The sequence below is a fragment of the Verrucomicrobiia bacterium genome, assembly GCA_036268055.1.
GTDB lineage: Bacteria > Verrucomicrobiota > Verrucomicrobiia > Limisphaerales > Pedosphaeraceae > DATAUW01.
In genome coordinates, this window is record DATAUW010000016.1 from 1 (window position 1) to 57,438 (window position 57,438).

The window sequence follows — 57,438 nt, forward strand, 5'->3', positions numbered from 1 at the left end:
CGGTTAAAGCGGTACGCGAGCTGGGTTCAGAACGTCGTGAGACAGTTCGGTCCTTATCCACTGTGGGCGCAGGAAACTTGAGGGGTTCATTCCTTAGTACGAGAGGACCGGGAATGACGCACTTCTGGTGTGGCAATTGTCTCGTCAGAGGCATCGTTGCGTAGCCATGTGCGGAAGAGATAAGCGCTGAAAGCATCTAAGTGCCAAGCTCCTCCCAAGATAATGTTTCCCGGAGCGTAAGCTCCCTAAAGACCCCCGGTAGACCACCGGGTTGATAGGTTAGGCGTGTAATTGCTGCAAGGCATTCAGCGGACTAATACTAATCGGTCGTGCGGCTTGATTGCTTTTTATTTTTAAAAAGCGATTTGACTCGCGAATGTAATTAACCTGTGGTTTCTATGTGTAGTTTTCAGGGAACATCATTGTTCTTTTAAATTTTGTAATTGTTCGGCCGCCGGCAACGGCGTCAAAAGCCCTCACGGGTCGCTGAATAGTTACCAACGAATTTTGGTGGTCATAAAGCTGTGGCCCGACCCGATCCCATCCCGAACTCGGCCGTCAAACACAGTCTTGCCGATGGTAGTGCCTGTATAGCTTGCGCGAGAGTAGGTTGCCGCCAGATCTTTCTAAAAAAGCCGGAACGCAAAATCGTTCCGGCTTTTTTCTTTTTAAGAAGAAGCTTTAAGAGCTTTGAATGCCCGTCTTCGATATTCTATCTCTGTTGTCTTGACGCACCTGCTTCTGCAAGCAATCAGGCAGATTCCTTGTTATTGAGGAACGACTTTCTCAAGTAGGCGGCAACCGCAAAGTGGAATCTAGCGGCTGCACCTCAGCCAAATCTTTTCCATTTAATCCGCCGCCGAGTTTTAAAACTTTTTCTCCGCTCGGCTTCACCATCCGCTCATAACTTCCCACGGCGTCATTGTAGGCATTGTTCGCTTTATTAAGGCCATCGCGGATTTTTTCGAAGTGTTCTGTAAATTTTGCCACGCGTTGATAAAGTTCTTGGGCGGCTTCTGCAATTTTCTGCGCGTTTTCCGATTGCGCATGCTGTTGCCAACTGATGCTCACCGAGCGCAACAATGCGATCAGTGAAGCCGGAGTCGCAATCATGATTCGTTCGCGAGCGGCCCACACGATCAATTCCTGGTCCCCTTCCAGCGCCGCGCTAAATAACGATTCCGCCGGCAGAAACATCACGACGTGATCCAGCGCATTCGGAAACTGCCGTGGATAATCACGCGCCGCCAACGCTCGAATAGTTTCCTTCAATTTTTTCGCGTGCGCTGTCAATTCATTCGCCCGCGTGCCTGGATCAGCACTGTCCAATGCGCTTAAAAAATTCAAGTCCGGCACCTTCGCATCCACGATGATCAAACGGTCGCCCGGCAGACGCACAATCAAATCGGGCTTGCTGTCACCGGCCTGCGCCTGCTCGGTGAAATCGCAATGCGCGCTCATCCCGGCTGCTTCGACTACGCGCCGCAATGTCTCTTCACCCCAGCGGCCGCGCGCCTGGTTGGACTTCAGCACCACGCGAAATTGCTGCGTCTCTGATGCCAGCGAAAGATTAGATTGCGACAGCATCTCCAACTGCTTTTTTACCTCGCCGAGCGCACTGGATTGCGAAGTCTCGCTTTGCTGCAAGCGACGTTGATAATTTTCCAACTGTTGTTTCAGCGGCTCGACGAGGCCCTTGATCGCTTCCTGTCGCTGGGTCAAATCGCCCTTTGCCGTTTCCTGAAACTTGCCAAAACTTTGTTCCGCCAAACGCAAAAATTCCGGGGCCGTCTGCTTCAAAGTCTCCGCGCTCAACCCCTTGAACACATCACGCAAATCCGCGAGCGCTTTTTCCTGCATGGATTTCGCCTCGGCCAAGGCGCGGTCGTGTAATTGCCGCTGGTCCGTCAGAATTTTTTCCGCCGCTTGCTTCTGCGCGTCCGCCGTGGCACACGCGGTATTGAGGCGCGTGATTTCTTCCCGGCCTTTCGCAAGTTCCTGCTCTCGTTGAGAAAGCTGCTGCCGTAAATCCGTTTCAAGCCGATTATCAAGAGCCAATGGCGCGGGCGCGCGACGCGAGCCCATCAGCCAGCCGATCACGCCGCCAAGAATAATTCCCAGTGCCAGCCCGATTAAAATTTCAGCGGTTGAAGACATCAATATTCGTCCGTTCAGTTCATCTGAAAAAAATAAAACCCACAGCCGAAGCCGTGGGTTTCAATCGTGCCACGATTTTTCGCGTGGTCAATGTCACTTCAAATCAAAAATGCGCAATCACTTCGATCTCCACGCTCGCGGCCCGGGGCAAGGCGGCGACTTGAATCGTCGAGCGCGCCGGAAAGTCCGAAGTAAAATACTTGGCGTAAATTTCGTTCATGCCGGCGAAGTCCACGAGATTCGTCAGAAACACTGTGCTTTTGACGACGTTGGCGAAGGTCAACTTTTGGTCATCCAAAATCGCCTTCACGTTTTCGAGCACGCGTTCGGTCTGCGCCTTGATGTCGCCGGGAACAAGATTTCCGGTGGCCGGGTCCAGCGGAATCTGGCCCGCGCAAAAAAGCAAATCGCCGATGCGCACGGCGTGGTTGTAAGGTCCGACGGCCGGAGCCGATTTCGCGGGTTTGATGATTTGTTTAGATGGCATAATCGTTAGTATGTTTTAGCGGCGAAAAGATGTAACAAGTCCTGGCGATGGAATCAAGCGCGACTCAAGGCGTTTTCGCTGACAAACAGGTTGCGCGAACGAAAAGCGGCGGGACTTTCGTGGAGTAAAATTGCCCGGAGAGAATCAGCGGTCATGGCAAACCACGGATGGGTGAGCTTGCGATGCGAAGCGTAGGACCATGACGGTGTGTCCAACTTATATTTACAGGCAAGGGCTTCGGCGACGGCGGCAAGATAGGCATCGCAAATATCTCCCTTGTTGACGGCTCCCTGGAGGAGTTGAGGTTCGAGCGTTAGCGCTTCTTGTGAAGGGTGAGCGTAAAATTCATCGAGAAATTCCTTTAGAGAAAGATCAAAGGATTCTCCTCGGGCAGCCCATTCCGCGACTTCGTGTAGAGACTTGGGTCTCATATTTTTCCCTCCTCGAAGAGACTCTCGACGAGGTATTGGGCTTTGATCGGTATTTGGCTCGCGGGATAATATTCAGCAACGATTCCCATCACCGCTGCAGCCGATTTCAATCCGAGATGGCGAATAAGAAAAATAATGTCTCGAACATCCCCGTCTTCTGATTGAACAGGATCAATGCGCGAGGCCATGCACTTCATGGCGAGAAGATATTCGGGTGTCGGCATAGTAAGCCGTAAATTGGAAAATTGCGGGAGGTTTCCCTGCATCAACTCATGTTTCGCCGAGACGAATCCTTTTACGCCGTCGTTGAGCCAATCAGCCGAAAGATTGTTCGCCTTGCCGACTTCGTCCGCCACTTCGCGCATCAATTTTGTTGGCTGAAAAATCGCGTCAACATCCTTGGTGGAAACGCGCGCGGCATAAGCCAAAACCATGACGGTTCCACCAAATAAACAAATTTCGCCAGTGACGCCGCGTTTTTTGAGCGCGTCGGACAGTTCCTGAAGCGTCTTCAGGATCAGTTCTTTTGAAAGTCCCGCACCGCTCATATATGACTGTTGGGATTCTATCCCTTCAACTTCTTCTCCAAAATTTCACCGACCAGATTTGGATTCGCTTTGCCTTTGCTGAGCTTCATCACCTGGCCCTTGAGGAAATTCAGCGCGGCGACTTTTCCGGCGCGATAATCTTCGGCGCTCTTGGGATTGGCGGCGATGACTTCATCGCAGAATTTTTCAATGGCGCCGGTATCGCTGACTTGCGCGAGACCTTTTTTCTCGACGATTTCGTGCGCGGGTTCGCCGGTGGCGAACATGTCCGCGAAAACGTCCTGCGCGATCTTGCTGCTAATTTTGCCGGCGTCCACCAGCGCGGCGAGGCCGGGAATATCCGTCGGCTTGATTTTGACATCATGAAGCGCGGTCTGAGTCTCGGTCAATTTCGCGCGCAAATTATTGATCACCCAATTCGCGACGGCTTTGGGATTTTTCGCGCCGACGATGGCGGCTTCAAAATATTTTCCGAGCGCAACGTCGTTTACGAATGTCTCGGCGTCGGACGAAGGCAACTGATACGCATTCATAAAACGAAGTTTGCGCGCGAGCGGCAATTCCACCACGCGCGATTTCACTTCGGCGAGCCACGCGTCGGTGGGTTTGAACGGCATCAAATCCGGTTCGGGAAAATAGCGGTAATCGTGCGCCTGTTCTTTGCTGCGCATCGTTTCGGTGATGTTGGCGGTGTCATCCCAGCGGCGGGTTTCCTGCGAAAGTTTGCCGCCTTTGCTCACGACTTCGATCTGGCGCGGGATCTCATACTCCAGCGCCTTGCGGACGCCGCTGAAGCTGTTCATGTTTTTGATCTCGATCTTCGCGCCGAGTTGCTTTTGCCCCTTGGGCCGCACGCTGATATTCACGTCGCAGCGGACCATGCCTTTTTCCATGTCGCAATCGCTCACGCCGCCGTAAATCAGGATGTCTTTGAGCGCATTCAAATATTCATACGCCATGTCAGGGCTCGTGATGTCGGGCTCGGAAACAATTTCCAGCAGCGGCACGCCGGCGCGATTGAAATCAACGCCACTGTTGCGATCAAAGTGAAAATTCTTGCCAACGTCTTCCTCAAGATGCGCACGGGTAATGCGCACGCGCGCGACGCCGCCATTGAATTCAAAATCCACCACGCCGTTTTGCGTGGAGGGTTTGTCGTATTGCGTGATCTGATAATTTTTCGGCGCGTCGGGATAAAAATAATTTTTGCGATCGAATTTGGCGAAGTGGGGAATCTCGCAGCCCAGCAAATAGCCGGTGAGTACGGTAAGGCGCAATCCTTCATCATTCGCGACGGGCAACACGCCGGGCAGGCCGAGGCAAACGGGGCAGACGTTGGTATTGGGTGGCGCGCCGAATTCATTCGCACAACCGCACCACATTTTGGATTTCGTTTTGAGCTGAACGTGCATTTCCAGCCCGATGATTGGTTCGTAGTCCATAACCATTTAAAGTTTTCCCAAACGCTTGAGTTCCTGCAAGAACTCAATGTCAATTTGGTCTTGCGGGCGATTCGCCGCCAATTTTGCGGCGAGTAAATGTTCGCCGCTGAGGCACTTGATGGGAATGCCATCCGGCATGGTTTTTATCACGGCCATTTTTTCTGCTTCGTTAAATGCCGGAACTCCAGGAAGTCCCAAATGAAATTGTAAAAGTCCCAAACTCGTTTGGTAAGTCTGAATAAAATTCTCACCCTTGGGACCAAGTGGAATCAACGGCAAATCCAATTCATCTTCCAGCGTGCTATTGATGCGAACGAAGTTCGTCTCATCGCGGGGAGGAATTAAGAGATCCCAATCCATCGAGTAACGAGGCAAGCCAAATAACCGCATCGCCTGTCCGCCCACCAAAAGATAACGTATTTTTGCCGCTTCGAACTTTTGAAAAAGTTCAGTCATGTTTAGCAGTTATTTCTGCCACTGAACGCAATAGCGCGGCCTTCCATGCGTTCATTTCTGCGTGCGAACGAAATTTTTGAGGGGGAAATGCAGGAAGCTCGGGGCCTGGCAATACCGGAGATATTTGCGGGTTTGCCGCCCACAAACGCACCTTGGCGTTATAATCATCGGTAATCTTCATGCCTATCCACTAAACCACACTTAAATAATGAAATCAAGATGCGTTGGGCGGCGCTAAATACGTTTACGACCCAATCACCGGCTTTTCCTTATGCCATCCGGTGCATTGCTCGTAGGCGTGCGCGAGTTTTAAAAGGGTTTCTTCGCCGAAAGGTTTGCCGAGCAGTTGCAGGCCGATGGGCAATTTTGGATTCGCCGTAAAGCCGCAGGGCATACTCAGGCCGCAGATGCCGGCGAGATTGCAGGAGATGGTGAAAATGTCCGAGAGATACATCTGCAACGGGTCGTCGGATTTATCGCCGATCTTGAAGGCGGCGGTGGGCGTCGTGGGCGTGATGATGGCGTCCACATGCTCGAAGGCTTTGAGAAAATCCTGGCGGATGAGCGTGCGGACTTTTTGCGCGCGCAAATAATAGGCGTCGTAATAACCGCTGCTCAAAACGTAAGTGCCGAGGATAATGCGGCGTTTCACTTCGGAACCGAAACCCGCGCCGCGAGTGTTGCCGTAAAGCGAAATGGGATCGGAGCCGTCCACGCGCGCGCCGTACCGGATGCCATCGAAGCGCGCGAGGTTCGCGCTGGCTTCGGCGGTGGCGATGATATAGTAAGTCGCCACTGCGTAGTCCGTGTGTGGCAGCGAAATTTCCACGATCTCCGCGCCGAGCTTTTGAAGATGTTTCACGGCGGCTTGCACGGCGGCGTTCACTTCAGCATCGAGTCCGCCGATCATGTATTCCTTGGGCAAACCGAGTTTGAGGCCCTTGATATTTCCGTTGAGCGCGCTGGGATAATGCGGGACGGGTTCGGGCACGCTGGTCGAATCGCGCCGATCCACGCCGCTCATAACTTCGAGCAAGGTGGCAGAATCGCGCACATCTTTGGTAAAAGGGCCGATCTGGTCGAGCGACGAGGCGAACGCGACGAGCCCGTAACGCGAAATGCGTCCGTAGGTTGGCTTGAGTCCGACGCAACCGCACAAGGCCGCGGGCTGGCGAATGGAACCGCCGGTGTCCGTGCCGAGTGAGGCGATGCATTCATTCGCCGCGACGGCTGCCGCTGAACCGCCGGAGGATCCGCCGGGAATTCGAGCGGTGTCCCAGGGATTGCGCGTGGCGCCGAACGCGGAATTTTCGGTGGAACTGCCCATCGCAAATTCGTCCATGTTCAAACGGCCGAAAACGATTGCGCCCGCCGCGCGAAGTTTTTCAATCGCAGTCGCGTCGTAGGGTGAAATGAAATTGCCAAGAATTTTAGAAGCGCAATTCAGCGGCTGGCCTTTGACGGCGAGCACGTCCTTGATGCCGATGGGCACGCCGAGGAGGGGATGTTGCGCATGGCTCGCGCCGCTGGACAAGAGACGGTCGGCGGCATCGGCCTGGGCGAGGGCGTCGGCTTCGTTGTAACTGAGAAAGGCGTGGATCTGGCCATCAACGCGTTTGATCTGGTCGAGACACGCTTGCGTGGCTTCGCGAGCGGAGACTTCGCGCTGGCTAAGCTTGTCCGCGAGTTCGGAAATGGTGAGTTGGTTCAACATGACAGTGGGCGAAGCGGCTACTCGACGATTTTCGGCACGAGGAACAGGCCGTTGGCTTTGGCGGGAGCGTTGCGCAAGGCTTCGTCGGTGGAGAGCGAAGGCTGGATTTCGTCCGTGCGCACGACATTGACGAGTGGCACGGCGTGGGCGGTCGGCTCGACCTGGCTCACATCCAGTTCCCTCAACTTTTCGATATAGCCAAGGATATTTCCGAGTTGCGCGCCAATTTTTTGCTCTTCCGCGGGCGAAAGGGAAATGCGCGCGAGGTGAGCGACGTATTTGACATCAATTTCAGCAGCAGCCATAGGGGAATGGTGAAGGATTAAAACTCAGGATTCAAGCCGAACCGAGAGGGCACGGCTCAATCCTCGTCGAACTTGCGGTTAAGCAATAGCTCGAGTTCGGAAACGGCGGCGGCGGCGTCATGGCCTTCGGCATGCACGGTGACTTTGCTGCCGGGACCGGCGGCGAGCATCATGAGGCCCATGATGCTTTTGCCGTTGACCTTTTCGCCGTCTTTTTCCACGAAGACATTGCACTTAAAGCGGTTGGCGACCTTGACGAACATGGCCGCGGGGCGGGCATGAATGCCGAGCTTGTTGGACACCGATAGTTCTTTGACTATCTGCCAACTGCCGTCCGCCATTTTTTTTGCGCTCATTCGGGTTTGCTAAGATAAATATAGCTCGTTCTATGTAACAGAATTCCGGCAAATTTGCCAACGAATTCTACAGCTTTGCCGCGTTGGCCATCTTCGAGATCAACCGTTCGTTCAATTCCTTGGCCGGATTATAGCCCGAGGCCTTCAATTTTGTCTGGAACGCCGCCACTTCAATCAGCCGCGCCAAATCGCGTCCCGGCCGCACGGGGATGGTGATGTGCGGGATGTCCACGCTCAAAATTTTCACGAACTCTTCGTCCATGCCCACGCGGTCCACGTCCGGCACATCGTTCCAGACCTTCAAACTCACGATCAAATCCACCTGCTTCTCACGGCGAATACTTTTCACACCGAACATCGCGGCCACATTGATGATGCCGATGCCGCGCACTTCCATGTGATTGCGGGTCAATTCCGCGCTGGTGCCGATCACCTCGCGGCCATCCACGAGCGTCACTTTGGTGATATCGTCCGCCACGAGGCTATAGCCACGTTCAATGAGGGCCAGCACACTTTCGCTTTTGCCGATGCCGCTTTCGCCGCGGATGATCACGCCGACGCCGAGGATGTCCACCATGCTGCCCATCTCCGTGCCGTGCGGCGCGAACATCATTTCCAGCGCGAGCGTGGCGAGATTAATGAACTTCATCGTGATCAGCGGACATTGGAACACCGGGACATCCGCCGCTTCCGCCGCTTTCAAAAATAACTTGTCCGGCGTCAGGCTGCGGCTGAAAACGACGCACGGAATTTTATACGAAAAAAATGTTCGATAACGCTCTTCGCGCTCATCGAGCGGCAGCGATTTCAAAAAATACGCCTCGGCATTGCCGATGACCTGCACGCGTTTGTTCGCGAAATAACGCGTGAAACCCGACAGCACGAGGCCGGGGCGATTAACGGTTGGTTCGCGGATGATGCGCTTGAGGCCACTGGCGCCCGCCACCAGTTTCAATTCGAGCACTGCGGCTTGTTCCGTGTAAAACCGCTCCACTGTTACTACGTCGCGTTGCATGGATATGAAAATTGTTTCCGGTTAATTTGAGGCCCGTTCGCCACCGCTTGTGTTGAGGCGAGAATATCCCGGGGCCGATAGAAAAACCAGCGTGAATTTTAGGTCCGCAACTTCTCGACGCATGAGGGGTTTAGAAAGAAAACGCATTCGCCGCATTTCTGAACTGTGGTGTCTGGGGGGTGAGAATTATGAGCAACCGAAAAATTATTCAAATCATTTGTCTTTGTCTGTCGTTTTCGGCATTCGGCCTCTCTGGCCGGGCGGAGCCGATTACCAATGCGATCCACGCATATCTGAAGCGGTTCGTGGATAGTAAGCCGATAAAGTTCGGCATCGTCGTCGGTCTGGTGGACGAACATGGCAGCAGTGTCGTCAGTTACGGCAAGCTGGATAACGGCACCGACCAGGATGTGAACGGCAATACGGTTTTTGAAATGGGTTCTGTCACGAAGACCTTCACCGCCCTCTTGCTGCAGGACATGATTGATCGCGGGGAAATGAAACTGGACGATCCCGTGGCCAAATATCTGCCGGCGTCGGTCACGCTGCCGACATACAACGGCAAAGCGCTTACGCTGTTCGATCTGGCCACGCAAACCTCCGGATTTCCACACGATCCCGACAACTACGATCCCAAGCTCGCTGATCATCCTTTTGCGGATTACTCGGTGGAGAGAATGTACGAGTATCTGTCGCATTATAAATTGACCAGGGCGCCCGGAACCCGATTTGGGTACTCGAATCTCGGAGTGGGGCTGCTGGGGCATCTAATGTGTTTGAAGGCCGGGACGAATTTTGAATCGTTTGTGATGGATCGCATTTGCCGGCCATTGAAGATGGACAGCACACGAATCACGCTGACGCCGGAGATGAAAGGGCGGTTTGTGCAGCCACACAACCCGGCTGGCTACGCGGTGCCCGCTCTCGATTTTGGGACGTTGGAAGGTTCGGGTGCGTTGCGGACGACGGGCAACGACATGGTGAAATTCATGTCCGCCGGCCTGGGATTTCCGCCATCCGGGCTGACTTCGTCGTTTGAAAAAACGCAACAGCTTCATTTTCACGACCCAAGGGCCAATGTGGGCCTTGTCTGGTGGATCCTGCAGCCGATACCGGGGACAACCATGGTGTTTCACAATGGCGGCACGGGCGGTTGCAGCGCGTGGATCGGTTTTGATAAGGCGCGTCGTCGCGGGGTCACGATTTTGTCGAGTTGGAGATGGTTCGATATTGATAACTTCGGATGGTATTTGTTGCACGCCGAATGGCAGTCGGATCACCGCCCCGATGGGAAGAAAATTAATCGCCAGGTTCTTGATTCTTATGTCGGACAGTACCGGGAGCCTGCCGCTCGGTCGGGCACAGCCCATACAAATAAACTCCCTGTCATCGGAATCCGTCGCGAGGGAGACCGGTTGGTCGCAGACAACAAATTTGTTGAAGGAGTATGGAATACTTGGTTAACGGCATTTCCTGATGAATTGTTGCCGGAATCGGAGACGTCCTTTTTTGACCGGCTCGGGGGTTGTCGCATAGCTTTTTCGCGTGACGCTCTGGGAAACGTCACTGGCCTGACGGCACATTACCCCGGGAATTCGTTTTTCTGCGAGAAAATCTCCAACGCACCGCCCAACCCGCCCGAGCCCGTCAAACCTATTGTGCCGGTTAAAGTGGATCCGAAGGTTCTGGAACCTTGCGTCGGACAGTATCAATTTCCACCAGGCCCGGGAATACCTGAAGGTGGAACAATAGCGATGTCTCAAGAGGGCGGTCTGTTGGTCTGGCGAGCCACGGGAAAGAACTTCGACACCGGGGCGATCTATCTTTATCCTGAATCCGAGACAAATTTCTTCATGGAGATCTATGACAATGCGCAACTGACGTTCGTCAAAAACGAGCGCGGACAGGCCACATCCATAATCCACCATGTGGAGGGCGTGCCGGATAAGGTCTTAAAGCGATTGCCCGATCCTATGCGATGAAGTGACCGGCTGAATAGAATGGCTTTAAGCGGCGGGTTTTAAAATGACTTTGGTCCAGCCTTTATCGCGGGCGTCAAAGTGCTGGTAACCTTTTGGGGCATCCTTCAGCGGGAGGATGTGGGAGACGATGAACGATGGCTTCGCCTTGCCTAATTCGATGAGCGTGCAAAGGCGGCGATTATAGGTTTTCACGTTGGCCTGGCCGGTTCCCATGCGCAATCCTTTCTCCCAAAACTTTCCCCAGTTAAAGGCGATCTGGCCTTTTTTCTCGAGTTTGTTGCGGCTCTTGGGATCTTTTTCCACGAACACGCCGACGACGCCGAGCGCGCCACTGGGACGGACGGCTTCGACGAGTTGGTTCATGGTGATGTTCGGCTGCTCGTGAGCTTCAATGTCGTGGGCTTGATAGCCGACGCATTCGCAACCTTTGTCAGCGCCTTCGCCGTCGGTGAGGTCGAGGATGGCTTCGACCGGAGAATTTTTTGAATTGTTGATGGGAATCGCGCCGATTTGTTTGGCGAGTTTGAGGCGATCGGGCAGCGGATCCACGACGATGATTTTTCCCGCGCCGCGCAGGCTTGCCGAATACGCCGCCATGAGCCCCACCGGGCCCGCGCCGAAAATCACGACGGATTCGCCGGGTTGGATGCAGGCCATCTCGGTCGCGTGATAGCCGGTAGGAAAAATGTCTGCGAGCATCACATAGTCGTGTTGTTTTTCCTCGGCATCCTCGGGAAGTTTAAGGCAATTAAAATCGCCGTACGGAACGCGCAACAATTCCGCCTGCCCGCCCTCGAACGGCCCCATGCCGGAAAAACCGTAGGCGGCGCCCGCATGGCCGGGGTTCAAGGAAAGACACGCACCGGTCAAGCCACGCTCGCAATTTTTGCAATAGCCGCAACTGACATTGAACGGCAGGCAAACCCAATCGCCTACCTTGACGTTAGCGACCGCGCCGCCGACTTCGATCACTTGGCCGAGATTTTCGTGGCCGAGCACGCGGCCTTCTTCCATGTCGGTGCGTCCGTCATACATGTGAAGGTCCGAGCCGCAAATATTCGTGCTGGTGATTTTGACCAGAACGTCCGTGGGCGCTTCGATGCGCGCATCGGGAACTTCTTTGACTTTGACACTGCGCGGTCCGTCGTAAACAAGAGCTTTCATAAATTTAGAAATGGGTTGAGTTGCGATTTTTTGGAGAGTGGAATGAATCAGGGCAAAACGATTTTTTGAGCGTGGATCACGATTGCATGCTCCTGAAATATTTTCTTGAGACCGTTCCGGTATTCGCGCAGCCATTTTATATCCGGCGATTCGGCGGTTACTTCGTACGCCACGAGGTTATCCGGACTGGATGGCTTTTCCGCCGCAGCGCGGCTGTAGGTTGTGAAATTCTGGAACCGGCTGGACAGATTTGCCTTAACTGACTGATAAAGGGCCGCAGGAAAAACCCGACCGCTTTTATTGCAAAGCGGCAACAGGATTCGGATCAAATATTTTTGATTATACATGGTTTAAAAATTCCCCCAGCGGTTTGGGATCGCCGGGGGAATGAGCGTTGCGGCTGGATTTATTCAGCTTCCTGATTCGCGGCTTCGGAAAGTTCCGTCAACTTTTCGTCGGCGGCTTTTTCTTCCGAAAGCGTTTGCTGAAGCAGGTCGAGCGCTTCGTTGTGGCCCATTTCCTTCGCCCAGGTGCAGACCGTTCCGTAGGAGGCGATTTCGTAATGTTCCACTTTTTGCGCGGCGGCGATCAGGCCGGCATCGCCAGCGTCTGTATCACCCCACTCGTCCATGATCTCGCTGCCTTCTTCGACGAGGCCCTTCATTGCCTTGCAGGTTTTGCTCTTGGCCTTTTCGCCGAGCGAAGAGAAAACCGCTTCCAGCCGCGAGGCATGGTTTTTGGTTTCTTCGAGGTGCGAGCGAAAGGCCTCGGCGAGTTCCTCCGACTTGGCGGCCTTGGCCAGCTTCGGCAATGCCTTGATCAACTGTTGTTCGGCGCTCAGGAGATCGGCGAGTTCGTCGAGGAACAAGGCGTGAAGGTCGTTGTCCATCTCGGTATCGCCATTGTCGCGAGAGCTGGAAACTGGTTTTACGTTGCGGGATTTTCCAATCGTTTTCATCTTTGTGTTTGGTTGTAAGTTTTGTTTTAAGACGCGTGAGCCGAGGCGAAATCGCCCCGGTTCACTTTGGGTTTTAGCAACGCGCGTGCCTCGAAAATTTCGGTGGTTTCCTTCGTCATCAAATCGTGGTCAAAAAAATCTAAACGCCTTTCGGAAAGTCTCTTTCAAAAATCTAAAGAAAATTTATCCGTGAATGTATCTTCACGTGTTGCCGCGAAACGCGGAGATGATGGAGAATTTTTCTCGCACTTCGCCGCGCAGATTTGGCACAGGGCGTGTTGCAATTCGCGGAAAGGGGAAGCCGTTCAATTCTTTAGGAGCGGTACGTTTATGGTGAAATAAACATACGCTCCTACGGAGCTAAGATTTTTTGCGGATGATATTTATAAACATGGCGGCCCTCCAGGCCTTCAAAATGCGTGGAGGAGAATCAGCGGGCGGGCGCGTCTTCGACAGTGACGGTGAGGCCGTTTAGCAGTTCGTTCAAGGCGACCAGCAGATGTTCCGCGGTGTAAGGCTTCATCAAGAAGCGCTGGATGTTCAGCGATGCCCACTCGGATGATTGGTCGCTGCCCCACACGTTCGTTCCCAAGCCGCTGGAAGCAATGATCGGCAGCCGCTGATCAATCTTGCGCACCGCCCGAATCATCGCGAGTCCGTCCGTGTGCGGCATCATCACATCGGTGACGATGGCCTTGATGGTTTTGCGATGGTGCGCGAAAACCGCCAGGCCTTCCGCGCCGTCGCGGGCGGTGAGGGTTTGATAATTGTAACGCTCTAAAATTTTCTGGCCGCCGTGGACGATTTCCGCCTCGTCATCCACGATCAAAATCGTTTCGCCGTGGCCGAGCGGCACGACGGTTTCCGTCGCGCTGATGGACCAATGGACCGACTGCGTTCCCGGCGCGGCCGGCAGATACACGCTGAACACCGTGCCGTGATTCACTTTGCTCGACACGCTGATCGCGCCGCCGTGCGCTTTTACGATTCCGCTGGCGGTGCAAAGGCCGAGTCCGGTGCCTTTGCCGTGGCCTTTGGTCGTGAAGAACGGATCGAAAATGCGTTCCATGATGCCCGCCGGAATGCCCGCGCCGGTGTCGGAAACTTGCAGCAAAATGTACGGCCCCGGTTTTAAGTCCGCGCTGACATCGATCGTCGCGCCGTTGAGCGTGACATTGGCCGCGCGCAGGCTGAGGTTGCCGCCTTTCGCCATCGCATCGCGGGCGTTCACGCACAGGTTGAGCAGCACCTGATGGATTTGAGTGCGGTCGCCCTGGATGTTCCAAAGTTCATCGGGCGCTTCGAAGGAGATCTCGATATTGCGAGGAAAAGTTTCGTGGATCATTTTGGCCATCTCCTCGATGATCTGACCGGTGCCGAGCAACACGCGCTCGCCGCCGATGCCGCGGCCAAAGGTCAGCACCTGCTTGATGATGTCCGCGCCACGTTTCACACTGGATTCGATGCGCGCGACGGTGTCTTCAAATTCGCGCGGCGGCAACGGCCAGCGCAGGACTTCCGTGGCGATCAAGACCGGCGCGAGAATATTATTGAGATCGTGCGCCATGCCGCTGGCGAGCGTGCCGATCGCTTCCATGCGCTGCGTGCGCAAGTATTGGGTTTCAAGGCGTTTCTTTTCGGTGATGTCGGTGTCAATCGTGAGGATGGATTTGGGCGCGCCCTCGGCGTCGCGCAACAAGGTCCAGCGGCTGGTCACGGTGACGGGTTCGTTAAGCTTGGTGGTGCGCAGCAGTTCGCCGTTCCACTCGCCGGTGCGCATGAGAGTTTGCCGCGCGCTGTCGTCACCGGGAAATTCGCGGACAAAAATTTTCGGCACATCGCCCGCGACGGCTTCCGCGGAAGTCCAGCGATACAACCGTTCGGCGCCTTTGTTCCAGAAATTAATTTTGCCGGAGAGATCGTGAACAAAAATTGCGTCGGAAGCGAGGTCGAGCAGAAAACTTTGCTCGCGGATGCGATTGATCGCGAGTTTGTGCTCGTGGATTTCACTGGCGAGGAGCATGTTCGCGGCCTGCAACGCGCCGGTGCGTTCGGCGACGAGCGTTTCGAGGTCCTCGAATTTTTGTTTTGAGTCCTGAAGCAACTGCCACTTTTCCGTGAGCGCGTGGGCGAGTTGCATGACTTCAGCGTTGTCGAAAGGTTTTTTAAGCAGGACCATGCGGTCGGATTGGCCGATCTTTTCGATTATCTCCTCCCACGAATAATCCGAGTAAGCCGTGCAGATCACGATCTGCAAATCAGGGTCCACTTTCCAGATGCGCGCGACCGTCTCGATGCCGTCCCAGCCGGGCGGCATGCGGACATCCACGAACGCCATCGCGAACAGCTGGCCTTTCGCCACGGCGGCTTCGACCATCGCCAAACCTTCCTGGCCTTGAAACGCGGAACTGATCTCGAACCGCACGCCATTGAGCGGGCCATTGGACTTGCCGAACATGGCTTCTTCGAGCGCGTCGAACCCGCTGTCTGCGCCACGATCAGGGCAAAGCACCTTGTGAAAATCCGCGTGGATGGGGTGGTTATCGTCAACTACTAAAATGCGGCGATTGCGGCTGGGCTTGTCGGCACTCACGCGCCGGCCTTTTCTTTGGGTTGCAAAGGTAATTCCAGCGTGAAGGTCGCGCCGTGGCCGATGCCCGCGCTTTCGACCGTCAAGCTTCCGCCCAATTCTTTCGCCGCGAGCGCGCCGCTGTGCAGGCCGAAACCGTGACCGTCTTTGCGGGTGGTGAAACCGTGCGCGAAAATGCGTGTGAGATTTTCCTGCGGAATGCCGATGCCATTATCCATGACCTGAATGATCGCGAGGCCACCGGCATTCGTGCCGACCTTGAGCGTCATCAATTTTTGTTTGGGGCTGCCGTCATCGAGCGCGTACTTCGCGTTGCGAATGAGATTCACCAAAATCTGCAAGACCTTGTGTTTCTCGACCATGATCACCGGTTCGCTGGAATATTCGCGGACGAGTTGCACGCTGTGACGTTCCATCGCGCCGACGTTCATGCGGATGGCGTCCTCGACCAAATCAATGACGCCGGCCGATTCCGCCACGCCGGATATGCGGGCATAGCTTTGCTGCATCGCGACGATTTCCTTGATGTGCTCGACGTTTTTATTCATGTCGTCGAGTTCGGTGAGAACGTCTCTCTGCTCGTTGGCAAGGCGCGCGGCGAGGCCGGAAAGGTATTCGGGTAATTGTTTTCCGCGCGGGTCGTTTGCGACAAATTCCGTGAGGTGGCCGTTCTGCTCCTGCAAGAGCGAGGCCATCTTGCCGAGGCTGCCGATTTTTGAATTCCGAATTTTTTGCGCCACGAGGAGGCTCGAAACATTCACGCTGTTGAGCACGTTGCCCACATTGTGCAAAACACTGGTGGCCACTTCCGCGCGACCGGCCTGATGCGAGGCGGCCAATAGTTGCTTGTGGACCTGCTCCAGTTTCGCCTCGGCGGCTTTGATTTTGGAAATATCCTTGGAGATGCCGAAGGTGCCGATGATTTCACCGGCGCTGTTGCGGAACGGCATCTTCGCCGTGAGCACCCAGGATTCGCTGCCGTCCTTTTCCCCTTCACGCTCGACTTTTCCGACGATGGGCTCGCCGGTGCAGATGATTTCCTGTTCGTCGGCAAACGCGCGGCTGGCGTGGGCAGTTTGATGATGGTCGAAATCCGTGGTTCCCATGATCTGATCGCGGGTGAGTTGATACTTGGCGCACATGGCGTTGCTGAACTCGATGAATCGCGATTGCAGGTCCTTGAAATAAATGGCGTCGGGGGAATTTTCCAACAGGGCGTGCACCAGATTTTGCTGAAACTCGGCCTTGGCCTGTTGCTCACGAAAATTCGAGATGTCCCGCGCCATGCCTTGCACGATGGTCGCGCCGTCCGCGCTCGGCACCGTCCAGAGAGTGACTTCGACATGGACGACGTGAGCGGATTTCGTGTTGAAGGCGAGTTCGTAGGGAGCGGTTTTTCCAGCGGCAAAAGTTTTTTCGAGCAGGCTGCGGGCGACCCCGCGCGAGGGTGGAATGGTGATTTGCTCCCAGGTGAGTGAACGCGCTTCATCGCGAGAATAGCCGAGCGATTTCAAGGCGCTGGGATTGAGATCCAAAAAATTTCCGGAAGCATCGAGCGTGTAAAACCAGTGCGGGGCATTTTCAAAAATCGCTGACGTTGCGAACGCGGGTTGAGGCTCGCTCGGTCGCCGCGTGGCGTCAGATGAAGCGACGAAACCAGATTGGGGAATCGGTTCCGGATGAGTGCCTACAATCGTCCCATTAGGGTGTGGCTTTACGTCGTGCATCGGGAGAGGTAAAGCAAGCGATGTTCCAATCGCGACAGTTTCTTTGGAGCTTCTAAGGGAAGGGCGATTTACATGTCTTGCGCAACGATCAAGTAATTGGCAATCAAGCAAATAACCGGCGTGGATAATCCTCTGATGGAATGTGCAAAGGGATTGCAATCTGCCAAAACCATTTACTTCTTAAAATTATAAGACCTAAAGATGGCAAGGAATTGGACAGTCCGTTTTGAGAAGCTTATTGCGGCAGAGAAACGAGTTATTCAGACAATTTGTAAAAGAGGTTACTCCTTTAATTAATTACGGATGTTGGTCAAAATTCCGCCGTTATTTTTTGCCAAATCTGTCGCCAGGGTGGTTTTGATGCCGGCGAAAAAGGTTTCGGCCAGGTGCTGGCGTCCTGCCTGGGTGAAGTGGATTAGGTCAACGAAGTATTGGTGCTGGCCGTCGAAATTGGGATGGGTGTCAACGAAGCAGATTTCGGGATTTTCTTTCGCGAGTTCCTGGACGATTTCAGTATGCGCAAGGTTGGCGCGCATGGCATTAAATGTTCGTGGAACGGTTTGCTCGTAGAAATCAATGAGCGCGGGTTCGCTGTTCGTATTCACCGCCATCGAGTAATTGGCAAGCACGAGGCGGATGCCATTGGTTTGGGTGATTTGAATCAATTCCCGGTAGGCCTTCGCATAATCGCTTTGCATCGGAGGAATGGAACTCGGATGGTCGTGAACGGGCGCGGACAATAGCTTTTTTTTATAGCGAGTCATTTTGATCCCATATTCAAGATCGCCGATCAGCCTCAAGGGACGCTCCAGATAATAGGGCGGAGGTTTCGCCATGTACGGGGGCATATCGTGATCGAGCATCGAGAAGCCATTGAAGCCGTGATACGAAATAATCATGTCGGGCTTTAGCGCCAGTATTTCGGCGGTCAATCGGCGGACGTTGCCGGGCAATGCCATGCCGGGAACCCCGGCATTGATCACTTCCACCGGACGCGCCGGGTGCAGGCGTTCGCGAATGAGTTGTTCCAATATTTCCGGCCACGGACGGTCGTCCTGGTTCAAAGTACAACCCCAAGTGGTGGATTCGCCGAGGGCGACGATGCGATAAGTATTGCCTTTTTCGTCAGGAATTTCCGGGCCGCGAAATCCTTTGTGATTGATCACGACCAGGCTGTGGAAAATATGGCCTTGGGTGTCAGGTCGAAAACGGAAAGGCGCGAATTGGTTAGGGTCAACCTCCATGCACTCGTGCATCATTTTATTCCATTGCTCGATATAGTAACGAGTCCAGAGCACGTAGCCGCCGGGATTCTTCTTTGCCGCTTCGTAGGAATAATATTTTTCCTGCGACCAATTCATGTCATGCCGCGCTTTGAATTGGATGGCCAAATCGGCGGCGGGAAAAACGGCGAAAAATAATATCAAGGTATTTACAAACTGGATACCGAAGGCTCGCAACCGGAAGCATATTCGGCATAAAACCAGAAGGAACAAGCCGGTGGCCAAGGCAAAATAAAATTGTCCGGGCTGGTCCGCCAGATAGGAAACGATCAGTAAAATCAAAACCCCGGAGAATGCCCAAAACATTCCCAGCGCGTTCCAAATGGATTTCGTTTTACCGACGCCGGTTTGACAGGCGGTAAAGAAAACGACGACGGCGATTTGCCCGGCCACGAACGCGTGTAAATCAGCGAGTGCTATGCGGTGCAGATTTGCCAAAAAAATTGCAACCACCAGTGTCGTGGCGCTCCATGCGAGTTTCCCAAGGCCGATGAATCTTGCCGGTGCAACTTGAGCGGCGATTGCGGCGACACTCAGAATTGCCAAGCCTAACAGACTGCACCAAGGCAAAGTGATCAGGCAGGCGGTATAAATGGCGGCAGCGGCCAGTGCGGCTTGCGCGAGGATTTGCGTGCGCCGAGAATTCACGAATTCCTCGCTTCCATCCGAGAGTTTTGGAGGCGGTGCATCTGCTTTCGCGCGAAACTAATATCGCGAGATTGTGCCAAGCTTGCCTTTCGAAAATTCCTTGTCAAACGCAATTCAGTTTTGGGACTCCCTGAGAATAGCAAAACAAATTATATCTTGAGGTGGAGAGTTCAAATTTTTGCTGATGTTGTAGGGTTTGACTTGTCTTGCGCTGTGTGGTAGTACTCTCCGGTATGACACAGACTGTCAGCGTTAAAATTCCCGCGGATCTTTTGGGAAAGATGCCGGCGGCAGGCAATGGGCGCAGCGGGTTCATTGTGAGCGCCATTGAAGAAAAGATTGCGCGGCGCAAGCCGGTGAGTTGGAAGCCGAAGACGGAGCGGGGGCGTCGCATGGCGGCTTTGCTTAAAGCGGGGCGAAGCGAGCGCGGGCCGTTGCTCTCCGATGAGCAAGTGGAACAGGAGTTAAGGGAACGCCGGGGAAGAAACTTTTGAGAACCTTTTTGGATAGCGGCGTTTTGTTGCACGGCTGGCGGGAAACGGCGCTGGCCGACGCTGCCATGCAGGTCATGGATGACGGCACGCGTGACTTTTTCACGTCCCAGATGGTTCGTTTGGAATTGCTGCCAAAGGCGCGATTTGAGAAACGTCTGCGAGAGATTGCCTTTTACGAAGCCCATTTTTCTGATTGCAAAGCGTGTGAACCTTTAAGCGAGGGCCTTGGCCGGGAAGCTGAAAAGCTGGCCGCGCATTATGGTTTAGCTGGCCCCGACGCGTTGCAAATCGCCGCAGCCATCTGGCAAGGCGTGGAAGAATTTTATACTTCAGAAAGGCCGGGCAAGCCGATGTTCCGAGTGAAAGAAATCAAGGTGGTTTCCCTGTTCTCGTTGTTGACGTAAAAATGGTGGGCGATGAGGGATTCGAACCCCCGACCCACAGCGTGTAAAGCTGCTGCGCTACCACTGCGCCAATCGCCCGCAGGGATATTTTGCGCGTTCTGTTCGCGGGCGCAAGCTCATTTCGGGAGGTTTTTTTTAAACGCGGAGTTGCGGACGCGGTGATGAATTCACGCACGGAAGGTTTTGCGGCAACTTTGGCCTTTGAAGTTTAGGCTTTAAACATTATATAACGACCATGTTGCCGAGTTTGCTTTTTAAAGGCGGCCCGATGCTCTGGGTGATTCTTTTGGCCAGCGCCGCCGCCATCGCCGTGTTCATCGAGCGCGCGCTGCATTGCCATCGCGCCCAGATCAATTCCACCGAGTTTCTCAACGGCGTGCGCACGGTGCTCAAGCGCGATAATGTCGTGGAGGCGCTTTCGATTTGTGACGCGACGCCCGGGCCGGTCGCGCGGCTGGTCAAGACGGCGATTCTTAATCGTGATTATGGCCGCGACCGCGTGCGGGAATCATTGGAAGAAGCGGGGCTTGCGGAAGTGCCGCGGCTTGAGGAAAAATTGAGCTTGCTCGCGACCATCGCGCAACTCGCGCCGCTGCTCGGCTTGCTGGGATCGGTACTGGGGTTCATCAAGATTTTTCAGACGATGCAGGACGTGGGTGTGACGGCCAATCTGGCGGTGCTGTCAAAGGGGGTTTGGGAGGCGTTGATTTGCACGGCGGCGGGGCTGGCGGTTTCGATTCCGACGCACGCGGGATATAATTATCTGGTGAGCCGCATCAATGACATCGTGCTCGACATGGAAAAATCGGCGACGGAGATCGTGAACATTGTCAGCGAAGAGCCCAAGCAATGAAATTCCCGCGCAATGCCCGCATCTCGCGCGGCCAGCTTGACGCTGCGCCGTTCGCGGGAGTGTTGTTTTGCCTGCTGATTTTTGTGCTGTTGTCGTCGCTGGTTTACACGCCGGGCGTGCGGATTGATTTGCCGGAATCGGTTTCGGTTTTGCCGGGAGTGGACGGGCCGGCGGTCGCGGTGGCGATGGATGCCAACGGCCAGCTTTATTTTCAAAACCAAATCATCGTCGCGACCAATTTGTTGAAACGCCTTCAGTCCGAAGTCGCGCGCCAGAGCGAGCCGGTGACGCTTGTGGTGGAGGCGGACAAGGCGGCGACGCTGGAGCAACTCAACCGGCTTCGTGATCTTGCGGCGAGCGCGGGCATCAAGCAAATTTCGCAAGCGGTTCTCCCGCGTGTTTTTGACAAGCCGGTGAACCCGAAAAGTCCATGACGGCGGATGCGGCAGAATCGCGCCATTGGTCGCGCCATCGCTGGGTGGTGAGCATGCTGGTGATTTTGCTCGTGCAAATCGTGTTGATTCTCATTCTTGGCCGAAGCCAACCCACGCCGCTGCCCGCGTTTAATTTTGGGCCCAAAGTTTATTTGCCGGCGAATCCGCGCGAGCCGTGGCCGGGGTTGAGCGACGCCGTTCAATTCGTGCTTGCAAACCGACACGGTTTTTCCGGCGGCGCATGGCTGCAATTCCAACCGCCCGAATATGATCTCCAGCCGTGGACGGAGCCGCCGCGTCCGCTCATGCTGCCAGTGGAGAAATTGGGCGATGATTTGGCCAACTATGTGCATGCGAATTTGAACCAGCCATTTGAACTCACGCCGAAACCCGAGCCTGAAATCCAAGTCGTCATTCCCGATGAAAACCTGGGCGTGGCGCATTCCGCGCTCACGATTGAAGGCGAACTCGCCAATCGTCCGCTGCTCACGCCGATCAAACTTTCCTCGTGGCCCGCGAATGATATTTTGACCGACAGCGAAGTGCTCGTGGGTGTGGACGAGGCGGGAAATGTTTTTTCGTCGGTGCTGGTGGTGGCGAAAGGTTCAGGGTCGAAAGAGGCGGACGCGGCGGCATTGCGGCTGGCGGCGCAGGCGCGTTTTCGGCCGTTGCTCTGGACAGGACCGGGCCGGCCGCCGGAGTCCGAGACGCGATTGCATTGGGGGCGGATGATATTTCATTGGCGAACGGTTCCCATGCCTGCCGCCAAAACCCCGGCGGCGCTGCCATGAGATTTTTGCGAACTATTTTCTGAGACGCATGCGCACGGATCATCTCATATTAACTTATGTCGTTTCTTTGCTTGCGGCACTTTCCGGGCTCGCGATATATTCTGAACTTCGCAGCCGGCGTTTCGGCCCGACCTCGAGCGAAGACCATATTTTTCGCTGCAAAAAATGCGGGCTGGTCTATACGGACGATGCCGACGTGGACCGTTCGCGCTGTTCGCAATGCGGACAGGCAAACGACGCCATCAAATTTTAATCGCATTTGCGCGCCGGTTGAAGTGGTGTCAAATTAAAAAAATGGGGCGAATACGCGTCGCCTCGCATCTTTATTCGAAGCTTATGGGAATGTGGATCGGAAGAAATCGCAAAGCCCGTGTCACTTATGGGTTTGATGAAATCGCGCTCGTGCCCGGCGATGTCACCATCAACCCGAACGAGGTGGACACCAGCTTTAAAATTCCCCGCAAGGATGGCAGCCATTTCACGCTCAAAATTCCCATCATGGCCAGCGCCATGGACGGCGTGACGGATGTGAAATTTTGCATTGAGATGGGCAAGCTCGGCGGCCTGGGCGTGATCAATCTCGAAGGCGTGCAGACGCGTTACGAAAATCCTTCCGAAGTTCTCGAGCAGGTCGTAAAGGCGGACAAGGAAGAAGTCACCACGCTAATCCAGAAACTTTATCTTGAACCGATTAAGGAAGAATTGATCGCGCGCCGCGTGGAAGAACTTAAGAAGGCCGGCGTGCTGGCGGCGGTGAGTTCCATTCCGCAGAAGGCGGAGCGGTTTGCGGCCATCGCGCAGGAAGCGGGCGCGGATGTATTTTTCGTGCAATCCACGGTGTCCACCGTTCGCCATATTTCCACGGAATATAAATCACTGGACCTGGCGGCGTTCACCAAGAGCTTGAGCATCCCGGTTTTTATCGGCAACGCGGTCACTTACGACGTGACGCTGGAACTGATGGGTTGTGGGGTGGCGGGCGTGATGATCGGCGTTGGGCCGGGGGCGGCGTGCACGAGCCGGGGCGTTTTGGGATTGGGCGTTCCGCAGGTGACGGCGACGGTGGATTGCGCGGCGGCCCGCGATCAGCATTTTAAAAACACGGGCAAATATGTGCCGATCATCACTGACGGCGGCATGAGCAAAGGCGGCGATGTTTGCAAGGCGCTGGCATGCGGCTCGGATGCCGTGATGGTGGGCAGCGCGTTCGCGCGCGCGAAGGAAGCGCCGGGCAAGGGCAATCATTGGGGCATGGCCACGCCACACGCCAACCTGCCGCGCGGCACGCGCATCAAGGTCGGCTTGAGCGGGTCGCTGAAGCAAATTCTTTTCGGCCCGGCCACCGTGGATGACGGTTCGCAAAATTTAGTCGGCGCGATCACGACGTGCATGGGCAACGTCGGCGCCGCGAGCATCCGCGAATTTCAGGAAACGGAAATCATCATCGCGCCGAGCATCAAGACCGAAGGCAAATTGTTCCAGACCGTCCAAAGCGTCGGCATGGGAACCCGTTGATTTAATTTAATCCGCAACCAACAACCAAATCACCTGTTATGAATACGAAGAACTTGAAATTATCCGCACTGTTCGCCGTTGCCGCGCTGCTGCCTGTGCTCGCGCAAGCGCATCCCGGTCATGGTCCTGCGACGAGTTTCGCCGCCGGCATGAGTCATCCGCTGCATGGACTGGATCATATTCTGGTCATGATCGCGGTCGGTTTGTGGGCCGCGCAAATGGGTGGCCGCGCCTTGTGGGTGGTGCCGACGACGTTCGTCAGTCTCATGACGATCGGCGGCGCGATGGGCATGGCGGGAGTTCATTTGCCGATGGTGGAAACGGGAATTTTGGTGTCGGTGATTGCGATGGGGGTGTTAATCGCGACGGCGGCGCGGCTGCCGATGGCGGTGAGCATGGCGCTGGTGGGGGTGTTCGCGATTTTCCACGGGCACGCGCACGGAACGGAAATTCCGATGGCGGCATCGGGCCTGACTTACGCGTTGGGATTCATCGCGGCGACGGCGTTTCTGCACGCTTGCGGCATTGGACTTGGTTTGCTCGCGCAAAAACGCTTCAGCCCGCCTGCGATTCGTTTTGCGGGAGTGATGATTGTGGTTTGTGGTTTGGGAATGTGGGCGGGGATCATGTAAACGACTGACAATTTAAAATCAAAAACCGCAAGCAAGTGGCTTGCGGTTTTTTTATTTCAAGTTGTCGCGAAAGCTGGCCGCTTAATCTGGATAGCCGTTCGGATGATTCACGTGCCAGTTCCAGGCGGTGCGGATGATGTCTTCGAGCTTGGGATATTTTGGTTTCCAGCCGAGTTCGTTGATGGCCTTGGCCGCGCCCGCGACGAGTTTGGGTGGATCACCCGGGCGGCGCGGTTTTTCGACAACGGGAATTTTTTTGCCGGTGATTTTTTCGCAGGTCTCGATGACCTGGCGCACTGAATAACCATCGCCATTGCCGAGGTTGTAGAATCCTTGTTTGCCGGGAGTCATCGCGAGCATGTGGGCCTGCGCGAGATCCACGATGTGAATGTAATCGCGGATGCACGTGCCGTCGGGCGTGGGATAATCCGTGCCGTAAATCTCGCATTGCTGGGATTGGCCGAGCGGGACTTTGAGGACGTTCGGAATCAGATGCGTCTCGATGCGATGATGTTCGCCGAATTTTTCGCTGGCGCCGGCGGCATTGAAATAGCGAAAGGCGACGAATTCCAAGCCGTGAATTTCGTGATACCACTTGAGCATTTTTTCGAACATCAATTTCGATTCGCCGTAGGGATTGATGGGGCGTTGCGGCAAGTCTTCCGTCATGGGCACGCGATCGGGCGGGCCGTAAGTCGCGCACGTCGAGCTGAAGACGAACTTCTTCACTTTGACTTCGATGGCGGCGTTGAGGAGCGCGAGGCCGTTGACGACGTTGTTCTGAAAATATTTTGCGGGGTTGATCATGGACTCGCCGACGAGCGCGAAGGCGGCGAAATGCAGGATGGCTTCGGGTTGCGCGACTTTGACGGCGGCGAGGATATTTCCGGGTTCGTCCGGGCGGCCGTGAACGAAGGCCGCGCGTGGGTCGAGCGCGGAGCGATGGCCTTCGACGAGGCTGTCATAGACGGTGACCTTGTGGCCCGCGTTAAGCAGTTCTTCCACGCACACTGACCCGATATAGCCCGCGCCGCCGGTGACGAATACGTTCATGGCAAGAGGCTAGTCAGAATATTCGCGTGGCTTAAAGGGAAAAATAAAGGGAGGCGGGCGGGCGAGCGTAAGCGCGAGCCCAAATTAATCTGCCCGGTTGAAAAATGTCACGGCTCGCGAGTACGCTCGCCCTCCCATAGCTGTTCACGCGGCACGCAGTTCTGGCAACGGTTCGATTTCCCGGTCAATCAAAGAGGCTTTGGCATAGCGCACCAACCGCAGGTCGTAATCCGCTTGCAAGCCGGTCCACATTTCCGCGCTCGTTCCAAAATAGCGCGCAAGCCGCAAGGCCGTGTCCGCCGTGATCCCGCGTTTCTCCAAAACAATTTCATTGATGCGGCGGGGAGGCACATGCAGCGCTCGCGCCAAACCATTTTGCGTCAGTCCGCGCGGTTTCATATATTCTTCCAGCAAAATCTCACCGGGATGAATTGGTGGCAGTTTGTTTGGTTTCATAATTAGTGGTAATCAACAATTTCAACGTCAAATGCATCGGCATCCTGCCATAGAAAACAAATCCGCCATTGATCATTTACTCGTATGCTGTGCTGCCCTTTTCGTTTTTCCTGCAAGGCTTCCAAGTGATTTCCATAAGGGGATCGCAAATCATTTAAGGTTCGTGCTTGATTTAACAAAAGCAGCTTGCGCCGCGCCGGCCGCTGAATTTGCGGTGGCAATCGCCGATATGATTGATCGTTGAAAAGCAATTCGGTCTCTTTGCAGGCGAAACTGCGTATCATTGCCACGACTATAACGCTTACCGTTATACCTGTCAATATTTCCATTCTTAGCGGGGTAGATTAATTTGGGCTCGCGAGTACGCACGCCCTCCCATAGTATCTATCACCGCTTGAAAAATGAATTGAGGCCGGCGTTGTTTTTGGATCGGGACGGGACGTTGATCCAGGAGAAGGATCATTTGCACAAGGTCGCGGACGTGCGCATTTTCATCGGTGCGGCAGAGGCGTTGCGGAAATTGCGGGACGCGGGGTTTCTGCTGTTCATCATCACAAACCAATCGGGAGTCGGGCGCGGTTATTTCACGATGGACGACGTGAATGCCGTGCATCGGCATATTGCGGAGGAAGTGGCGAAGGAGGGCGTGCGCTTCGAGAAATATTATGTCGCGCCGGAATTGCCGGGGCAGCCGACGCGCGGGCGCAAGCCGTTGCCGCAATATTTGTATGATGCGCGGGATGAATTTGGGTTGGACCTCGCGCGAAGTTATATGATCGGGGATAAATTGATTGATTTGCAATGCGGGTGGAATGCGGGCGTGCGGAAAAGCATTTTGGTGCGGACGGGTTATGGCGCGGTCCTGGAGAAAAAAACGGGCGAGGAATTAAAAGAGGCGTTGGTGGTGGAGGGAATTGTGGGGGCGGTGGAGTGGATTATGCAGGATTTTAAACGCGGAGGCGCGGAGGCGCGGAGGTAGCAGATGAATGGGAGTTTAAAATCTGTGTTTAACCTCGGCTTCATCTGTGGCTAAATGTCGGGGATGAAAATTGTTGGCATTATTCCGGCCCGCTATGCTTCGACACGCTTTCCCGGCAAGCCGCTCGCGCTGATCGCGGGCAAGCCGCTCATCCAACACGTCGTCGAGCGCTGCCAGCTTGCGAAGTCGTTGAGCGAAGTCATCGTGGCGACGGACGATACGCGCATCTGGGAAGTGGCGCAGGATTTTTGCCGGACAGAGATGACTTCGCCCGATCATCCGAGCGGCACGGATCGTTTGGCGGAAGTCGTGCGCGGCTGCGAGTGCGATGCCATCATCAACATCCAGGGCGACGAACCGCTGATTGATCCGACGGTCATTGACGCCGTGGCGGGCGCACTTTCCGCCAATGAAATGTCCACCGCCGCCACGCGCATCCACGAGACGGGCGAATACGACAATGCGAATGTCGTAAAAGTCGTTGTCAACGCCGCCGGTCGCGCTTTATATTTTTCCCGGCGCACGATTCCGTATGTGCGTGATGCCGCCAGTCGTTCGGTTGCCGATCAACTGGCGGCCTTTCCAGTTTTGAAGCATATTGGCATCTACGGGTATCGGCGGGAGACATTGTTGAAGCTGGTGCAATGCCCGGTTTCGCCGCTCGAAAATGCGGAAAAGCTGGAGCAATTACGGGCGCTGGAAAACGGCATCGCGATTGCGGTCGTGCAGGTGAAATACGACAGCATCGGCGTGGATATGCCTGCGGACGTGGCGCGGGTGGAAGCGATTTTGAACAAGCGTTGACTATGAAATACATTTTTGTAACGGGTGGAGTGGTGAGTTCGCTGGGCAAAGGTCTCACGGCGGCGGCCTTGGGCACGCTGCTCGAAAACCGCGGGCTGCGCGTCACGCTGCAAAAGTTCGACCCTTACCTGAACGTGGACCCCGGCACGATGAGCCCGTATCAGCACGGCGAAGTTTATGTGCTGGATGACGGCGCGGAGACGGATCTTGATCTTGGGCATTACGAGCGCTTCACGAATGTCCAGCTTACCCGCATGAACAACCTGACCAGCGGGCAGGTTTACCAGACGGTGCTTGATAAGGAACGCCGGGGTGATTACCTCGGCAAGACGGTGCAGGTGATTCCGCACGTCACGGATGAAATTAAAAATCGCATTCATGCACTGGCGGAATCCGCGAAGGCGGATGTGACGATCATCGAGATCGGCGGCACGACGGGGGATATTGAAGGATTGCCGTTCCTCGAAGCGATTCGCGAACTCGCGCATGAAGTCGGGTACAGCAATGCCTTGTTTCTGCATGTGACTTACGTGCCGTTCATCAAGGCGGCGGGCGAGTTGAAGACGAAGCCTACGCAACAGTCGGTGGCGAAGCTGCGCGAAATCGGCATCGCGCCGCACATTCTGGTATGCCGCTGTGAATTTCCGCTCGACAAGGATTTGCGCCATAAGATTTCGATGTTCTGCAACGTGCCGTTTGAGGCGGTGATCGAGGAGAAGGACGTTGACCACAGCATTTATGAGTTGCCGCTGATTCTTCAGCGCGAGCGGCTCGATGATTTGGTTTGCCGCCAGTTGCATCTCGACGTGCCGGTGGCGAACATGGCGCACTGGCAGGAGATCATCCGCAAATTGATTGCGCCGCGGCATCGCGTCCGCATCGGCGTGGTCGGCAAATACATTGAATTGAACGACGCCTACAAATCGGTTTATGAAGCGATCATTCACGGCGGCATCGCGAACGATTGTGGCGTGGAAATCCACAAGGTGGATGCCGAGGCGATCGAACGCGAAGGCCCGGACAAAATTTTGAAGGGGCTGGGCGGCATCCTCGTGCCGGGCGGTTTCGGCGAACGCGGTATTGAGGGCAAAATCATGGCGGCGAAATATGCGCGCGAAAATAATGTGCCGTACTTGGGGCTTTGCCTGGGCATGCAGATCGCGACGATTGAATTCGCGCGCAACGTGCTCAAGCTGGAGAAGGCGCACTCGACAGAATTTGACGCGACGACTCCGCATCCCGTGATCGCGCTGCTGGATGAACAAAAGAAAGTCGCCAAGAAAGGCGGCACCATGCGGCTCGGTTCGCAGGCATGCCAGTTGGATGTCGGCACCGTCGCGGCGACGCTTTACGGCGCGTTCGTCATCAATGAGCGCCATCGGCATCGCTACGAATTCAACAACGCGTATCGCGACCGTTTTGCGAAGGCGGATTTTGTGTTCAGCGGCAATTCGGCGGATGGGAAATTGGTGGAAGTCATCGAACTGCCGAAGCATCCATTTTTCATTGCGTGCCAATTTCATCCCGAGTTCCACAGCAAGCCGCACAAGCCGCATCCGTTGTTTCGCGGATTTATTTCCGCTGCGCATAATTACATGCACAACCGCCCGTTTTGATTCGGGACCAGGGGAAAATCGGCGTCTAATCCTGACATGACAACCAGGGAGAGCTATTCGGACGCAATCAAGTTTCTCTACGATTTGCAGTTGTTCGGCACGGCGCTTGGGCTGGAGCGAGCGACGAAACTTGCGAAACTTGCGGGCGATCCGCAGCGGCATTTGCGCTTCATCCATGTCGCGGGCACGAATGGGAAAGGCTCGACCTGCGCGATGCTCGAGAGCATTTACCGCCACGCCGGCTTGCGCGTGGGATTGTTCACGTCGCCGCATCTCGTGGCGTTTGGCGAACGCATCCAGGTCAATCGCGAGATGATCAGTGAGGCGGACATCGTGCGATTGGTTGGCGAGATGAAGGCGCTGCTTGGGCAATTTGGCGCGGAGGAACATCCCACTTTTTTCGAAGTCGTCACCGTCATGGCGCTGAAATATTTTGCCGAGCAGAAATGCGATCTGGTGATTTGGGAAACCGGTTTGGGCGGGCGGCTCGATGCGACCAATATTGTGACACCGCTGGTCAGCGTTATCACGAACATCCAATTCGATCATCAGGCGTGGCTGGGCGATACGCTGGCGAAAATCGCGGCCGAAAAAGCGGGCATCATCAAGGCGCGTGTGCCGGTCGTGACGGCGGTGGATGAGCGCGAAGCCTTTCGGGTTTTGTTTGAAGTCGCGCGGCAAAATGAAGCGCCGTTCTGGCTGATCACGTGGACGCAAAGCGAGTTTCCGCCATTGAGAGGTTTGGAGTTGCCGCTGCTGGGCGAGCATCAACGGTTGAACGCGGCAGTCGCGACCTACGCCGTGCGCGCGGTGGGAAATCGAATTGCGGTGAGCGACGATGACATTCGCGCGGGTCTGCTGGCGGTGCGATGGCCGGGGCGGTTGCAGTTGATTGAGCGCGCGGGCGGCAAAAAGTTTTTGCTGGATGGCGCGCATAACATCGGCGGCGCGGAATCATTGCGGATGGCGTTGCAAACTTATTTCGCAACGCAAAGTCCAACGCTCGTGCTCGGCATGCTGCGGGACAAAGATTGCCGGGAGGTTTGCAATATTCTCGTGCCGCTGGCGAAACGGATTTTGCTGGCGCCGGTGCGGAGCCAGCGCACAGCGGCGGCCAATGAGTTGGCGAAAATGTGCCGTGAGGCAAATGCCTCAGCGGAAGTGATCGAAACGAATTCGCTGGCGGAGGCGTTGACGCTGGCGGAGCCGGATGAGTTTGTGGTGATCGCGGGTTCGCTTTATCTGATTGGCGAAGCGATGGAAATGTTTAAACTGGGGCCGTCCAAGTCCAGCGATGAGCGCGGCTTGAACGAATGGGGAACACGGGGGAACTGATATGAAAATATATAAATTATTAAATTCAGGCTCGCTGCTCGCCGCGGTAGTTGTATTGGGCGGTTGCGCGGGCCATATAACAGAAAGATCCATGCCCGCACTTCTTTATCCGGTCACCGCCCGCACCAATCAGGTGGATAATTATCACGGCACACTCGTGGCCGATCCGTATCGCTGGCTCGAGGACGACAATGCCGAAGCCACCAAAGCGTGGGTCGAGGCCGAGAACAAAGTGACGTTCGACTTCCTCGGAAAAATTCCCCAGCGCGCCGCGATCAAGCAGCGGCTTACGCAACTTTGGAATTATGAACGCTTCGGCGTGCCGATGAAACAGGGCGGACGCTATTTCATCACGCGCAACAACGGCCTGCAAAATCAGGCGGTGCTTTATACGATGACCTCGCTGGAGGCCGCGCCGGTTTTGTTGCTCGATCCGAACACGCTTTCCACCGATGGAACCGTATCGCTGGCCGGTTACTCAATCAGCGACGATGGGAACCTGATGGCTTACGGGCTGGCGCGCGCGGGTTCGGATTGGGAGGAGTGGCACGTGCGCGACGTGCGGACGGGGCAGGATTTGAAGGACGAAATTCATTGGGTGAAATTTTCCGGCGCTTCGTGGCGGAAGGACGGCGAGGGATTTTATTACAGCCGTTACGACGAACCGGCGGCGGGCAACGCGCTCAAGGGCGTGAACTATTTTCACAAACTTTATTACCATCGCCTTGGCACGCCGCAAGCGGATGATCATTTGATCTACCAGCGCCCGGATCACAAGGATTGGAATTTCAATGGCGGCGTCACCGATGACGGGCACTATCTGATCATTGACGCGTCGGAAGGCACGGACACGCGCAACCGGGTTTTTTATCTCGACCTGCAAAAACCGGGGAGCGAAGTCGTCGAGTTGTTGAACGAATTCGATGCGGCGTATCACTTCGTAGATAACGTCGGCACGGTTTTCTATTTCAACACGGACTTGAACGCGCCGCGCGGTCGCATCATCGCGATTGATATTGCGCAACCGGAGCGGGTGAACTGGCGGGAACTCGTGCCGCAATCGCCGGACCGGCTGGAAGGCGTGTCGCTGGTGGACGATCAATTTATCGCGACGTATCTGAAGGATGCACGGTCGGAGGTGAAAATTTTCAAACGTGATGGCGCGTTTATTCGCACGGTGGATTTGCCGGGGCTGGGAACAGTCGGCGGTTTTGGCGGCAAGCGCGGCGACACGGAAACTTTTTACGCTTTCACGAGTTTCACGACGCCCACGAGCATTTACCGGTATGATTTGACCGAGGAAAAAAGCTCGATCTTCAAGCAGCCGCACGTGGCGTTCTCGCCGGACGATTATGAGACGAAACAAATTTTTTATCACAGCAAAGACGGCACGCGCGTGCCGATGTTCATCACTTACAAAAAAGGACTGAAGCTGGACGGAAAAAATCCGACGTATCTTTATGGGTACGGCGGTTTCGACATCAGCATCACGCCGAGCTTCAGCCCGGCGACTCTCGATTGGATGGAGATGGGCGGCGTGTTTGCGGTGGCGAATATTCGCGGCGGCGGCGAATACGGCGAAGAGTGGCATCACGGCGGGATGAAATTGAAGAAGCAAAATGTGTTCGATGATTTCATCGCGGCGGCGGAATGGCTGATCGCGAATCATTACACGGAGACGCCCAAGCTGGCGATTGGCGGCGGGAGCAACGGCGGGTTGCTGGTGGGCGCGTGCCTGACGCAGCGGCCGGATTTATACGGCGCGGCGCTGCCTTCGGTGGGCGTGATGGACATGCTGCGGTTTCATAAATTCACGATCGGCTGGGCGTGGACTTCGGATTATGGGTCGTCGGACGACCCGGAATATTTTAAGACGTTGTATGCGTATTCGCCGCTGCATCACATCAAGCCGGGCACAAAATATCCGGCGACGTTGATCACGACGGGCGACCATGACGATCGCGTGGTGCCGGCGCATAGTTTTAAATTCGCGGCGACGTTGCAGGCGGCGCAGTCGGGCCCAAAACCGATTTTGATCCGCATCGAAACGCGGGCGGGACATGGCGCGGGAAAACCGACTTCAAAAGTGATCGAGGAATCGGCGGACAAGTGGGCGTTCCTGGTGGAGGAGCTTCACATGCACCCGGAAAATCTGGCGAAATGAGTCCGGTGACGGAAGTGAGGGCGGTGACGTTTGACGCGGGCGGGACGCTGATCCAGCCGTGGCCATCGGTCGGGCATGTTTATGCGGAAATCGCGGCGCGGCATGGGCATAAGTTTCCGGGGGCGTTGTTGGATCAGCGATTCGCGAAGGTGTGGCGCGGGTTGAAAAATTTCAATCATGGCCGTGACGAATGGGCGGCGCTGGTGGACCAGACGTTTTCGGGTTTGCTGGAGCCGTTGCCGAGCGAGACTTTTTTTTCGGAGTTGTATGATCGTTTTGCCGAGGCGGAAGCGTGGCGGATTTTTGACGATGCGAAACCGGCGCTCGACGCACTGGCGGCGCGAGGAATCGCACTGGCGATCATTTCGAATTGGGATGAGCGTTTGCGGCCATTGCTGGATAAGTTAAAACTCGCGAAATATTTTGATACAATCGTCATTTCGGCGGAGATCGGTTTTCCGAAACCTTCACCGGTGATTTTTGAGCATACGGCGAAGAAGCTGGGGCTGGCGCCGGAATTTATTTTGCACGTGGGAGACAGTTGCGAACACGACAAGGACGGAGCGGTGGCGTCGGGTTACCAGTATCGCGTGATTGACCGGCAACTGGAAGACCCGCGCGAGGGACATATCAAATCGCTGGCGGAGCTTTGGGAGGTTTAGGGAGACGCTGAGAAAGCCGAGTGTCAATTTCAATTTTTAAGGCTGGAAGAAAATCTGTTCGGTATCAGTTGCACGTGCAGATTCTGCACTGGGTTTGACATCCGGAGTCAGGCTCGTCTTGAATTTTTCATTGTCCGTTGCCACAGCCCGTGTTATCGGACGGACATGAAAGTTTCACAAGAAACCATCATCAAGGGCCGTGCAAAATTCTCCCGAGGAAGGTCGTCGTTCGTGGTGATTTTCGGGGTGATGCTGGTGGTCTTCGGTGTGATTTTGATCACGATTGGCCACGACGTTGTCGGGCAAAGATCGTATGATATGCCTTGGAAGGCGTCGCGCAGCGTTTTCGCTGGGCTCGGCACTATCCAGTCAACAAGCGGAGTCGCACACTTTCAGAGCAGCAACGCGGTGCGCATGGGCGTGGGTTTTGCGCTGTTTGGAGCGTTGCTGGCGCTTTGGGGGGTAATAGTTCTCTGGGACGTGTTCCGTCCGTCGAGGCCGGAGGTAGAAAAAACTGCAAGGCCGCAGGGCGCCGGTTTGGTACTGGGCATTGCCTCGCTCATCATGCTCGTGGCGGCTCAAGCGTGTTTTTTTCCAGTGTGGCAGACCGAGGGGCTTGTGTTCTGGTGCATAGTTGTGGGAATGCCAGTGATTACCGGATTGTTCAAGCGAGCGGGAAAAACCGGATGGGGAGGGCGGCTATTTATCGCGTTGGTTGTCCTCGCGGTCCTGATCCCCGCTCCGAGAATATCATTTGCGGTTGTGACGGGCATTTTCGGCAGCCTTTTTTGCATCGCGCATCTTATGTTTCTTTTCCCTGACTTTTGTTCGGAAGAAGACCGTCCATCGGGCCATAACTGTTCATCTGGTGCGACGCTGCTGTAATCGCGAGCAGCAGCCTATCTAAAAACGGGGCGATCAAGCCGCGTTTCTGCCGGCTATCGCTGTGCCGATGGCGAGGTCAAATGCCTTCGCCTCCGTGTAGATGAACATTTTCTCTTCCACCTCGGCAAAGCGCCGGACGAAACTTGCTGTCAGACGAATAAAGCGGGAACCGCACAATATGTGAACGGCGTCCAGCTTCGTGCGATTCTCCTGTATCCAATATGCCCACGTGGCGCTGACTTCCACGGACGCTCCAGGCACTTTTCGACCGTCCACGAACAAGGTCATTGAGTCCCGTTGGGCCAAGTATTCGGAAAGAGCTTTTACCGGGGCATCGCCGAATTCGCCGACATCATGCCCATGAAAAGTAGCGAGGCAAACACCGAGCGTGGGAAAGGTGATGCGCAGCTTACAATGAATGCCCTCAAAGACTAATTGCTCGCGCTCATCATTTGAGAGAACAGTCATGGGGAATACACTTTCATAATCGGCTTAGCAGTTCAATCTTGCTTTGGCGAAATGTTTTTGGGGATTAGATTTTGGAAAAATCGCGGCGTGAATTAAAAAGCCAGGCTCCTCCTCACCCCGGCCCTCTCCTCCAATTCGCGGAGGCGAGGGAATGAATGGCTTTAGGTTTGGTTATGCGGCGGGTGCGGGTGGCTGCGCTTTTTTAGTCACGGCTCGCGAGTACGCTCGCCCTCCCAGTATAGTTTTTGATCAGACGGTGGTGACTTCGGGGTGTTGCCAGGGGGCGCGGTAGGGGCGGCGGAGGAGTTGGTTGGCGTCGTCGTCGTTGAGAATTTTGCCGGTGGTGGCGTCCCACGCGAGGGTGCGGTTGAGCTTCATGGAAAGATTGGCGAGGATGCAGGTGGCGCTGGAGATGTAGCCTTCCTCGATGTCCGCGACGGGGCGTCCGCGGGTGGCGATGCAACTCAGCAAATCTTTCATGTGATAGCGAACGGCGGGGGCGACGTGTTTCTCCAAATCCTTTTCGGTTTTGTCTTCGGGATATTGTTCCAACTCGAACGTGACGTCTTTGTGAATGGTTTCGCCGCCGTTGTGGGGGATGAAATCATAACTCCACACGCTGGTTTTTAAGGTGCCTTTGTCGCCGTAGAAAATTGCGGCCCACGGATATTTGGGATCGGGCGCTTCGCCCCAGGTGCGGTGCTGCCAGACCATTTGCAGGTCGCCGTAATCGAAGGTGGCGGTTTGGGTATCGGCGATGTTGGCCTTGCTGGCTTTGCTCATGATGATGCCGCCGGAGGAACTGACGGTCTTCGGCCAGCCGAGGTCGAGCATCCAGCGGGCGAGGTCGAGCATGTGGACGCACATATCGCCGACGGTTCCGTTGCCGTATTCCATGAATTGCCGCCAGTTGCGCGGATGGATCATGCGGTTGAACGGGCGCATGGGGGCGGGGCCGGTCCACATTTCGTAATTCAAATAATCGGGCGGGGCGATGTCGGGCGGGTTGTCGTTCGGATTTTTGCCGTAGTAACAGCAGAGTTCGACGTGGCCGATTTTTCCGAGTTTGCCGGTCTTGATGATGTTCTCGCGCGCCTCGATCAAGTGGGGTGTGCTGCGGCGTTGCGTGCCGACCTGGACGACGCGGCCGTGTTTACGCGCGGCGGCGAGCATGGCCTGGCCTTCGACGATGTCCGCGCTGACGGGTTTTTGAACGTAAATATCCGCGCCGGATTGAACGGCGGCGATCATCGCGAGGGCGTGCCAGTGGTCGGGCGTGCCGATGAGGACGACGTCGAGATCTTTTTCGCGGAGCATGTCGCGGTAATCGCCGTAGGTTCGCGGTTTCTTTTTTGAAAGCTGGCGTGAGGCGACGAGGTCGGCGGCGTTGCCGAGCATTTGGGAATCCACGTCGCAGAGGGAAACGACTTCGACGGGGGCGACCTGGATGAGGCGCAGGAGATCAATTTTGCCATACCAGCCGCAGCCGATGAGGCCGACGCGTTTTTTCTGATCGGCGAAGTCAGCGGCGTAATTGGTGAGGGTGGAAAGCGCGAGGCCGGCCGCGCCTGCCTGGAGGAATTTTCGCCGGTTCATGGAGGGAGTGTGAAATGGGTGGGGAAGTTCGTCAAGGGTTGGGAAGTGTGGAGTGCGGAGTGCGGAGTGCGGAATTGGGGATGGTGTGTGTGGAAGTTGGGATTGAGGGCGTACGCGACGGGGTGATGTGCGGGTTTGCCTCGCTGCGCTCGGATAGTTTTTTTGCGCGGAGGGTGAAATCCCTCGGCTGACGCCGAGGGTTAATGAGAAGCGGTGGGTTTGGCGGGTCTATGGACAGGTTGTGAGCGGCAATCTTTTTTTGAGTTGCTGCGGGTCGCAGACCCGCGGTCCGCAGGGAAAGGTTGTAGTTGTGTCTTGAAACGGCGGGGGGATTGGGCGCAGGATGAGGGTTTATCACGGTGAATTTTTTATGGCGGATTTGAGGCCTTTTGAACGGGTGAATGTTTTGGGTGTGGGCTTGAGCGCGATCAATTTGAAGCTCGCGCTCTTGGCTATCGCGCGGGCGCTCAAGGAGAAAACCAAGGGCTATATTTGCGTGACGGGCGTGCATGGGGTGATGGAATCGCAGAAGGACGCGAAGTTGCGCGGGATTTTGAATCGCTCGTTTTTAAATACGCCAGATGGCATGCCGATGGTGTGGATGGGCAAGCTCAATGGGCATCGCGAAATGGATCGGGTGTATGGGCCAGACCTGATGCTGATGGTGTGTGAGTTCGCGCGGGACAATGGTTACAGCCATTTTCTGTATGGCGGCGGGCCGGGATTGGCGGAGGAGTTGAAGGGGAGTTTGGAGAAAAAATTTCCGGGGATAAAAATCGCGGGGACTTACACGCCGCCGTTTCGGCCGTTGAATGACGCGGAGGAGAAGGATTTGATTCGCATGGTGAATGACGCGAAGCCGGACATCATTTGGGTGGGCTTGAGCACGCCGAAGCAGGAACGGTTCATGGCGCAGTACCAGGATAAATTCGCGGCGACGCTGATGTTCGGCGTGGGGGCGGCGTTTGATTTTCACGCGGGCCGGGTGAAGCAGGCGCCGCGGTGGATGCAACGGAGCGGGCTGGAATGGTTTTTTCGTTTGTGCTGCGAGCCGAAGCGTTTGTGGCGTCGGTATTTTAGGAATAATCCGTTGTTTGCGTGGGGGGTTTTTTGCCAGTGGACGGGGTTGAAGAAGTATGTGGTGGAGTAGGAGGGAAGTTTTCAGTTTCAAGTTTTCAGTTTTCAGTTGGGAAAAGTGAATGGTTGGGTGACTTGAGGCGGGAGGCGCGGGAAACCGCTGAAGCGGTTTGGGTTCTTTATTGCGGTGGTTCCACGTGAGGATTTCTTTCGTCCCTGCGGGACTTGAGTTGAACGGGATTAAAACCCACCACTAAAGTGGTGGGCAAATATCTGTCGTCCCTATGGGACTTCGGACGGCGGAGCGGCAGCTCCGCCCTACCAAGTTAGTGGAAGGGGTGGCGGCGCGGTTGCGCCGCGGGGGATTGGTCGCGCTCGGCGCTCCGCGACTGCGGCTAATTTTCGTCAACTCCTATTCGATACGGAAATTTTTAGGCCAAACTTTTGGTGAGTTGGGTCAGGCGGGTGACGGATTCGTTGATGTGGCGGGCGTGGGCGAGGACGGTTTCGGGCGGCAGGGCGGAGTATTCGCGGATCATGGCGGCGGTGAGGCCCATGATGCCGTCGAGCGGGCCGGTTATTTCCTGGGTGAGGAGGTGGACGACGTCGGTGCGCAATTTATCGGCGCGTTTGTACATTTCCGATTTCAATTCGGATTGGCGCGCGAGGCGGATGGTGACGGCTTCGAGGAGTTCTTCGGGCGCGAACGGTTTGGTGAGGTAATCGTCCGCGCCGGAGGACATGCCGCGGCGAAAATCGTGGCGGTCCATCGCGGCGGTGAGAAAAATAAAGGGCGTGCTCGCGAGCACGGGATGTTCGCGAATGGCGGCGAGGGTGCGGTAGCCATCCATGCCGGGCATGCGGACATCGCAGATGATGAGGTCGGGCGGTTGGGCGAGGGCGAGTTGAAGGCCGGTTTCGCCGTCGGTGGCTTCGCGGGTGGCGAAGCCGAAATTGTGGAGGGTTTCGACGACGACGGAACGGATGTCGTTGGTGTCATCAATGACTAAAATATTCGGCATATAAAAATCAGTCTAACTGTTCCTCGCCGGGTTGTGGGCGCAAGTGCTTACCACGAAGCATGCCAACGGTTCGGGGGAGTAGAATATGTCGGATTTTGTGGACATTGGGTTTTGGGGTGCATAGTTGTGGAGTGGAGTTTGTCTCGAATTAGGACTGGTCTGATCCTATTTGAACCGCGGAGGCGCGGAGAAAGAAGCGCAGGTATGATATTTCAATCTGAGACGAGCGAGTTTTGTGTGGCTTGAGGTTTTGGCGGATGTCGGTAGTGTGGTGGCGGCTGAGTGGCCGAATGGAATGGAACGAGATTTTTCTACGTTGTGGGACGAGTTGTTTAGCACGAATACGCTTTATGGCGATATTTTGTGGGCGGTGGTCATTGGATTTATCGCGTGGTCGGTGGGGCGGGCGTCGGGTTTGATGTTTCAACGGATGCAGCAGCATCCGAAATATATGCCGTCGGACCGGACGGCGATCGGGTTTCTGGCGCAGTTCGCGCGGTTGTGCATTTACATGTTCGCGTTCGTGACGTGGGCGCAACTCATCCCGGCGTTGAAGGGGATCGGCACGGCGTGGCTGGCGAGCGTGGGGGTGGTGTCGGTGGTGCTGGGTCTCGCGGCGCAAAATACTTTGGGGAATCTGATCGCGGGGATCGCGCTGATATTGTATCGCCCGTTCAACATTGGCGACCGGTTGCAGGTGACGGCGCCGTCGGGTTTGGAAACGGGGATCGTGGAGAGTTTGAATTTGGGTTACACGGTGTTGCGGACGGCGGACAACCGGCGCATCGTGATTCCGAACAGCGCGATGGCGAGCCAGACTTCGGTGAATCTTTCGCTGACGGATGAGCGGACGATTTGCCTGGTTCCGTTTCGGTTGACGCACGAGGCGGATGTGGATAAGGCGCGAAAGATTCTGGTGGATCTGGCGAATCAAACTCAGCGGGTGTTGGAGGTGCAGAGTTGTCCGATGACGGATTTGAGCAGCACGAGTGTGACGCTGACGTTGCGGGTATGGGTCGCGGACCCGAAGGCGGCGACGGAGGTGAAGAATGAATTGTTGGAGGCGGGGAAGCGGAAGTTTGGGGAGGCGGGGGTGGAGTTGTTTAGGTTTAAGGGGGTGTAGGGGTTTAGTTTGAAAGATCAATCATCAATTAAATCGATCGGGCTCCGATTAGTCATCGGTATTATTTTATTATTGGGTTTCGTTTTTTCTAATTTTATTTGGCCGTGGTGGCCGCCTAATTGGATTGAGCGGCGTGAGCAACGAGAAATAGTTACGGCGCGAGTTCAGTCGGCTGGAGGATGGGATGCGATCCGGCAAGGTTGTATTAGTTTGGCGGTTCAGAATACGAATGGCTTTTTTTCGCATCTGCCGGACACAAATAGGTTGCCGCCGTCCATTGCCGCGCTCGCGCCATCCTATATTGAATACCTACCTGAGCGAGGGTGCGTAAGGCTCACTATTTTCGGCATGCATCGAACTGGCGGGCATTCGACTCCCTATTTTGCCCTTGAGGTTGACACGTCATCTAAAAGTCTGGAACACATTCCGGGTTCTGGATATAGCGGCGGTGGTGTGATTGGAAATTACTACTCAACTTACCGTCAGATTGCGGACGGAGTGTATGAGGTTTATTAAGGAAAGAAACAGGGCGAAGGCTGGTCGGAATGTGTGAGGTGTGTGAAAGGGCGGTAAACGCGCCTTGAGGCGCGCCTCGCTTCGCTCTATATAGTGGGTAATTTTTTTGGCGACTAACTTATAAAGTCATGCTTTTGTATTTTGTAATAATGTTTTTTTTCCCGATTGCTCTGCTGGCTATCTTAACATTCGGGCTTATGAGGCTCTTGTGTACGCGCGGGCCAGGTAATATTATTCCCGGTCTATTGTTTGGTTTGCCGACGATTTACTTATGTTTTTCGTATCTGACTTTTTGGATGGTAACCGATGGTTATGCAGTAGGGAGTCTTGCAATTCCACTTTTAATTATTGGCGGGTTGGTGGTGTGGCGGGGCTTTCGCACTGGCCGGAAACGCAGGGATATTTTTTCAGCGGTGGTTATATTCGGTTGTTTAATTGCAGGTAGTTTTGTGGCTATTGAGTGTCCTGAAATTGCGAGGACAATGTTTTTGCCGTTTTTTCTGTAGGTAATAAACAGAGCAACGCAAATGCGAGCGGTAACAAAGCAAAGAGACTAGAGCGTATCTGCTGACTATTTCTATGTCGGCTAAGCTATCGGCTGGCAACGGTAAACTCGAGAAACGGTTAAAACCGTTTCTTATATGCGCGCGCGACGTTTTTCCCCCAACTGAAGTTGGGGGTTAATGAGAAGCGTTGGGCGAGTGGGTGAGCAGTAGTTCCAGATGGAAATTTCTTTCGTCCCTGCGGGACTTGGTTTGTAAGGAATTTGGACCCAGCCATAAATGGCTGGGCTAAGGTCGGTCGTCCCTGGCGGGACTTTGAGGGCGGGATGGGATGGGAGTTTTGTGGCGGTTGGTGGTGTACGGGCTTGCTTCGCTGCGCTCGGGATAGTTTTTGGGATTGATGGCTGTTTCTCTGGGCTGAAGCCGGAGTTAATGAGAAGCGGTGGAGGCCGCTTGGGTGTTTGCGTCTATTGATGGCGAGAAGGCTCGCACTACATAATAGTAAAGACCAAGTAGCTGGTTCGGGAACGGGGTTTGGTGAAAAGACGATTGAATCGAGATTCAAGCCATTATCAGCGCCAAATCCTTGCAGAGCACTGGGAACAGTAAATTTAAGTTCTTGTACAGTTCCTGCCAAAGCAGAAATATTCGCACCATACAAAGTATAATTTGGACTGTTAAGAACCGGTCCGGTTGCTATGGCATAAAAGGTTATGTTTTCACCTCCCAACGATAGAAGCACCGGTCCTTGTGAAGGATCCAACACGGCCTTGAACTGAATTGACATCGTTCCGGCCGGCACCAAACCAGTCTGACTAATAGAAGCGTCAAGGGCTGTCACTCCTCCTTGCAGAATAACACCAAAATTTCCTTCGATACAATTAACGCCATAAGGATCGTTTGATCCTATCAGCGTTACGGCGGTAGATCCCAACGACTCATCATCATAGTTAATTTGAGACTGCTGGGCGGATCCGAATTGCATGGTCCAGCCGGGAAGGGCGATTCCGACCGCCAATAGAGACGGTTGGTTGTTAGGAACGATTTTCGCCGATTCAAAGTCGAGGTTTTGAAAAGCACCTTGACCGGCGGAACGTAAGGCTGGGGAAATTATTGCGACCAGCATGCCAAGAAAAATTGGTTTCATGCTGATCACGTTGATGGTTTAGAGTTCACTTTTTATTATTTCAATCGCCTGATGGCGAGAAGGCTCGCACTGCATAGTAGCAAAGACCAAATGGTTGGTTCGGGAACGGCGTTTGGTGAAAAGACGATTGAATCGACGGGAAAGCCGTTGAAGGCATCGGTGGGAGTAGGCAAAGCGCTAATGGCTAACTCTTGGGTGGTGCCGATTAGTCCGGTCGGAATCACGCCGCCGTATAAGGTGTAGTTTGGATTTTCGGCCAATGGGCTCATCGTAATTTCCTGACCGCCCAAGGTGACTTCATATCCGGTAGTGCCCGGGCCGAATTTCATCTGGATTGATTTCGCAGTGGAAGGCACAAAACCAGTTTGTTCTATGGTGGCGGGCACATGAGTTCCAGAGCCGCCCGCTTGAAGGACAGCGGTATAGTTTCCTTCTATGACTCCGCCGGGCCCATTTCCGAAGTTTGGTCCGAGAATATCAACTTCCGGGTCGCCGGTGCTCGCATTGTTTTGCAAAACTTGCGATGCCTGGGAGGAACCGAGGAAAACTGTCCAGCCTGGAAGCGCTGCACTTACGGGAACAAAGCTTCCAACTTGACCTTGCGGAATGGGTGATAAATTGGCGGATTCGAAACCTAGATTTTGAAAGGTGCCTTGGCCGCTGCAACACGATACGGAGAAGGTTATCGCAATCAAAATACAAAGATAAGTTGATTTCATTTAAAGCACCTCGGTGTTGGCGTTAGTTTGCGCCGGTTAAGCATTTGGTGAAAGGAAATTCTTCACGTTTGGGGATGGCACGCGGCGGAGGAACGATGGGAGGTATGAAAGGGCGGTAAACGCGCTTTGAGGCGCGCCTCGCTTCGCTCTATATAGTGGGTAATTTTTTTGGTTGATCCCAGGGTTGGCTCGGGGCGAGCCAACCCTGGGCTTTGTTGCAGAACTTCGTTGAAGTTCTCGGAGGGGGGCTCAAAAACCTGTAGCGCGAAGCGTGGGCCGGTTGTCAGGTAGAATTTGTAGTTGGCGAATGTGTGGCGTCTTTTTAATTCGGAGGGTTCTTTCGTCCTTAGCAGGACTTAATTTGTAAGGAACTTGCACCCAGCCATAAATGGCTGGGCTAAGGTCGGCCGTCCCTGGCGGGACTTCAGAGGAGCGCGACTCGGCTCTGCCTTACGGATGAGGTGGTTTGGGTTTTAAATGAAAGTTCGCGATCGTGGACAGTGAAAATTTTTAACGGGGGGAAGGCGGGAGGTTGCGTGGGCGGATTCGGTTGGTGGGTGGCTGGGGCATGGGGGGCATTTGGAGGTTGGTCAGCTTGGGCAGGTAGCGGCGCAGGCGGTAGAGTCCGCCTTGGGTGGGGAGGGGCTGGGTGACGGTGACGGTGGCGTTGTTGGTGTGGTAGAGGGCGGGGTCTATGGATTGCCAGTCGCCGGTGTCGGCGGGTTGCTGGGTCATGAGTTCCCAAGTGCCCGGGATTTTGGGCCAGGAGATGGTTACGTTGTTGCCGCTGAGGGTGGCGCTGAGGTGCAGGTTGTGGCTGCCGCCGGATAGGAAGGGACTCTTTTCTGCGTTGACGGCGGTGGCGAAGGCAAGCACGGTCAGGAGGCGGACGATTCGGCTGGTGTGGGTTGAAAACATGATCGGATAATCAAGGTATTGGGGATTGGGTTTCAAGTTTCAAGTTTTCAGTTTTCAGCGGGACCACCTCTCCCCGACCCTCTCCCCCGCGGGCGGCGGCGGAGAGGGGGAAGATGGGAACGAGAAGTTTTATGTTTTAAGTTTCAGGTTTTTGTAAATTAAAAATTAAAAATTTAAAATGCAAAATTGGGAATGGGACTCGCGAGGGTTGGGTATGGTTAATGGGGAGTTTCAAGTTTTTGGTTTTCAGTGGGGACCACCTCTCCCCGGCCCTCTCCCCCGCGGACGGTGGCGGAGAGGGGGAAGATGGGAACGAGAAGTTTTATGTTTTAAGTTTCAGGTTTTTATAAATTAAAAATTTAAAAATTAAAAATTAAAAATGTAAAATTGGGAATGGGGGCAGAAGTTTCAAGTTTTCAGTTTTTGGTTTTGTGTAAAAAATCTGAGGAATGTTTCTTTCGGCGATTATAGACAGGGAGTTGCGAATTGCGCTGCGGAAGAATCGCGTGGTGAGGACGCGGCTCATGACGGCGGGTTCGGGGGTGGTGGTGGTGTGTTTGTTTCTGTTGTTTTCCGGGTTGATGGGGTCGCGCGGGCCGGGAAGTGCGTTGCATCGGATTTTATTTTTTGGCGGGCTTTATTTGTCACTGTTGCCGGCGTTGCGGATCAGTGTGGGTTTGTTCAGCGACGAGCGGCGCAATCAGACTTTGGAGTTGTTGTATCTGACGGGCATTGGCGCGTGGGAATTGTTTTTGGGAAAGTTGCTGGGGGGATTGCTGGTGGCGTCGTCGGATTTGCTGGCGCTGATGCCGATGCTGGCGGTGCCGTTTTTTAGCGGCGGTTTGTCGGCGAATTTATTTGTGGCGACGATTGCGTGCTGGCCGGCGTTGTTGTTGTTCACGGTGGCAGTGGGGGTGGTGGGGTCGGTTTTGTGCCGGGAGGATGGGGCGGCGTTTGTTTGCGCGGTGGTGGTTGGGGTGGTGATTTGCGTGGCGGTTCCGCTGCCGTATTATTGCGGGATTTTCACGTCGGGCCTGGCGCCGTTTTCAGCGCGCTGGTTGTGTTTGAGCCCGGCGTACGGGGCGTATTTGGTGGGGATGAATTTTTACGGGGGAACGGTGGGGAGGTTTTGGCTGGCGACGGGGGTGAGCCTGGGGTGGACGTTGTTGTGCCTGGGGTTCGCGGCGGTGTGGCTGAATGGGCATTGGCGGGACACGGAGGCGCGGGATTTGGCGGTGGGCGGCTGGCGCGGGAAATGGATGGGGCTGACGCGGGGTTCGGTGGCGTGGCGGGCGAGGGTGCGGCGGCGCGCGCTGGCGGAAAACGCGTTTCAATGGCTGGCGGAACAGGATAGGCGTCCGGTGCTGCTGGTGTGGGGGTTTGTGGGGGTTCTCGCGGGATTGTGGCTGGTGGCGTGGTCGGCGTGGCCGGATTTTTGGGGAAAGCCGATCGGTTTTTATGTGACGACGGCGATGGCGTTGGCGGGAATCGGATTGGTCGAAACATACGCGGCGGCGCGGGCGATTGGAATTGAGCGGAGGCAGGGGTCGCTGGAGTTATTGCTGACGACGAGCTTGACGCCGGAGGATGTGGTCGAGGGGCAGGTGGCGGCGACGCGGGCGCAGTTCCGGCCGGTGCGCACGGCGATGCTGGGATTGTGCGTGGCGATGACGATTGGGGGATTGCTGTTGCGTCCGTTGACGATGACGGCGGTGATTTCCTATTTACTGGTGTGGAGTTTTTTTTACATGTTGTGTTTGAAATTTACGACCGACAAAATTTTCGTGGGGATGTGGGTGGGCTTGAATACGGGCAGGCCGATCATGGCGGTGGTTCGGCGGAGGAAGAATCAATTTCAATGGTGGTATTGGATTTTTTGGGTGGGAAATTTTGGGAGCCTGCTGACGTGGCTGCGATTGAATCGTTTTCCGACGGGGTCCATCGCGGAACTTTTGGTTGTGGGATTGATGACACTGGTGGTGGTGGCTTTAGTCATAGCGCGCAAATTTTCGCCAGTGGCCACACCGCTGAGAGGGCGGTTGCTGAATGAAATGCGTTCCATCGCGCGGACGCCCTTGCCGGACTCGAACGATCCGGCTTTGCGAAAATGGACGGTGGAGGAACGAGCGCCGGTGACGCTGTCGGCGCGAAGTTATTTCGAGCGAGCATTGACGCTCATGGGGCGAAAGCTCGGACGGCGCTGGGGGCAGTTGCAATATCGTTTGCGGGGACGGTCGTGAGGCGGCCCGCCGTGGAATTATCGGCTTGAATAAATTTGCGCAGTGCTTATGTTGCGCGGCTCTAATACAAGATCAAATATGAGTTCTGGAAAAATTGTCGTTTGCGGTGGCGGTGGATTTATTGGCGGACATTTGGTCGCGGATTTGTTGCGCCAGGGACACAAGGACATCCGGTCGGTGGATCTCAAGCCGATGAAGGAATGGTATCAGGTTTTTCCAAACGTGGAAAATCTGGTGCTGGATCTGGGAGAAAAAGCGGCCTGCGAAAAAGCGCTGGAAGGCGCGCACACCGTTTATAATCTTGCCGCCGACATGGGTGGAATGGGCTTCATCGAAAACAATAAAGCGCTTTGCATGCTGACGGTTTTGATCAACACGCATCTTTGCATGGCGGCAAAACTTCATGGCGTGAAGCGATTTTTTTATGCGTCGTCGGCTTGCGTCTATGCGGCAGACAAGCAGACCAACGCCGACGTGACGGCGTTGAAAGAAGGCGATGCTTATCCCGCGATGCCCGAAGACGGTTACGGCTGGGAAAAACTTTTCAGCGAACGCATGTGCCGGCATTTCCGCGAAGACTTTGGTTTGGCCACGCGCATCGCGCGTTTTCATAATGTCTATGGGCCGTACGGCACTTACGATGGCGGGCGCGAGAAGGCGCCGGCGGCGGTTTGCCGCAAAGTGATCACGGCGAAATTGAGCGGCAAGCATGAGATTGAAATCTGGGGCGACGGCCAGCAGACGCGCAGCTTCATGTATATTGACGATTGCTTGAAAGGGACGCAGGCGATTTTGGCGAGCGATATTTTGGAGCCGATCAATTTGGGGAGCAGCGAATTGGTTTCGATCAATGGGCTGGTGGACATCGTGGAAGGCATCGCGGGCATCAAGCTCAAGCGTTTGTATAATTTAAGCGCGCCCAAAGGTGTGAAAGGCCGCAACAGCGACAATACGCTGATCAAAAAATACCTGGGCTGGGAGCCGAGCGTGCGTTTGCGCGACGGGCTGGAGAAAACATACAACTGGATTTACGGCGAGATGACGAAGAAGTAATTCGACGGTGACGTTTTACTAATGAACAACGCGTTCGATCCGGCCGATCTTCGTCGGCGGAAATGCGGACGCGTCAGGATTTGGCCAAGGAAGGCTGGACGTGATGATTTGCTGTCGTCTCTTGCCACTGTTTCTTGAAAGCCATGATTTTGCAAAAACGCTCAACTTCATGTGATCTTTGTTTGATGATCGCCATCGGCATGGGCGATAGCCTTTGCAGTCCGCGAATTTGATTGAGTAACTCACTCAAATTATGGTCTAAATAGCACCGATAACCGAATGGATAAGAAAGACAATACAGTTGCGCCAGCTCCAAGCTTTTTGGAAGAATTGACGGACAGCTGGCACCAGCTTCCGAATAAGTCGCTGTTTTTCCCGCTGCTGCTGGTGTGGCTGTTGGTATTTCAGTTTTATGGCAATGCGACCTTCGGTTACATCAACTCGGCATCGCTGCTTTATTGGATGTGGTTTACTTATAATAATCCGATGGCACACGGCGAAGATGGCCACGGCAATTTGATTCCATTTCTGGTACTGGGTTTGTTCTGGATGAAACGCAAGGAACTGCTGGTGCTACCGAATCGTGCCTGGTGGCCGGGCGTATTCATGCTGGCTGGAGCGGTGTTGCTTCACATGGCATCGTATGTCATTCAGCAGCCGAAATTATCCATCGTGGCGATGTTCGGGGGCATCTATGCGTTGATGGGAATGGCATGGGGTCCACAATGGCTGCGGAAAAGTGTTTTTCCATTTTTTCTGTTCATGTTCAGCATTCCGATTTCTTCATCGGGCGAGTCAATCACGGTGCCGCTGCGGTTGGCGGTCAGCAAGATCGTGCAAGTCATCAGCCAAAACATTCTGGGATTGGACGTGCAGCGCGAGGGGAATTTATTGTTCAACGCGGCGCACACTTATAGTTACGAAGTGGCCGCCGCCTGCAGTGGACTGCAAAGTTTATTGGCGATCTTCGCGCTGGCCACCATTTACGCGTTCCTTTATTTGGACAAGTCGTGGAAGCGGGTGTTGATGATCGCGATGGCTTTGCCGCTGGCGATGTTGAGCAATGTGGTGCGCCTGATGTGCGTCATCGTGGCCGCGGAATTGTATGGCCAAAAAGGCGGGAATTACGTGCATGATAATTTCTTTTTCAGCATGCTTCCTTATGTGCCGGCCATTATCGGCGTGATGTTCCTTGGCCGCTGGCTACAAGGCAACGAACCTCAAGAGCCCACCGATTTAACTCCCAGGACCGCATGAACAAACAAGCACGCATCATGTTCGGAATTGCGCTGATGATGATGGTCATGGCTAGCACGCTGCTGAAATCCTTGAAAGGCCATCAAAAGCTGGGAGCGCCTGGATTGATTACGTCGGTCATTCCCGATAGCAAGCGGTTGAAAGTTTTTCTCCCGGAGAAAGTGCTCGATTACGATTCCATCATGGTTCCGACGGACACCAATGTGCTCGAAGGCTTGCCCCATGACACCAGCTTTGCCCAGCGCCGATTTTTGAGCCCAGACAAGAATAGCATGATGCTGCTCAATGTGGTTTTAATGGGCGCAGACCGCACCAGCATTCACAAGCCGCAATTCTGCCTGGCCGGCAGCGGATGGGACATTGACGCCTCAGAATCACATAGCGATACCGTGCGCGTGGAGAGTCCGCATCCTTATGATTTGCCGGTGATGCGCCTGCTGAGCACGCGGCTTACCAAAGGCACGGGTGAGGACAGCAAACGGATTCGCGGCATTTACGTTTACTGGTTCGTGGCCGACCATGACCTGACCTCGAGCCATGTTTCACGCATGTGGAAAACCACCACGCATCTGCTTCGCACCGGGGAATTGGAACGCTGGGCTTATGTGAGTTGTTTCTCGGTTTGCTGGCCGGGTGAAGAAGAGGCGACTTATGCGCGCATGAAGAAATTCATTGCGGACGCAGTGCCGAAGTTTCAACTGTCGGCGGGCCCGCAAGTGGCCGCGCGCGAGCCGGAGCAAACGGCATCGCGATAACAGTGAATAATTTTAGCGCTTCGGGAACGAAGGTGCAACCAACGGATATTTGGTTGCACCCGGCGAGCCGATTGGCTACGGATGTATTTTAGAAACTGACAGAAAGCGAAAAAAATGCTGCGGCGCCATCGCCAGATAAAAACGCAAATCCAACAGGCCATTGATGCCGGCTTGTTTGGCGTCGGCTTCTGGATCGCATGGCTGTTGCGATCCAACCCGGACATCATGGCGTACCTGGGGCTCAACCCGGTCCATAGTTTCGGTTCGTACTTCTGGCTTTATTTCGTATTGATTTTCTCGGGCCCGCTGGTGCTGGAAGCGCAGGGATTTTACGACCGGCCGTTGCTCTCACCGCGGCGTGCGATGCTTTGGCCGTTGTTCAAAGGCTGTCTGATTTCCACCGTCTGTCTCATCATCGTGATCTTTTTCCTGCGCCTGGAACTGGCGCGCGCCATCGCGATCATGTTCGGCTTGATCACCTTCTGCCTGATCCTGTTGAAGGAAGAACTGGCGCGGGTGGGGCTGCGAAGCAAGTTTGCGCAATCCCAGTTGCAACGGCGGTTCATCCTGGTCGGCACGCCGGACGAGACGGCCCGGATGCGCGAAGATTTGACGGTTACGAATGAGGATGGCGTGGTGGTCTTCGCGGAATTGGACCTCAATCAAAGTTCGGTGGACCATCTGAGCGATTTGCTGCATGAACATTCGGCCAACGGTGTCATTCTGAGCGCGCGGCATAATTATTTCGAAAAAGTAGAGAGCGCCATCAGCACGTGCGAACAGGAAGGCGTGGAAGTGTGGCTGATTGCTGACATCTTCAAGGCCCAGATTTCGCGCACGAGCTTCGATGATTTTCACGGGCGTCCGGTGTTGATTTTTCGCACGGCGCCGGAAGCCTCGTGGCAGCGGGTTCTCAAGCAGTGCTTCGATTATATCGTGACCCTGGTCGCGCTGGTTCCTGGCTCGATTCTTTTTGGCATCATCGCCTTGTTGATCAAACTCACTTCGCCCGGGCCGATTCTTTTTCGCCAGCAGCGGTGCGGGTTGAATGGCCAGCCGTTCACCATTTTTAAATTCCGCACGATGGTGACCGATGCCGAGCAGCGCCAGCATGAATTGGCCGCGATGAATGAGATGTCCGGCCCGGTCTTCAAGATGACCAACGACCCGCGCATCACCACGGTCGGCAAATGGCTGCGCAAATTCAGCTTTGATGAATTGCCGCAGCTCTTCAACGTGCTCCGAGGCGAGATGAGCATCGTGGGGCCGCGGCCACTGCCGGTGGATGAGGTCAAGCGTTTCGACGATCTGGCGCATCGCCGCCGCCTGAGCGTGAAGCCCGGCCTTACCTGCCTGTGGCAAATCAGCGGGCGCAATAACGTCTCCGATTTCAAAGACTGGGTGCGGCTCGATTTGGAATATATTGATAATTGGTCGTTATGGCTGGACTTGAAAATTATTTGGCGTACTATTCCCGTGATCATGATTGGAACGGGCGCGAAATAATTTGTTTTTTCGCGTCCAGGCGAAATGTTTTAAACTCTTGAACGCGACCAATAGCCGGCAGCCGAAAAAAGATGTAACCGTGGTTGACCTTCCGGCCCATTCCCCTTAAACATTCCGCACCAAAATTATGCCTGCGAAGAAAAAACGGCCCGCGAAAAGTTCCCAGCCTTGTTCGGTAGTCACCGGCGGCGCGGGTTTTCTCGGCTCTCATCTGACCGACCTGCTGCTCTCTCGCGGACATAAAGTCATTGCCATAGATAATTTTGTCACCGGCTCGGTGGACAACATCTCGCATCTGAGCGGCAACCCGAATTTCAAGTTCATCCAGCAGGACGTCACCGAGTTTCTTTTCATGCACGACGCGGTGGATTTTGTCTGGCACTTCGCCTCGCCCGCCAGCCCGATTGATTACCTGGAAATACCCATCCAGACCTTGAAAGTCGGCTCACTGGGCACGCACAAGGCGCTGGGTTTGGCGAAGAACAAGGGCGCGCGGCTGTTGCTGGCGTCCACCTCGGAAATTTACGGCGACCCGCTGGTTCATCCGCAGCGCGAGGATTACTGGGGCAACGTCAACACCATCGGCCCGCGCGGTTGCTATGATGAAGCCAAGCGGTTCGCCGAGGCGATGGTCATGGCCTATCATCGCGAGCACAAAGTGGAGACGCGCATCGTGCGCATCTTCAATACCTACGGCCCGCGCATGCGTTTGCGGGACGGGCGGGTGGTTCCGGCCTTCATCAGCCAGGCATTGACCAATAAGCCGATAACCATCTTCGGCGAGGGCAAACAGACGCGCAGTTTTTGTTACGTTTCCGATTTGATTGAAGGCATTTACCGATTAATGAACAGTTCGACCGCTGAACCTGTCAATATTGGTAACCCGCATGAGATGACGATGCTCCAATTTGCCGAGGAGATCATTCGGGCAACGGGGTCGCGAAGCCGCATCACCCACAAGCCGTTGCCGCAGGATGATCCCAAGCAGAGGAAGCCGGACATCACGCGGGCGAAGACGTTGTTGCAATGGGAACCGAAAGTGCCCTTAAAGGAGGGGCTGAAAAAAACCATCGAGTATTTCCGCGGCAAAGTGTAAGTGTAAGCGGACATCCAAAGGCGCGCGGCGTTTCCGAGAAATGCCGAGGTTAAGAAAAGCGCGGCAGCCAAAATATTATTTAAGAAAGTCGGGAAAAGAATATTTTATGTTTGACCATCCGCCAGATTTTCAGTAACCACCACGAATTACTTTCTCAAAGAATGGTTTGGCGGACATGCCGCGAAGTTGTTTATGAGAGGCAAACTAAAATTGAATGTTAAATTCTAAGTCATTCTTGACGGTTGATTTCGGGGCGGGAAGCCTCAAGTTGGCCGAGTTCGAAGTCAATGAAGTTGGCGGGTTGCGGTTGAAGCAATACGGGCTCAAGTCGCTGGGCGCAGAAGGCTCCAAGGAAGAAACCCGCGAAGGTGTGATGCAGAAGGCCCTGCAGGAATTGATTTCCGAAAAGGGTGTCCGCGCCAAGGACGTCAATGTTTGCGCCCCCGGCTTCCACGTTTTTTCCAAGTTCGTCAAACTCCCTCCGGTAGATACTTCCAAGGTCACTCAAATCATCCAGTACGAAGCCCAGCAGAATGTCCCATTCCCGCTGGCGGAAGTCGTCTGGGATTACCAAATCCTCGGTTCGACCTCCACGGGCGAGTTGGAAGTCCTGCTCGTGGCGATCAAGTCGGACATCGTCGAAGGTTTGTTCCGCGTGACGGAATCGGCGGGCTTGCGTTTGCAACTGGCGGACGTTTCGCCGGCGTCCCTGTGCAATGCGTTTCGTTATAATTATCCGGACCTTGATGATTGCACGATGCTTTTGGACATCGGAGCCAAGACCAGCAATTTGTTGTTCTTCGAGAAGGGCAAAGTTTATTCCCGCAGCATCAACCTTGGTGCGAATTCCATCACGCAGGATTTTGCAAATGAGAAGAAGCTCGCGTGGGGCGATGCTGAGAAGAAGAAAATCGCCGAGGGTTTCGTGAGTTTGGGCGGCGCGTACGAAGAGCCGGAAAATCCCGACCAGGCGGCCATTTCCAAGATTGCGCGCCAGTTCATGACGCGGTTGCACATCCAGGTCAACCAGACGATGCAGTTTTATCGCGGCCAGCAGGGCGGTTCGGCGCCGCAGCGGCTGTTCCTGTCGGGCGGCGCGTCCCTGATGCCTTATACGGCGCAATTTTTCGCGGAAAAATTGAATGTGCCCGTCGAATATTTCAACCCGTTCCGCAACGTCCAGATTGACCCATCCATCAACCTGGAAGAACTCGCGCGCGTGGCGCATTCATTGGGTGAAGTCGTGGGCCTGGGGTTGCGCAATCTGGCGCATTGCCCGGTGGAATTGAATTTGATGCCGGACAGCACCTTGAGCTGGGTGCAGTTCAACCAGAAGAAGCCTTATTTCATCGCCACGGTGTTCAGTCTCGTGCTGGTGGTGTTCCTCTCCAGCTTCGTCTTCAAGAAATTGGCCGCGATCAACCGCGCGGAGTTGGATAAGTTGACCGCGGACATCCAGCCGCAGCAACAAAAGGAAACGCAATTCAAGCAGGCGCGCGGGGAGTTGGACAAGGCCCGCCAAACGGCAGACCAATTTGCAAATTGGATTGATCAACGCTATTTCTGGGCGGACACCTTGACGGAGTTGCACAAAATTCTCATCCAGGTCGAAGCCACCACCGGCAGCACGCTCAATCAACCGACTGGCGTCTGGATCGAAAAATTTATTTCCTACGCGCCGGTGGCGGAAGATCCCAATGCGCAGCCCGGCATGAATCCCACGCCCGGCTACAATCCAAATAATAATTACCGGCCGACGCGCCGCGGCGAGATGGCCCCGCCGCCCGTGGCGCCGGTGGCGCCGGCTGCCGGTGTGCCCGACACGAATGAAGTCTCGGTCATCACGGTATTATTTCGCGGCGTGAACCTTGCCAGTCCCACGCTGCCCTCGGCGAACTCCGACATCGCTTACGCGGTGGAGAGCGCGCTTAAGGCCGACCCGCTTTTTGACAAGGACGGAACCCAACTCTCCGGCACCATTGACCCTGTTGATGCAACCGGGACGTTCACTTTCGGGGTGAACCTGAAATTGAAACACCCATTGAAGTTATAGTATGGCCTGGATTAAGCGGAATTTATATTTTGTCATCGGCAGTGTCATCGCGCTCGCATTGATGGGCGTGGGGGGATATTACCTTTATACGCAGATAGCCGACGAAAGCTCGGTGTCTGACCAGATCAAGGCGCAATACGCCGAACTGGATCGCCTGGTGGGGCAGAACCCGCACCCGGGAAATGACACGATCAATAACATTCAGGCCGCGAAAGACCAGGCGGCCGCCCTGCGTGCCTACGTTAAAAAAGTTCAGCCCTACTTCCAGCCGATCCCGCCGGTTCCTGAATCCGAAACGACCAACCGGATTTCCGATCGTGAGTTTGCCTCCAGCCTGCGCATCACGATTTCCCAGTTGCAACATCTGGCAACGAATCAAAGCGTGCAGTTGCCCCCGGATTATTATTTCACCTTTGAAGCGCAGCGGAAGATCATGAATTTCGACGCGGCCAGCATTGGGCAACTGGCGCAGCATCTCGGCGAGATCAAGACGATCTGCGAATTGCTCTTCGACGCCAAAGTGAATTCGCTCGACAGCATCCGCCGCGAAATTGTCTCTCCCAATGACGACAGCCCGCCGGATTACCTGACGCAAAAAACCGTTTCGACTCCGCTGGCCGACCTGACGCCTTACGAGATCACGTTCCGTTGTTTCAGTTCCGAGTTGGCGATTGTGCTAGCCAATTTCGCCAGTTCCACCAACGCGTTTTTAGTCAAGACCATCAATGTGGAACCGTCCGGCGTGGGAACGATGGCGGACGAGCAGGGCGGTTCTGCGTTCGCGAATCAGCCGATTCCGCCGAGCCGGATGCCTGTTCCGTATAATCCGTATCGCGGCGGCTACCCAGGAATGCGCCGGGGGGACGTGCCGCCACCGGCAGCCATGATGCCTGCGCCGGTCGCGCCGGTCAGCCACAGCGGACCGCAGGTGATCCTCAATGAACATCCGTTGCGCGTGACCCTGACGTTGCAGGTGGTCAAAATCAAGCCGCTTGCGGCAAAATAAGGTTTCTCATGGAGTTCATTAAGAAGAATTACGAAAAAGTCATCCTTGGCTTCGTGTTGTTAATCCTGACCGCCGCCACTTGCGGGCTGCCGATTTTCATTTCCAACAAGCGCGCGGCGTTGGAGGCGGCGCGGACGAATCGAAAGCCCAATCCCAAGCCCTTGGCGGCGGCGGACATGACGCTGGAAGACGAAGCCTTGCAGCGTGAGCAAACCCCGCTTCATCTCGATTACACGACCAAGCATAACATCTTCAATCCAGTGGTCTGGAAACGGAATCCGGATGGCACCGTTCACAAATACATAACGGGAAATGAAGAAGGCATCGGCGCGCTGGAAGTGGTGAACATCAAGCCGCTATATCTGGAATTGAGTTACGGTTCACCCAGCGCCAATGGTTATTTCATCAACATCGAACGCCAGGGAGCATTGCGTTCGGACAAACGCCACACGCAAAGTCTGGTGAGCAAGGACAGCCCGGGCGAGTTGATCAGCTTGCACAATGTCGTCGGACCGCCGGATCATCCCACGCAGCTGGAGTTGGAATGGAAGGAAACTTCCGAGCCGATCACGCTCTCGACCGACAAACCATTTCGCAAAGTTGAAAGCTACTCAGCGGATTTGAAGTATCCGCCAGAGAATAAAAGCTGGAACGACCAGCGCGTCGGTTCGCGCCCGCTGTTTTTCGCCAATGGTTCTTACAATATCGTTGCCATCACTGAATCCAATGTTGTAGTGTTGGCCGAATCAAACAAAAAGAAAACCACTATTACTTTGCACCCTGCAACTGAACCGCGTTGAAGTTTCTGCCAAACGCCACTAAACCCATGATAAATGCCTCAAAATCGTTCTGTTTGATTCTGCTTGCCCTTGCCGTATCCGGCTCCGGACTTAAAGCCCAACCCGCTTCTGATACCCCGGTCGTAACCGCGGAACGTGAAGCCATCGTTCGTCAGGCTGATACCATTGCCTTGCGTCAAACATTGGTCATCGCGCAAAGCGCGCGCGCGCGGGGAGACCTGCTGGCGGCCAATAAAGCTTACGAGAAATGTTACGACTTGGTGCAGCGCATCGGTTCCGGTGTCGAGCCCGAAGCCACGCAGACGATTTCCGGGCTGTCGAGTGTGTTGCTGGATCTCGCTCGCGAATGCCAGCGCCATCAGGATTACAAGGCGGCGGAAGAGCGCGTGAATCGCGTGCTGGTAGTTGATCCGCAAAACCGGGTCGCCCTTGAATTCAAACGGCAAAATCGCCAGTTGCTCGAAGCGCAGGCGGGAACTATTCCGAGCCAGGAACTGATCGAACGCCTCCCGTCTTTCCGCACCAACGAAATCGAGATCGCCACGATGGTGCAGGATGGCAAACTGCTTTTTGAAGCCGGGAAGATTGATGAAGCCGAAGACAAGTTGAACCAGGCTTATTTGCAAGACCCTTCAAACGTCGCCGCCTATCAGTACCTTCAGTTGATCCGCCAGCATCGCATGGCGGACGCGGCGCGCGCGGGCGAATTGGAAAACGCCAACAGCCTGATTAAAGTTGAAAAGGAATGGACCAAAGACGCGCGCACTGGTGAATTGTTGCCGCACCCGAACATGTTCGCGCGGACGAATCTTGTTCACACCGGCAGCGGCCGCCAGGTGATCATGTCCAAGCTTGACCGCATCCATATTGATGCCATCAAGTATGACAATCTGCCGCTGCCCGAAGTGATCAATAATCTTGCGGATTTGGCCCGGGCTCGCGACCCAGATAAAACCGGCATCAATTTCCTGGTGGATCACCAGGCGCCAGCCAGCGCTCCCTCAGCGGTCGGGGCGATTGATCCGGCGACCGGACTGCCCGTGGCTCCGCTGCCGACGGAACAGGCGGACATTGGCGGGGTCAATGTAAGAATCACTCCTGGACTGAATGATGTCCGTCTTGCGGACGTGCTCGACGCCATCGTTTTGGCGTCGGACAAGCCGATCAAATATTCCGTTTTGGATTATGCGATTGTTTTCTCATTGCGCGGGCCGGAATTGGCTTCGCTCGAGACCCGGACCTTCCGCGTGGACCCGAATACGTTCCGCCAGGGATTGCAAAGTGTGGAAGGCATTCCTTTTGCGAATGTGACGACCAGTAGCGGCAGTGGCGGTGGCGGTGGTTCCAGTGGCGGCGGCGGCCAGGGCGGCAGCGGCAGCACCACCACGGTGTTGCCTCAGGTCAACGTAACGGGCGCGCAGATCAGCACGACGGGTGGTGGCGGCGGCGGCGGCCAAACTGGCGGTGGCGGGCAAGGCGGTAGCACGGGTGCGGGGCTGGCGTATGTGACCGGTTCGAGCAATTTATTGTCGGGTGAACAAACTCTGGTGCGCAGTTTCTTTGCCTCCATCGGCATTGATACCGCCTCAAACAATCCGGCCAATATCGGGAAGATGTTCGTCTTCAATGATCGCAAAGGCATCCTCACGGTGCGCGCGACGTCCGCGGAATTGGACATGATTGACGCCGCAATCCAGGCGCTCAACCAGGCTCCGCCGGAAATCAACATCAAGGCGAAGTTCATCGAAATCACCGAGGATGACAATCGCGCCTTGGGCTTTAATTGGTTTCTTGGAAACACCCAAATCGGCGGCACGCTGGCATCCGGCGGCACGCAACCGAGTTTCTCGGGTTCGCCTTCGACAGGCAACCCGGAAGGAACCTTTCCGGGTTCATTGCTGGGCGCCACGACGACCGCTCCGGCTACGACCGATGGCAATGTAACTTCGGGCTTGCGGAATATTTTCGGACCTTTAGGCAATACGACGCCAACGGTGGCATCAGTTACCGGCATTCTCACCGACCCGCAGTTTAAGGTGGCGATTCAAGCGTTGGAACAGCGTGACGGCGTGGACGAATTGAATGCGCCGGAAGTCACGACGGAAAGCGGGCGCCAGGCGCAGATTCAGGCGGTAGATGTGCAGACGATTGTCACCGGCCAGACCATTGGCGCAACTCCCGGCGCGGGCGCTGGAGTTTCGGGCGTGGCCAACGGTCTTAACAGCCCCATTGTCCAAACGCCG

General features: G+C 55.0%; 56 protein-coding genes, 1 tRNA gene and 2 rRNA genes (1 of these 59 only partly in view). 32 read left to right on the top strand and 27 right to left on the bottom strand.

The annotated features are described in order from the left end of the window. Together VH413_08755 and rrf are read left to right on the top strand one after the other, a co-directional pair. Positions 1-344 (top strand): 23S ribosomal RNA (locus tag VH413_08755); the annotation flags it as partial. A gap of 162 nt (positions 345-506) precedes the next feature. After that, positions 507-622: ribosomal RNA gene (gene rrf, locus VH413_08760) — 5S ribosomal RNA — on the top strand. Positions 623-786: 164 nt separating this feature from the next. Here rrf and rmuC read toward each other — a convergent pair. From rmuC to hprK, 11 genes are all read right to left on the bottom strand, one after another. After that, a complete protein-coding gene (gene rmuC / locus VH413_08765; protein HEX3798779.1) occupies positions 787-2,157 on the bottom strand; it encodes a DNA recombination protein RmuC in 1,371 nt (456 codons plus the stop codon). Between the two features lie 103 nt (positions 2,158-2,260). Next, positions 2,261-2,644, bottom strand: coding sequence for a RidA family protein (locus VH413_08770; GenBank protein HEX3798780.1), 384 nt, complete (start codon positions 2,642-2,644; stop codon positions 2,261-2,263). Positions 2,645-2,697: 53 nt separating this feature from the next. Next, on the bottom strand, positions 2,698-3,075 hold the full coding sequence (locus VH413_08775) for a hypothetical protein (GenBank protein ID HEX3798781.1): 378 nt from the start codon (positions 3,073-3,075) through the stop codon (positions 2,698-2,700). Then, on the bottom strand, positions 3,072-3,623 hold the full coding sequence (locus VH413_08780) for a hypothetical protein (GenBank protein ID HEX3798782.1): 552 nt from the start codon (positions 3,621-3,623) through the stop codon (positions 3,072-3,074). Before VH413_08780 ends, VH413_08775 begins: the two co-directional genes overlap by 4 nt. Before the next feature lie 17 nt (positions 3,624-3,640). Beyond that, positions 3,641-5,065: an Asp-tRNA(Asn)/Glu-tRNA(Gln) amidotransferase subunit GatB gene (gene gatB, locus VH413_08785; protein ID HEX3798783.1), complete on the bottom strand. Its 1,425-nt coding sequence runs from the start codon at positions 5,063-5,065 to the stop codon at positions 3,641-3,643. Between the two features lie 6 nt (positions 5,066-5,071). Then, positions 5,072-5,521 carry a hypothetical protein gene (locus tag VH413_08790; protein HEX3798784.1) on the bottom strand — a complete coding sequence of 150 codons (450 nt, stop codon included), beginning with the start codon at positions 5,519-5,521 and terminating at the stop codon, positions 5,072-5,074. Continuing rightward, positions 5,514-5,702: a hypothetical protein gene (locus VH413_08795; GenBank protein ID HEX3798785.1), complete on the bottom strand. Its 189-nt coding sequence runs from the start codon at positions 5,700-5,702 to the stop codon at positions 5,514-5,516. Before VH413_08795 ends, VH413_08790 begins: the two co-directional genes overlap by 8 nt. 63 nt (positions 5,703-5,765) lie before the next feature. Then, positions 5,766-7,235 (bottom strand): Asp-tRNA(Asn)/Glu-tRNA(Gln) amidotransferase subunit GatA, encoded by a 1,470-nt coding sequence (gatA, locus tag VH413_08800; protein ID HEX3798786.1) that lies wholly within the window; start codon positions 7,233-7,235, stop codon positions 5,766-5,768. Positions 7,236-7,252: 17 nt separating this feature from the next. Then, a complete protein-coding gene (gene gatC, locus VH413_08805) occupies positions 7,253-7,540 on the bottom strand; it encodes an Asp-tRNA(Asn)/Glu-tRNA(Gln) amidotransferase subunit GatC (protein HEX3798787.1) in 288 nt (95 codons plus the stop codon). A 56-nt stretch (positions 7,541-7,596) separates the two neighbouring features. Beyond that, positions 7,597-7,896, bottom strand: a complete 300-nt coding sequence (locus VH413_08810) for an HPr family phosphocarrier protein (protein HEX3798788.1) — start codon at positions 7,894-7,896, stop codon at positions 7,597-7,599. 67 nt (positions 7,897-7,963) lie between these two features. Then, complete coding sequence (gene hprK, locus VH413_08815) at positions 7,964-8,911, bottom strand: HPr(Ser) kinase/phosphatase (protein HEX3798789.1); 948 nt, start codon at positions 8,909-8,911, stop codon at positions 7,964-7,966. 188 nt (positions 8,912-9,099) lie between these two features. Here hprK and VH413_08820 point away from each other — a divergent pair, with 188 nt between their 5' ends. Next, positions 9,100-10,893: a serine hydrolase gene (locus VH413_08820; GenBank protein ID HEX3798790.1), complete on the top strand. Its 1,794-nt coding sequence runs from the start codon at positions 9,100-9,102 to the stop codon at positions 10,891-10,893. 24 nt (positions 10,894-10,917) lie between these two features. Here the strand turns inward: VH413_08820 and VH413_08825 are convergent, their stop codons facing one another. The 6 genes from VH413_08825 to VH413_08850 all read right to left on the bottom strand — a co-directional run bounded on the left by VH413_08825 (position 10,918) and on the right by VH413_08850 (position 19,263). Next, entirely contained in the window at positions 10,918-12,057 is a 1,140-nt protein-coding gene (locus VH413_08825) for a glutathione-independent formaldehyde dehydrogenase (protein HEX3798791.1), read from the bottom strand. Between the two features lie 47 nt (positions 12,058-12,104). Continuing rightward, a complete protein-coding gene (locus tag VH413_08830) occupies positions 12,105-12,404 on the bottom strand; it encodes a hypothetical protein (protein ID HEX3798792.1) in 300 nt (99 codons plus the stop codon). Between the two features lie 59 nt (positions 12,405-12,463). Further along, positions 12,464-13,015, bottom strand: a complete 552-nt coding sequence (locus VH413_08835; GenBank protein HEX3798793.1) for a ferritin-like domain-containing protein — start codon at positions 13,013-13,015, stop codon at positions 12,464-12,466. A gap of 430 nt (positions 13,016-13,445) precedes the next feature. Next, positions 13,446-15,608 (bottom strand): response regulator, encoded by a 2,163-nt coding sequence (locus VH413_08840; protein HEX3798794.1) that lies wholly within the window; start codon positions 15,606-15,608, stop codon positions 13,446-13,448. Next, positions 15,605-17,332, bottom strand: coding sequence for a PAS domain-containing sensor histidine kinase (locus VH413_08845; GenBank protein HEX3798795.1), 1,728 nt, complete (start codon positions 17,330-17,332; stop codon positions 15,605-15,607). The genes VH413_08840 and VH413_08845 overlap by 4 nt, the downstream gene beginning before the upstream one ends. A gap of 293 nt (positions 17,333-17,625) precedes the next feature. Beyond that, on the bottom strand, positions 17,626-19,263 hold the full coding sequence (locus tag VH413_08850; GenBank protein HEX3798796.1) for an SGNH/GDSL hydrolase family protein: 1,638 nt from the start codon (positions 19,261-19,263) through the stop codon (positions 17,626-17,628). A 233-nt stretch (positions 19,264-19,496) separates the two neighbouring features. Between VH413_08850 and VH413_08855 the strand changes: the two genes are divergently transcribed. Further along, the gene (locus VH413_08855) at positions 19,497-19,757 is read left to right on the top strand and encodes a hypothetical protein (GenBank protein ID HEX3798797.1); all 261 of its coding nucleotides are present in this window, start codon (positions 19,497-19,499) and stop codon (positions 19,755-19,757) included. Next, positions 19,754-20,161: a PIN domain-containing protein gene (locus VH413_08860; protein HEX3798798.1), complete on the top strand. Its 408-nt coding sequence runs from the start codon at positions 19,754-19,756 to the stop codon at positions 20,159-20,161. The genes VH413_08855 and VH413_08860 overlap by 4 nt, the downstream gene beginning before the upstream one ends. A gap of 3 nt (positions 20,162-20,164) precedes the next feature. Here VH413_08860 and VH413_08865 read toward each other — a convergent pair. Then, positions 20,165-20,239: transfer RNA gene (locus tag VH413_08865), tRNA-Val, on the bottom strand. A 157-nt stretch (positions 20,240-20,396) separates the two neighbouring features. Between VH413_08865 and VH413_08870 the strand changes: the two genes are divergently transcribed. The 6 genes from VH413_08870 to VH413_08895 all read left to right on the top strand — a co-directional run bounded on the left by VH413_08870 (position 20,397) and on the right by VH413_08895 (position 24,386). Continuing rightward, positions 20,397-21,014, top strand: coding sequence for a MotA/TolQ/ExbB proton channel family protein (locus VH413_08870; protein HEX3798799.1), 618 nt, complete (start codon positions 20,397-20,399; stop codon positions 21,012-21,014). Further along, the gene (locus VH413_08875; GenBank protein ID HEX3798800.1) at positions 21,011-21,448 is read left to right on the top strand and encodes a biopolymer transporter ExbD; all 438 of its coding nucleotides are present in this window, start codon (positions 21,011-21,013) and stop codon (positions 21,446-21,448) included. Before VH413_08870 ends, VH413_08875 begins: the two co-directional genes overlap by 4 nt. Beyond that, positions 21,445-22,239 (top strand): hypothetical protein, encoded by a 795-nt coding sequence (locus tag VH413_08880; GenBank protein ID HEX3798801.1) that lies wholly within the window; start codon positions 21,445-21,447, stop codon positions 22,237-22,239. Before VH413_08875 ends, VH413_08880 begins: the two co-directional genes overlap by 4 nt. Before the next feature lie 28 nt (positions 22,240-22,267). After that, on the top strand, positions 22,268-22,492 hold the full coding sequence (locus VH413_08885; GenBank protein ID HEX3798802.1) for a hypothetical protein: 225 nt from the start codon (positions 22,268-22,270) through the stop codon (positions 22,490-22,492). A gap of 83 nt (positions 22,493-22,575) precedes the next feature. Continuing rightward, positions 22,576-23,754, top strand: coding sequence for a GuaB3 family IMP dehydrogenase-related protein (locus VH413_08890; protein HEX3798803.1), 1,179 nt, complete (start codon positions 22,576-22,578; stop codon positions 23,752-23,754). 38 nt (positions 23,755-23,792) lie between these two features. After that, complete coding sequence (locus VH413_08895; GenBank protein HEX3798804.1) at positions 23,793-24,386, top strand: HupE/UreJ family protein; 594 nt, start codon at positions 23,793-23,795, stop codon at positions 24,384-24,386. A gap of 81 nt (positions 24,387-24,467) precedes the next feature. On the opposite strand, the gene galE is transcribed toward VH413_08895, so the two are convergent. The 3 genes from galE to VH413_08910 all read right to left on the bottom strand — a co-directional run bounded on the left by galE (position 24,468) and on the right by VH413_08910 (position 26,179). Then, positions 24,468-25,439 (bottom strand): UDP-glucose 4-epimerase GalE, encoded by a 972-nt coding sequence (gene galE, locus VH413_08900; GenBank protein ID HEX3798805.1) that lies wholly within the window; start codon positions 25,437-25,439, stop codon positions 24,468-24,470. Positions 25,440-25,583: 144 nt separating this feature from the next. Beyond that, entirely contained in the window at positions 25,584-25,895 is a 312-nt protein-coding gene (locus tag VH413_08905) for a HigA family addiction module antitoxin (protein HEX3798806.1), read from the bottom strand. Positions 25,896-25,897: 2 nt separating this feature from the next. Further along, positions 25,898-26,179: a type II toxin-antitoxin system RelE/ParE family toxin gene (locus tag VH413_08910; GenBank protein ID HEX3798807.1), complete on the bottom strand. Its 282-nt coding sequence runs from the start codon at positions 26,177-26,179 to the stop codon at positions 25,898-25,900. 110 nt (positions 26,180-26,289) lie between these two features. Here VH413_08910 and VH413_08915 point away from each other — a divergent pair, with 110 nt between their 5' ends. The 7 genes from VH413_08915 (at position 26,290) to VH413_08945 (ending at position 34,340) form a co-directional block, all read left to right on the top strand. After that, the gene (locus VH413_08915) at positions 26,290-26,874 is read left to right on the top strand and encodes an HAD family hydrolase (GenBank protein HEX3798808.1); all 585 of its coding nucleotides are present in this window, start codon (positions 26,290-26,292) and stop codon (positions 26,872-26,874) included. A gap of 63 nt (positions 26,875-26,937) precedes the next feature. After that, entirely contained in the window at positions 26,938-27,678 is a 741-nt protein-coding gene (kdsB, locus tag VH413_08920; protein ID HEX3798809.1) for a 3-deoxy-manno-octulosonate cytidylyltransferase, read from the top strand. A gap of 2 nt (positions 27,679-27,680) precedes the next feature. After that, entirely contained in the window at positions 27,681-29,294 is a 1,614-nt protein-coding gene (locus VH413_08925; protein ID HEX3798810.1) for a CTP synthase, read from the top strand. A gap of 36 nt (positions 29,295-29,330) precedes the next feature. Then, a complete protein-coding gene (locus VH413_08930; protein ID HEX3798811.1) occupies positions 29,331-30,629 on the top strand; it encodes a folylpolyglutamate synthase/dihydrofolate synthase family protein in 1,299 nt (432 codons plus the stop codon). Positions 30,630-30,720: 91 nt separating this feature from the next. Beyond that, positions 30,721-32,793 carry a prolyl oligopeptidase family serine peptidase gene (locus tag VH413_08935; GenBank protein HEX3798812.1) on the top strand — a complete coding sequence of 691 codons (2,073 nt, stop codon included), beginning with the start codon at positions 30,721-30,723 and terminating at the stop codon, positions 32,791-32,793. Further along, complete coding sequence (locus VH413_08940; GenBank protein ID HEX3798813.1) at positions 32,790-33,455, top strand: HAD-IA family hydrolase; 666 nt, start codon at positions 32,790-32,792, stop codon at positions 33,453-33,455. Before VH413_08935 ends, VH413_08940 begins: the two co-directional genes overlap by 4 nt. A gap of 165 nt (positions 33,456-33,620) precedes the next feature. Continuing rightward, positions 33,621-34,340 carry a hypothetical protein gene (locus tag VH413_08945; GenBank protein ID HEX3798814.1) on the top strand — a complete coding sequence of 240 codons (720 nt, stop codon included), beginning with the start codon at positions 33,621-33,623 and terminating at the stop codon, positions 34,338-34,340. Between the two features lie 33 nt (positions 34,341-34,373). On the opposite strand, the gene VH413_08950 is transcribed toward VH413_08945, so the two are convergent. Further along, positions 34,374-34,808: a hypothetical protein gene (locus tag VH413_08950; protein HEX3798815.1), complete on the bottom strand. Its 435-nt coding sequence runs from the start codon at positions 34,806-34,808 to the stop codon at positions 34,374-34,376. A 249-nt stretch (positions 34,809-35,057) separates the two neighbouring features. Next, positions 35,058-36,404, bottom strand: coding sequence for a Gfo/Idh/MocA family oxidoreductase (locus tag VH413_08955; GenBank protein ID HEX3798816.1), 1,347 nt, complete (start codon positions 36,402-36,404; stop codon positions 35,058-35,060). 370 nt (positions 36,405-36,774) lie between these two features. Here VH413_08955 and VH413_08960 point away from each other — a divergent pair, with 370 nt between their 5' ends. Further along, positions 36,775-37,554, top strand: coding sequence for a WecB/TagA/CpsF family glycosyltransferase (locus VH413_08960; protein ID HEX3798817.1), 780 nt, complete (start codon positions 36,775-36,777; stop codon positions 37,552-37,554). Between the two features lie 358 nt (positions 37,555-37,912). Here the strand turns inward: VH413_08960 and VH413_08965 are convergent, their stop codons facing one another. Further along, a complete protein-coding gene (locus VH413_08965) occupies positions 37,913-38,503 on the bottom strand; it encodes a response regulator (GenBank protein HEX3798818.1) in 591 nt (196 codons plus the stop codon). Between the two features lie 235 nt (positions 38,504-38,738). Between VH413_08965 and VH413_08970 the strand changes: the two genes are divergently transcribed. From VH413_08970 to VH413_08980, 3 genes are all read left to right on the top strand, one after another. After that, on the top strand, positions 38,739-39,626 hold the full coding sequence (locus tag VH413_08970) for a mechanosensitive ion channel family protein (GenBank protein HEX3798819.1): 888 nt from the start codon (positions 38,739-38,741) through the stop codon (positions 39,624-39,626). Between the two features lie 9 nt (positions 39,627-39,635). Further along, positions 39,636-40,142, top strand: a complete 507-nt coding sequence (locus VH413_08975; protein HEX3798820.1) for a hypothetical protein — start codon at positions 39,636-39,638, stop codon at positions 40,140-40,142. Between the two features lie 128 nt (positions 40,143-40,270). Then, entirely contained in the window at positions 40,271-40,648 is a 378-nt protein-coding gene (locus VH413_08980) for a hypothetical protein (GenBank protein HEX3798821.1), read from the top strand. A gap of 118 nt (positions 40,649-40,766) precedes the next feature. On the opposite strand, the gene VH413_08985 is transcribed toward VH413_08980, so the two are convergent. The 3 genes from VH413_08985 to VH413_08995 form a co-directional block, all read right to left on the bottom strand. After that, positions 40,767-41,801: a hypothetical protein gene (locus tag VH413_08985; GenBank protein HEX3798822.1), complete on the bottom strand. Its 1,035-nt coding sequence runs from the start codon at positions 41,799-41,801 to the stop codon at positions 40,767-40,769. Between the two features lie 26 nt (positions 41,802-41,827). Next, a complete protein-coding gene (locus tag VH413_08990; GenBank protein HEX3798823.1) occupies positions 41,828-42,511 on the bottom strand; it encodes a hypothetical protein in 684 nt (227 codons plus the stop codon). Positions 42,512-43,021: 510 nt separating this feature from the next. Further along, a complete protein-coding gene (locus VH413_08995; GenBank protein HEX3798824.1) occupies positions 43,022-43,465 on the bottom strand; it encodes a hypothetical protein in 444 nt (147 codons plus the stop codon). Positions 43,466-43,938: 473 nt separating this feature from the next. On the opposite strand from VH413_08995, the gene VH413_09000 reads away from it, so the two are divergent. From VH413_09000 to VH413_09045, 10 genes are all read left to right on the top strand, one after another. Beyond that, the gene (locus tag VH413_09000; GenBank protein HEX3798825.1) at positions 43,939-45,669 is read left to right on the top strand and encodes an ABC transporter permease subunit; all 1,731 of its coding nucleotides are present in this window, start codon (positions 43,939-43,941) and stop codon (positions 45,667-45,669) included. Positions 45,670-45,747: 78 nt separating this feature from the next. Continuing rightward, positions 45,748-46,722, top strand: coding sequence for an NAD-dependent epimerase/dehydratase family protein (locus VH413_09005; protein HEX3798826.1), 975 nt, complete (start codon positions 45,748-45,750; stop codon positions 46,720-46,722). A 279-nt stretch (positions 46,723-47,001) separates the two neighbouring features. After that, on the top strand, positions 47,002-47,979 hold the full coding sequence (locus VH413_09010) for an exosortase/archaeosortase family protein (protein HEX3798827.1): 978 nt from the start codon (positions 47,002-47,004) through the stop codon (positions 47,977-47,979). Continuing rightward, positions 47,976-48,734, top strand: coding sequence for an exosortase-associated EpsI family protein (locus tag VH413_09015; GenBank protein HEX3798828.1), 759 nt, complete (start codon positions 47,976-47,978; stop codon positions 48,732-48,734). Before VH413_09010 ends, VH413_09015 begins: the two co-directional genes overlap by 4 nt. A 114-nt stretch (positions 48,735-48,848) precedes the next feature. Next, a complete protein-coding gene (locus VH413_09020; GenBank protein ID HEX3798829.1) occupies positions 48,849-50,240 on the top strand; it encodes a sugar transferase in 1,392 nt (463 codons plus the stop codon). A 127-nt stretch (positions 50,241-50,367) separates the two neighbouring features. Next, positions 50,368-51,336 carry a UDP-glucuronic acid decarboxylase family protein gene (locus tag VH413_09025; GenBank protein HEX3798830.1) on the top strand — a complete coding sequence of 323 codons (969 nt, stop codon included), beginning with the start codon at positions 50,368-50,370 and terminating at the stop codon, positions 51,334-51,336. A 214-nt stretch (positions 51,337-51,550) separates the two neighbouring features. Beyond that, a complete protein-coding gene (gene pilM / locus VH413_09030) occupies positions 51,551-53,389 on the top strand; it encodes a type IV pilus assembly protein PilM (GenBank protein ID HEX3798831.1) in 1,839 nt (612 codons plus the stop codon). A gap of 1 nt (position 53,390) precedes the next feature. Next, positions 53,391-54,395 (top strand): Amuc_1100 family pilus-like protein, encoded by a 1,005-nt coding sequence (locus VH413_09035; protein HEX3798832.1) that lies wholly within the window; start codon positions 53,391-53,393, stop codon positions 54,393-54,395. A gap of 8 nt (positions 54,396-54,403) precedes the next feature. Continuing rightward, positions 54,404-55,195: a hypothetical protein gene (locus tag VH413_09040; GenBank protein HEX3798833.1), complete on the top strand. Its 792-nt coding sequence runs from the start codon at positions 54,404-54,406 to the stop codon at positions 55,193-55,195. A 53-nt stretch (positions 55,196-55,248) separates the two neighbouring features. Then, positions 55,249-57,438: the 5' portion of a hypothetical protein gene (locus VH413_09045; GenBank protein ID HEX3798834.1), read on the top strand. 510 nt of this gene lie beyond the right edge of the window; 2,190 of the gene's 2,700 nt are visible here — the first part of the coding sequence; its start codon is at positions 55,249-55,251; its stop codon lies beyond the right edge, outside the window.

Coding starts and splice junctions, on each gene's coding strand:
- rmuC (HEX3798779.1), bottom strand. CDS start 2,157: ATGTCTTCAACCGCTGAAATTTTAATCGGGCTGGCACTGGGAATTATT.
- VH413_08770 (HEX3798780.1), bottom strand. CDS start 2,644: ATGCCATCTAAACAAATCATCAAACCCGCGAAATCGGCTCCGGCCGTC.
- VH413_08775 (HEX3798781.1), bottom strand. CDS start 3,075: ATGAGACCCAAGTCTCTACACGAAGTCGCGGAATGGGCTGCCCGAGGA.
- VH413_08780 (HEX3798782.1), bottom strand. CDS start 3,623: ATGAGCGGTGCGGGACTTTCAAAAGAACTGATCCTGAAGACGCTTCAG.
- gatB (HEX3798783.1), bottom strand. CDS start 5,065: ATGGACTACGAACCAATCATCGGGCTGGAAATGCACGTTCAGCTCAAA.
- VH413_08790 (HEX3798784.1), bottom strand. CDS start 5,521: ATGACTGAACTTTTTCAAAAGTTCGAAGCGGCAAAAATACGTTATCTT.
- VH413_08795 (HEX3798785.1), bottom strand. CDS start 5,702: ATGAAGATTACCGATGATTATAACGCCAAGGTGCGTTTGTGGGCGGCA.
- gatA (HEX3798786.1), bottom strand. CDS start 7,235: ATGTTGAACCAACTCACCATTTCCGAACTCGCGGACAAGCTTAGCCAG.
- gatC (HEX3798787.1), bottom strand. CDS start 7,540: ATGGCTGCTGCTGAAATTGATGTCAAATACGTCGCTCACCTCGCGCGC.
- VH413_08810 (HEX3798788.1), bottom strand. CDS start 7,896: ATGAGCGCAAAAAAAATGGCGGACGGCAGTTGGCAGATAGTCAAAGAA.
- hprK (HEX3798789.1), bottom strand. CDS start 8,911: ATGCAACGCGACGTAGTAACAGTGGAGCGGTTTTACACGGAACAAGCC.
- VH413_08820 (HEX3798790.1), top strand. CDS start 9,100: ATGAGCAACCGAAAAATTATTCAAATCATTTGTCTTTGTCTGTCGTTT.
- VH413_08825 (HEX3798791.1), bottom strand. CDS start 12,057: ATGAAAGCTCTTGTTTACGACGGACCGCGCAGTGTCAAAGTCAAAGAA.
- VH413_08830 (HEX3798792.1), bottom strand. CDS start 12,404: ATGTATAATCAAAAATATTTGATCCGAATCCTGTTGCCGCTTTGCAAT.
- VH413_08835 (HEX3798793.1), bottom strand. CDS start 13,015: ATGAAAACGATTGGAAAATCCCGCAACGTAAAACCAGTTTCCAGCTCT.
- VH413_08845 (HEX3798795.1), bottom strand. CDS start 17,332: ATGCACGACGTAAAGCCACACCCTAATGGGACGATTGTAGGCACTCAT.
- VH413_08855 (HEX3798797.1), top strand. CDS start 19,497: ATGACACAGACTGTCAGCGTTAAAATTCCCGCGGATCTTTTGGGAAAG.
- VH413_08870 (HEX3798799.1), top strand. CDS start 20,397: ATGTTGCCGAGTTTGCTTTTTAAAGGCGGCCCGATGCTCTGGGTGATT.
- VH413_08875 (HEX3798800.1), top strand. CDS start 21,011: ATGAAATTCCCGCGCAATGCCCGCATCTCGCGCGGCCAGCTTGACGCT.
- VH413_08880 (HEX3798801.1), top strand. CDS start 21,445: ATGACGGCGGATGCGGCAGAATCGCGCCATTGGTCGCGCCATCGCTGG.
- VH413_08885 (HEX3798802.1), top strand. CDS start 22,268: ATGCGCACGGATCATCTCATATTAACTTATGTCGTTTCTTTGCTTGCG.
- VH413_08890 (HEX3798803.1), top strand. CDS start 22,576: ATGGGAATGTGGATCGGAAGAAATCGCAAAGCCCGTGTCACTTATGGG.
- VH413_08895 (HEX3798804.1), top strand. CDS start 23,793: ATGAATACGAAGAACTTGAAATTATCCGCACTGTTCGCCGTTGCCGCG.
- galE (HEX3798805.1), bottom strand. CDS start 25,439: ATGAACGTATTCGTCACCGGCGGCGCGGGCTATATCGGGTCAGTGTGC.
- VH413_08905 (HEX3798806.1), bottom strand. CDS start 25,895: ATGAAACCAAACAAACTGCCACCAATTCATCCCGGTGAGATTTTGCTG.
- VH413_08910 (HEX3798807.1), bottom strand. CDS start 26,179: ATGATACGCAGTTTCGCCTGCAAAGAGACCGAATTGCTTTTCAACGAT.
- kdsB (HEX3798809.1), top strand. CDS start 26,938: ATGAAAATTGTTGGCATTATTCCGGCCCGCTATGCTTCGACACGCTTT.
- VH413_08925 (HEX3798810.1), top strand. CDS start 27,681: ATGAAATACATTTTTGTAACGGGTGGAGTGGTGAGTTCGCTGGGCAAA.
- VH413_08930 (HEX3798811.1), top strand. CDS start 29,331: ATGACAACCAGGGAGAGCTATTCGGACGCAATCAAGTTTCTCTACGAT.
- VH413_08935 (HEX3798812.1), top strand. CDS start 30,721: ATGCCCGCACTTCTTTATCCGGTCACCGCCCGCACCAATCAGGTGGAT.
- VH413_08940 (HEX3798813.1), top strand. CDS start 32,790: ATGAGTCCGGTGACGGAAGTGAGGGCGGTGACGTTTGACGCGGGCGGG.
- VH413_08945 (HEX3798814.1), top strand. CDS start 33,621: ATGAAAGTTTCACAAGAAACCATCATCAAGGGCCGTGCAAAATTCTCC.
- VH413_08950 (HEX3798815.1), bottom strand. CDS start 34,808: ATGACTGTTCTCTCAAATGATGAGCGCGAGCAATTAGTCTTTGAGGGC.
- VH413_08955 (HEX3798816.1), bottom strand. CDS start 36,404: ATGAACCGGCGAAAATTCCTCCAGGCAGGCGCGGCCGGCCTCGCGCTT.
- VH413_08960 (HEX3798817.1), top strand. CDS start 36,775: ATGGCGGATTTGAGGCCTTTTGAACGGGTGAATGTTTTGGGTGTGGGC.
- VH413_08965 (HEX3798818.1), bottom strand. CDS start 38,503: ATGCCGAATATTTTAGTCATTGATGACACCAACGACATCCGTTCCGTC.
- VH413_08980 (HEX3798821.1), top strand. CDS start 40,271: ATGCTTTTGTATTTTGTAATAATGTTTTTTTTCCCGATTGCTCTGCTG.
- VH413_08990 (HEX3798823.1), bottom strand. CDS start 42,511: ATGAAATCAACTTATCTTTGTATTTTGATTGCGATAACCTTCTCCGTA.
- VH413_09005 (HEX3798826.1), top strand. CDS start 45,748: ATGAGTTCTGGAAAAATTGTCGTTTGCGGTGGCGGTGGATTTATTGGC.
- VH413_09010 (HEX3798827.1), top strand. CDS start 47,002: ATGGATAAGAAAGACAATACAGTTGCGCCAGCTCCAAGCTTTTTGGAA.
- VH413_09015 (HEX3798828.1), top strand. CDS start 47,976: ATGAACAAACAAGCACGCATCATGTTCGGAATTGCGCTGATGATGATG.
- VH413_09020 (HEX3798829.1), top strand. CDS start 48,849: ATGCTGCGGCGCCATCGCCAGATAAAAACGCAAATCCAACAGGCCATT.
- VH413_09025 (HEX3798830.1), top strand. CDS start 50,368: ATGCCTGCGAAGAAAAAACGGCCCGCGAAAAGTTCCCAGCCTTGTTCG.
- pilM (HEX3798831.1), top strand. CDS start 51,551: ATGTTAAATTCTAAGTCATTCTTGACGGTTGATTTCGGGGCGGGAAGC.
- VH413_09035 (HEX3798832.1), top strand. CDS start 53,391: ATGGCCTGGATTAAGCGGAATTTATATTTTGTCATCGGCAGTGTCATC.
- VH413_09040 (HEX3798833.1), top strand. CDS start 54,404: ATGGAGTTCATTAAGAAGAATTACGAAAAAGTCATCCTTGGCTTCGTG.